The 57,671-nt window shown below is 39.9% G+C and carries 49 protein-coding genes and 1 tRNA gene (2 of these 50 only partly in view); 15 read left to right on the top strand and 35 right to left on the bottom strand.

The features are described from left to right. The 5 genes in view from K8P02_RS08895 to K8P02_RS08875 are tightly spaced (at most 19 nt apart) and all read left to right on the top strand, a layout consistent with a single transcriptional unit that may run on beyond the window. A protein-coding gene (locus K8P02_RS08895) for a condensin complex protein MksE (RefSeq protein WP_005862058.1) crosses the window boundary here: on the top strand, nucleotides 1-317 show its 3' portion. It extends 349 nt beyond the left edge of the window; the window shows 317 of its 666 coding nt (coding positions 350-666); its start codon lies beyond the left edge, outside the window; its stop codon occupies nucleotides 315-317. Beyond that, nucleotides 310-3,606 (top strand): dihydrolipoyllysine-residue succinyltransferase component of 2-oxoglutarate dehydrogenase complex, encoded by a 3,297-nt coding sequence (locus tag K8P02_RS08890; RefSeq protein ID WP_025866445.1) that lies wholly within the window; start codon nucleotides 310-312, stop codon nucleotides 3,604-3,606. Before K8P02_RS08895 ends, K8P02_RS08890 begins: the two co-directional genes overlap by 8 nt. Beyond that, entirely contained in the window at nucleotides 3,603-4,589 is a 987-nt protein-coding gene (locus K8P02_RS08885) for a hypothetical protein (RefSeq protein ID WP_008778330.1), read from the top strand. Before K8P02_RS08890 ends, K8P02_RS08885 begins: the two co-directional genes overlap by 4 nt. A gap of 19 nt (nucleotides 4,590-4,608) precedes the next feature. Next, nucleotides 4,609-6,102 carry an LA2681 family HEPN domain-containing protein gene (locus tag K8P02_RS08880; protein WP_005868436.1) on the top strand — a complete coding sequence of 498 codons (1,494 nt, stop codon included), beginning with the start codon at nucleotides 4,609-4,611 and terminating at the stop codon, nucleotides 6,100-6,102. A gap of 8 nt (nucleotides 6,103-6,110) precedes the next feature. Next, complete coding sequence (locus K8P02_RS08875) at nucleotides 6,111-6,548, top strand: hypothetical protein (RefSeq protein ID WP_223382230.1); 438 nt, start codon at nucleotides 6,111-6,113, stop codon at nucleotides 6,546-6,548. Between the two features lie 185 nt (nucleotides 6,549-6,733). Here K8P02_RS08875 and K8P02_RS08870 read toward each other — a convergent pair whose 3' ends face one another. The 17 genes from K8P02_RS08870 to K8P02_RS08790 form a co-directional block, all read right to left on the bottom strand. Next, nucleotides 6,734-7,669 carry a DUF5712 family protein gene (locus K8P02_RS08870; protein ID WP_005868432.1) on the bottom strand — a complete coding sequence of 312 codons (936 nt, stop codon included), beginning with the start codon at nucleotides 7,667-7,669 and terminating at the stop codon, nucleotides 6,734-6,736. 6 nt (nucleotides 7,670-7,675) lie between these two features. After that, entirely contained in the window at nucleotides 7,676-8,260 is a 585-nt protein-coding gene (locus K8P02_RS08865; protein WP_028728133.1) for a BfmA/BtgA family mobilization protein, read from the bottom strand. A gap of 255 nt (nucleotides 8,261-8,515) precedes the next feature. Next, nucleotides 8,516-8,887, bottom strand: a complete 372-nt coding sequence (locus K8P02_RS08860; RefSeq protein WP_025866444.1) for a helix-turn-helix domain-containing protein — start codon at nucleotides 8,885-8,887, stop codon at nucleotides 8,516-8,518. A 129-nt stretch (nucleotides 8,888-9,016) separates the two neighbouring features. Continuing rightward, complete coding sequence (locus tag K8P02_RS08855; RefSeq protein WP_008778329.1) at nucleotides 9,017-9,400, bottom strand: RteC domain-containing protein; 384 nt, start codon at nucleotides 9,398-9,400, stop codon at nucleotides 9,017-9,019. Then, nucleotides 9,390-9,629, bottom strand: a complete 240-nt coding sequence (locus K8P02_RS08850) for a hypothetical protein (RefSeq protein WP_002560578.1) — start codon at nucleotides 9,627-9,629, stop codon at nucleotides 9,390-9,392. The genes K8P02_RS08855 and K8P02_RS08850 overlap by 11 nt, the downstream gene beginning before the upstream one ends. Nucleotides 9,630-9,747: 118 nt before the next feature. Next, complete coding sequence (locus K8P02_RS08845; protein ID WP_262903110.1) at nucleotides 9,748-11,415, bottom strand: ABC transporter ATP-binding protein; 1,668 nt, start codon at nucleotides 11,413-11,415, stop codon at nucleotides 9,748-9,750. Between the two features lie 136 nt (nucleotides 11,416-11,551). Beyond that, the gene (locus K8P02_RS08840; RefSeq protein ID WP_223382404.1) at nucleotides 11,552-13,114 is read right to left on the bottom strand and encodes an ABC transporter ATP-binding protein; all 1,563 of its coding nucleotides are present in this window, start codon (nucleotides 13,112-13,114) and stop codon (nucleotides 11,552-11,554) included. Between the two features lie 211 nt (nucleotides 13,115-13,325). Further along, nucleotides 13,326-13,889, bottom strand: coding sequence for a methyltransferase family protein (locus K8P02_RS08835; protein ID WP_005868419.1), 564 nt, complete (start codon nucleotides 13,887-13,889; stop codon nucleotides 13,326-13,328). Nucleotides 13,890-14,047: 158 nt separating this feature from the next. Further along, entirely contained in the window at nucleotides 14,048-15,289 is a 1,242-nt protein-coding gene (locus K8P02_RS08830; RefSeq protein ID WP_013611617.1) for a YncE family protein, read from the bottom strand. A gap of 48 nt (nucleotides 15,290-15,337) precedes the next feature. Then, a complete protein-coding gene (locus tag K8P02_RS08825; RefSeq protein WP_005868415.1) occupies nucleotides 15,338-17,677 on the bottom strand; it encodes a TonB-dependent receptor in 2,340 nt (779 codons plus the stop codon). 29 nt (nucleotides 17,678-17,706) lie between these two features. Continuing rightward, nucleotides 17,707-17,982, bottom strand: coding sequence for a hypothetical protein (locus tag K8P02_RS08820; protein ID WP_005868413.1), 276 nt, complete (start codon nucleotides 17,980-17,982; stop codon nucleotides 17,707-17,709). A gap of 48 nt (nucleotides 17,983-18,030) precedes the next feature. Further along, a complete protein-coding gene (locus K8P02_RS08815; RefSeq protein ID WP_005868411.1) occupies nucleotides 18,031-18,270 on the bottom strand; it encodes a DUF1858 domain-containing protein in 240 nt (79 codons plus the stop codon). After that, on the bottom strand, nucleotides 18,267-18,920 hold the full coding sequence (locus K8P02_RS08810; protein WP_005868409.1) for a class I SAM-dependent methyltransferase: 654 nt from the start codon (nucleotides 18,918-18,920) through the stop codon (nucleotides 18,267-18,269). The genes K8P02_RS08815 and K8P02_RS08810 overlap by 4 nt, the downstream gene beginning before the upstream one ends. Nucleotides 18,921-19,110: 190 nt before the next feature. Further along, the gene (gene zupT, locus K8P02_RS08805) at nucleotides 19,111-19,926 is read right to left on the bottom strand and encodes a zinc transporter ZupT (RefSeq protein ID WP_005868405.1); all 816 of its coding nucleotides are present in this window, start codon (nucleotides 19,924-19,926) and stop codon (nucleotides 19,111-19,113) included. Between the two features lie 144 nt (nucleotides 19,927-20,070). Continuing rightward, the gene (locus tag K8P02_RS08800; RefSeq protein ID WP_005868403.1) at nucleotides 20,071-20,274 is read right to left on the bottom strand and encodes a hypothetical protein; all 204 of its coding nucleotides are present in this window, start codon (nucleotides 20,272-20,274) and stop codon (nucleotides 20,071-20,073) included. After that, nucleotides 20,271-20,528 (bottom strand): hypothetical protein, encoded by a 258-nt coding sequence (locus tag K8P02_RS08795; protein ID WP_005868401.1) that lies wholly within the window; start codon nucleotides 20,526-20,528, stop codon nucleotides 20,271-20,273. The genes K8P02_RS08800 and K8P02_RS08795 overlap by 4 nt, the downstream gene beginning before the upstream one ends. Next, entirely contained in the window at nucleotides 20,525-21,151 is a 627-nt protein-coding gene (locus K8P02_RS08790) for a TetR/AcrR family transcriptional regulator (RefSeq protein WP_002560569.1), read from the bottom strand. The genes K8P02_RS08795 and K8P02_RS08790 overlap by 4 nt, the downstream gene beginning before the upstream one ends. Before the next feature lie 577 nt (nucleotides 21,152-21,728). On the opposite strand from K8P02_RS08790, the gene K8P02_RS08785 reads away from it, so the two are divergent. From K8P02_RS08785 to K8P02_RS08775, 3 genes are all read left to right on the top strand, one after another. Next, complete coding sequence (locus tag K8P02_RS08785; RefSeq protein WP_005868400.1) at nucleotides 21,729-22,043, top strand: helix-turn-helix domain-containing protein; 315 nt, start codon at nucleotides 21,729-21,731, stop codon at nucleotides 22,041-22,043. After that, nucleotides 22,030-22,323 carry a DUF3876 domain-containing protein gene (locus K8P02_RS08780; protein WP_005868398.1) on the top strand — a complete coding sequence of 98 codons (294 nt, stop codon included), beginning with the start codon at nucleotides 22,030-22,032 and terminating at the stop codon, nucleotides 22,321-22,323. The genes K8P02_RS08785 and K8P02_RS08780 overlap by 14 nt, the downstream gene beginning before the upstream one ends. Before the next feature lie 80 nt (nucleotides 22,324-22,403). Continuing rightward, entirely contained in the window at nucleotides 22,404-22,697 is a 294-nt protein-coding gene (locus tag K8P02_RS08775) for a helix-turn-helix domain-containing protein (RefSeq protein WP_005868396.1), read from the top strand. A gap of 285 nt (nucleotides 22,698-22,982) precedes the next feature. Here the strand turns inward: K8P02_RS08775 and K8P02_RS08770 are convergent, their stop codons facing one another. Both K8P02_RS08770 and K8P02_RS08765 read right to left on the bottom strand, forming a co-directional pair. After that, a complete protein-coding gene (locus tag K8P02_RS08770; protein WP_005868395.1) occupies nucleotides 22,983-24,203 on the bottom strand; it encodes a site-specific integrase in 1,221 nt (406 codons plus the stop codon). A gap of 242 nt (nucleotides 24,204-24,445) precedes the next feature. Then, nucleotides 24,446-24,518, bottom strand: a tRNA-Lys gene (locus K8P02_RS08765). Between the two features lie 117 nt (nucleotides 24,519-24,635). Between K8P02_RS08765 and ettA the strand changes: the two genes are divergently transcribed. From ettA to K8P02_RS08750, 3 genes are all read left to right on the top strand, one after another. After that, nucleotides 24,636-26,330, top strand: coding sequence for an energy-dependent translational throttle protein EttA (ettA, locus tag K8P02_RS08760; protein WP_025866443.1), 1,695 nt, complete (start codon nucleotides 24,636-24,638; stop codon nucleotides 26,328-26,330). A gap of 218 nt (nucleotides 26,331-26,548) precedes the next feature. Continuing rightward, complete coding sequence (locus K8P02_RS08755; protein ID WP_007485434.1) at nucleotides 26,549-29,137, top strand: TonB-dependent receptor; 2,589 nt, start codon at nucleotides 26,549-26,551, stop codon at nucleotides 29,135-29,137. Between the two features lie 32 nt (nucleotides 29,138-29,169). Continuing rightward, a complete protein-coding gene (locus K8P02_RS08750; RefSeq protein WP_223382228.1) occupies nucleotides 29,170-31,086 on the top strand; it encodes a choice-of-anchor J domain-containing protein in 1,917 nt (638 codons plus the stop codon). A 64-nt stretch (nucleotides 31,087-31,150) separates the two neighbouring features. Here K8P02_RS08750 and K8P02_RS08745 read toward each other — a convergent pair whose 3' ends face one another. The 9 genes from K8P02_RS08745 to K8P02_RS08705 form a co-directional block, all read right to left on the bottom strand. Continuing rightward, nucleotides 31,151-32,224 carry an endonuclease/exonuclease/phosphatase family protein gene (locus tag K8P02_RS08745; RefSeq protein ID WP_025866442.1) on the bottom strand — a complete coding sequence of 358 codons (1,074 nt, stop codon included), beginning with the start codon at nucleotides 32,222-32,224 and terminating at the stop codon, nucleotides 31,151-31,153. Nucleotides 32,225-32,258: 34 nt separating this feature from the next. Then, nucleotides 32,259-34,907: an ATP-binding protein gene (locus K8P02_RS08740; RefSeq protein WP_223382226.1), complete on the bottom strand. Its 2,649-nt coding sequence runs from the start codon at nucleotides 34,905-34,907 to the stop codon at nucleotides 32,259-32,261. Nucleotides 34,908-34,976: 69 nt separating this feature from the next. Next, on the bottom strand, nucleotides 34,977-36,176 hold the full coding sequence (locus K8P02_RS08735; protein ID WP_025866441.1) for a glycosyltransferase family 2 protein: 1,200 nt from the start codon (nucleotides 36,174-36,176) through the stop codon (nucleotides 34,977-34,979). Nucleotides 36,177-36,189: 13 nt separating this feature from the next. Next, a complete protein-coding gene (locus tag K8P02_RS08730) occupies nucleotides 36,190-37,038 on the bottom strand; it encodes a glycosyltransferase family 2 protein (RefSeq protein WP_025866440.1) in 849 nt (282 codons plus the stop codon). Next, on the bottom strand, nucleotides 37,035-38,090 hold the full coding sequence (locus K8P02_RS08725; protein ID WP_052353059.1) for a glycosyltransferase family 2 protein: 1,056 nt from the start codon (nucleotides 38,088-38,090) through the stop codon (nucleotides 37,035-37,037). The genes K8P02_RS08730 and K8P02_RS08725 overlap by 4 nt, the downstream gene beginning before the upstream one ends. Nucleotides 38,091-38,094: 4 nt before the next feature. Beyond that, nucleotides 38,095-39,246 carry a glycosyltransferase family 4 protein gene (locus K8P02_RS08720; RefSeq protein WP_223382224.1) on the bottom strand — a complete coding sequence of 384 codons (1,152 nt, stop codon included), beginning with the start codon at nucleotides 39,244-39,246 and terminating at the stop codon, nucleotides 38,095-38,097. Nucleotides 39,247-39,252: 6 nt separating this feature from the next. Beyond that, entirely contained in the window at nucleotides 39,253-40,389 is a 1,137-nt protein-coding gene (locus K8P02_RS08715) for a glycosyltransferase family 4 protein (RefSeq protein WP_195351149.1), read from the bottom strand. Nucleotides 40,390-40,400: 11 nt separating this feature from the next. After that, nucleotides 40,401-41,879 carry a lipopolysaccharide biosynthesis protein gene (locus tag K8P02_RS08710; RefSeq protein ID WP_195351151.1) on the bottom strand — a complete coding sequence of 493 codons (1,479 nt, stop codon included), beginning with the start codon at nucleotides 41,877-41,879 and terminating at the stop codon, nucleotides 40,401-40,403. A gap of 4 nt (nucleotides 41,880-41,883) precedes the next feature. Then, nucleotides 41,884-42,834 carry a glycosyltransferase family 2 protein gene (locus K8P02_RS08705; RefSeq protein WP_025866438.1) on the bottom strand — a complete coding sequence of 317 codons (951 nt, stop codon included), beginning with the start codon at nucleotides 42,832-42,834 and terminating at the stop codon, nucleotides 41,884-41,886. 951 nt (nucleotides 42,835-43,785) lie between these two features. Between K8P02_RS08705 and K8P02_RS08700 the strand changes: the two genes are divergently transcribed. Next, nucleotides 43,786-45,078, top strand: a complete 1,293-nt coding sequence (locus K8P02_RS08700; RefSeq protein ID WP_025866437.1) for an LruC domain-containing protein — start codon at nucleotides 43,786-43,788, stop codon at nucleotides 45,076-45,078. A gap of 212 nt (nucleotides 45,079-45,290) precedes the next feature. Here K8P02_RS08700 and K8P02_RS08695 read toward each other — a convergent pair whose 3' ends face one another. The 7 genes from K8P02_RS08695 to K8P02_RS08665 all read right to left on the bottom strand — a co-directional run bounded on the left by K8P02_RS08695 (nucleotide 45,291) and on the right by K8P02_RS08665 (nucleotide 54,226). After that, nucleotides 45,291-46,400 (bottom strand): glycosyltransferase family 4 protein, encoded by a 1,110-nt coding sequence (locus tag K8P02_RS08695; protein ID WP_025866436.1) that lies wholly within the window; start codon nucleotides 46,398-46,400, stop codon nucleotides 45,291-45,293. A gap of 17 nt (nucleotides 46,401-46,417) precedes the next feature. Further along, nucleotides 46,418-47,584, bottom strand: coding sequence for a glycosyltransferase (locus K8P02_RS08690; protein ID WP_025866435.1), 1,167 nt, complete (start codon nucleotides 47,582-47,584; stop codon nucleotides 46,418-46,420). Nucleotides 47,585-47,602: 18 nt separating this feature from the next. Continuing rightward, nucleotides 47,603-48,508 carry a glycosyltransferase family 2 protein gene (locus K8P02_RS08685; protein WP_044157808.1) on the bottom strand — a complete coding sequence of 302 codons (906 nt, stop codon included), beginning with the start codon at nucleotides 48,506-48,508 and terminating at the stop codon, nucleotides 47,603-47,605. Further along, entirely contained in the window at nucleotides 48,499-49,863 is a 1,365-nt protein-coding gene (locus tag K8P02_RS08680; protein WP_044157805.1) for an O-antigen ligase family protein, read from the bottom strand. Before K8P02_RS08680 ends, K8P02_RS08685 begins: the two co-directional genes overlap by 10 nt. Continuing rightward, a complete protein-coding gene (locus K8P02_RS08675) occupies nucleotides 49,847-52,087 on the bottom strand; it encodes a GumC family protein (protein ID WP_025866432.1) in 2,241 nt (746 codons plus the stop codon). Before K8P02_RS08675 ends, K8P02_RS08680 begins: the two co-directional genes overlap by 17 nt. An 11-nt stretch (nucleotides 52,088-52,098) precedes the next feature. After that, entirely contained in the window at nucleotides 52,099-52,848 is a 750-nt protein-coding gene (locus K8P02_RS08670) for a TolC family protein (protein WP_025866431.1), read from the bottom strand. 124 nt (nucleotides 52,849-52,972) lie between these two features. Next, nucleotides 52,973-54,226 carry a BamA/TamA family outer membrane protein gene (locus tag K8P02_RS08665; protein WP_122202153.1) on the bottom strand — a complete coding sequence of 418 codons (1,254 nt, stop codon included), beginning with the start codon at nucleotides 54,224-54,226 and terminating at the stop codon, nucleotides 52,973-52,975. Between the two features lie 231 nt (nucleotides 54,227-54,457). Between K8P02_RS08665 and K8P02_RS08660 the strand changes: the two genes are divergently transcribed. From K8P02_RS08660 to K8P02_RS08650, 3 genes are all read left to right on the top strand, one after another. Continuing rightward, nucleotides 54,458-55,861 carry a C1 family peptidase gene (locus K8P02_RS08660; protein ID WP_025866430.1) on the top strand — a complete coding sequence of 468 codons (1,404 nt, stop codon included), beginning with the start codon at nucleotides 54,458-54,460 and terminating at the stop codon, nucleotides 55,859-55,861. Between the two features lie 229 nt (nucleotides 55,862-56,090). Next, entirely contained in the window at nucleotides 56,091-57,440 is a 1,350-nt protein-coding gene (locus K8P02_RS08655; RefSeq protein ID WP_223382222.1) for a Na(+)-translocating NADH-quinone reductase subunit A, read from the top strand. A gap of 52 nt (nucleotides 57,441-57,492) precedes the next feature. Then, nucleotides 57,493-57,671, top strand: the 5' end (the start) of a protein-coding gene (locus tag K8P02_RS08650) for an NADH:ubiquinone reductase (Na(+)-transporting) subunit B (RefSeq protein WP_002560541.1). 1,000 nt of this gene lie beyond the right edge of the window; only the first 179 of its 1,179 coding nucleotides appear in the window; its start codon is at nucleotides 57,493-57,495; the stop codon falls past the right edge of the window.

Below are 57,671 nucleotides of genomic sequence, written 5' to 3'. Positions count from 1 at the left end.
TTCGCATGTATGTTCTTGAACCAAGAGCAGAAAGCCGTATACTAATCCAAGATTTTAAAGTACAAGTATTGTCGGAGTATGAAGAATATAAACCGCACTTATTACGGCTATTTGCAAAATCGGAAGATACAGAAGAAACGGATTATGAGCTAAAATCTATTGAAGATGAGATGGACAAAGCGCTTAAAAAATTCAACGATTTATGTTGGATTATGATAGACAAAAGCACGGAAACTTTTGAAATCATGCCGTCTCTCAATCGTTTACTGAATATGTTTGAAAACTACATCATCAATACACCGATTAGCAATGAGTAATAAAAAATTTCCTCGTATATATAGCCTTTCAACAGTAGGCATTCGTAATCATTATAATTCAGATTATCGTTTTCATCCGTTTCGGACAGATTTTGCAGGTGACAGCGGTGTCGGAAAATCTATTATTGCAGATGTGTTACAACTGATATTAGTCGGAGAAAGGGAATTTAAATCTGCCACAGATTCAAGTTCAGAGCGGGAAGCAAGAAAGTTAATCATTGAACGATATGGATATGTATTTCTAAACATTGCAATAGATACGGACAAATTTATTGTCATCGGGATGTACATATCAACTACTTCCATTGACCCTTTTATTATTCAAGCAAATATAGGATTAGACGTATTTGAGCCTCTTTCTTCACCTCTTATATCAAAAGATTTTATGTTGGGTGACGAGATTATAGATATAACTAATCTTCCTGAAAGGATGAAAGAAAATAAACAGGCTTATGCTGCAAAACTGTCTTTGAATAAATATCATGAATTACTTGAACAAAACAAAATCCTTCCCATTGACCTGAAGACAGAAGGAAACTTAAAGAATTTTGCACAAATCATTCGCGCATTTTCTCGTGGTAAAGGATTTAAAAACAATTCGAAATGGTTGAAAGAGTTTTTCCTTAATGACGATAGGGAAAATATCATCAAAGTTCGTTTTGACGAACAACTTGCAGATATAGCACAAGAATTAAGAGACCACAAAGAAAATAAAGACACATTAGAAAAAGTGCGAATCAAATACGAAAAGTTCAAACGTCTTTTCGATTTAAAACAAGCACGGGATGCAGCACAGGAAGACTATTTGAAAACAAAAACCATATTTCATTATCAAAACAAGAATACGGCAGAAGAAAAATGTATTCAGCTTCAGTATGACATAAAAAGTATCAATCATAAAGTAGCCAATTCCTTTTTGCGTTTATTTTCAGCAGAAGCTGAGGAGCAACGGAAAAACGTAAATCTTTTAGCAGATAAATTATCCATCATTGAAAATGCTCAAGAAAATATAACAGCGTATCTGACTAAAGAGTCCGTTGCATTTCAGAAATACCCCAAACTCGACGAACAGTACATTCAAGTGCAAAAAGTAGAAAAATTACTTGATGCTTATAAAACATGCGAAAAATTACGAGATAGGCACTCAAAACAATTGAGTGAGAAGGCTGAAAAGGAACACTTGAAAAATTTGGGTGATGAATTGATGAAGCAAAAGTTATATGAAGAATGGACAAAATCTCCTTGGGCGAGAGGAGCAGTTGATGGCTCTGCTTTTTACAAGAAGAGAACAGAAGAAATCAACACCGAAATAAAGAGACTTACTACTTTAAAGGACTTTTCAGATGTCACCAATACTAAATCTTTAGCATATTGGACAATACAGAACAAACCATCATTATCACATGAGGAAGAAAGTGTCTTGTTCAACTTAGATATGATACTTATTGAGAAACCTGCAAGTATTGAAAAGAATACACAATATATACCAAATCCGGAAACTTTTTTTGGCAACTTGGAAATCGGGGAAAAAGAAAGCAATCCGAATGGTTTTTGGGTTGATTGGGGCAGCATTAGGAGATTTGTACCTTACATACCCGAACGATTTTTCACAACGAAGAATAGTGACGAAATTACGGGATACTTCAACGAAAAATACAAAGATGCAGCAGAAATCATCAATTCATTAAGAGAAGAGAAAGAAACTATAGAGGCTATGCAAAAAGTGGCGTCTAAACATGGCGAGAATGCAGTTAACGCTTTTGTTCGTAGAGATGAAATATCAGCATATATCATTGATGAAAATTTAGATATTACTGCCACACAATTAGATGAATTGTTGAAAGTCCATTTTAATGGAGAAGACATTAAGCAAACCAAATCGGAACTTGATGCTGCCAAAATCCTGAAAATAAAGGGAGAAACGGAGCAAGAGCAAGTAAAAAAAGATATACAACAAGCCTGCCAAATAGAATTCTCAAAGAATTTCTCTTTTCTTGAAGTTCAAACCGCTATCAGACAACTTCAAGAAAAAGCAAACAGACTGCTTATATATAAACAAAATAGAGCAACTCGATTTCGACAATTATTTTCAACTTATATACAAATCCCTGAGGATTTAGATACGACAAGCATATTAAATCTTCGCTCAGAACTAAATGATAATCTAAAGAAAAAACACAGTTGCAAAGAAGAAATAAAAGTTCTGAAAACTAAGATTCAAGAAGAAGACAGCCTTTATCATCAGGCAAAGTTAGATTATCAAGCACAGTCAGACCAACAGATAAACTTAAAAATTAATATTGTAGCCAAACCCGAAGAAAAAGAACAATTATTCTATTCAGCAAGGAATGCTTATAAGCAAGCATATGATGATATTGTTATCGAGTTTTTAAGCGAAAAAATGTATCAACGATTCATGGGGTCTGAAGATTATTTGGCATTAACAAGGGAAGTTGTTAATGAGATTCCCGCAAAACAATTGACGTCAAATGAGACAGATGCTTTACAGCAAATGTTAGACTTTCTCAAACAGTTAAATGACACACATATCCATATCGGAAATCGGAAACTGAATTTGCTCAAGGAAATTTTTCAGGATGTTAGAGATGCTGTCAGCGATTATGTTGCAAAAATGTATGAGATTGGAGCCTATTTTAAAGGCTCGGATAAAGAAATATCACAAGGATTTAAGTTAAGTCTTACTTGTCCGTTTTCTTTAATTTATCCAATCGATTGGATTGATATGTTTTTGGAAAAGCTTAATGATTCGATAAAACAAGAAAGCATTCATCAAGATTTATTTGCAGCATTAAGAGAAAAAATTGATATTCCTGACATGATGGCTACAGCTTTTGAAAAATGTGGTGGATTCAAGAATGCGAAAATAGAAGACTTATTAAATCCCAAGAACTATTTTGATATAAAATTCGAAATGGAGTCGGATGATGGAGAAAAGAATGTCGGGAGCGCAGGTCAGACCTATGCCGTTACTGCCATGTTATGCGTTGCCCGTCTTTCCTTAGTTGAGAAAAAAGAAAAGGGGAGACAACACAGTGGATTACGTTTTATGCCTATTGACGAGGCTGAAGGAATTGGTAGTAATTTCGATTTACTTGAACGAATTGCCGAAGCCAAAGATTATCAGCTAATATCAATGTCAATCAATCCCCTTGATGATTTCAGGGACGGTGAACAATATTTATACATCCTCAACGGCAGTAAAAAGCGGAAAGAACGAGTGAGTACTTTTGCTATATTTAGTAATGCCGATGAAATTCAGAAGATATGATAAATAAACAATTAACATGGCCTGAGTTTAAAGCGCTGTATCAATTATACCACGAACGCAAAACCAATTTGAAAGTACAGGAACGCCCATACTTCAAATATCTAAAACGAGAAGGGTATATTAAGAAGAAAATCGGTTCAACTAAAACCATAGAGCCATACAGTAAATTCGACGATGAATATGAGCGGGAAAATATAGAAGGTCTATTTCACAAGTATTATTCCTTTCTGTCGGAAAATCAGATTTTGACGCCCCACACTCCATTTTCGGAATTTGAAATCAAGAGCCTAATGAACATCAAGCAATGTGAGAATGTCTTGGTCGATAGTGGGCAAACACTATTATCCGAAATGCGAAGTAAAATAGAGGCAGGAAAAGACGGACGAAAAGGAATTTCAAAATCGTTCTTCAAATCGGCCAAACATATTGAAAAGGGTTCTGCATTGGAAGATGCTGTGTTAAAAATAATAGGGATAGATAAGTTTCCCCAGAACGAAGGTCAGTGGATTTATCGTGTTCCATGCAAAAATCCAACATGTATAATCCTATGTGAAAATCGTTATTTTCTTACCCTTGACATTGCCCCAAAAAGGAATGTTGAATTATGGCACGTTGGCGGCAATAATACCTTGCCGATTGAAAATTTACCGAAAATTGAATATCCGATATATTACCTGTGTGATTGGGACTTGATGGGATTACAAATTTATGAGCGGATTTATCATCGGGTTGAAATGATTAAGGACAAAGCCTCTTCGTTACAACTTCTAAATCCCAACGGTAAACCCGAACGAATCAAAGATACAGAAGATTATCACCGTAGCGAATGGGATAAAACTACAGAATTATCATCATTAACCGCTAACCTATATTCTTCTGAACAACTGGCAATACTACAAAACCTCATAAAAACTGATGAGTGGATTGAGGAAGAAGGGAACGATATAGGTCGAATAATCGACGAGATAGGAAAAGTAAAATAACATAAATCTACAAATAAACATGAATATAACCCCTACTAATATAAATACATATTCGCCTAATGAGATACTAAATAATTTTGCCAATATTTTTGAGAAATCCAGAAGTATAAATGACCTTGTATCTATAAAAAACGGTTTAAATCTATCTGTGGACGTGGATTTGCAGCGTTTCAATGATGAGCAAAAAAGTACATTTCATTATTTTTTGGCAAATGGTTGGAGTTATGTATTACAACTAAAATATCTAAACTCTTACGAAGTTCCCATTAGTTCCAAAGAGTTTGAAAAACAAGTATATCATTTACGTTGTGCTTTGCAACTCATTGGCAAAAGAGAAGATATTAATGTTTGTCAAATCCTAACTAATCTGGGATGTGCTTTTGACCATATCGGGCGTTTCTCAGAAGCGCAGGACTATTTCAATAAAGCACTTTTGATAAATCCCAATTTTGGCATGGCTTTGGGGAATAAGGGTTTTGGATTATACCGATATGCAAGGGAAGTTTTTGACGGGGTACATCAATTTATATTTTTGCAATATGCCCGAAAGCATTTACTGGAAGCATGTGATAAAAAAGATGTTTACGAAGAAGCCCGTTCAGGGTTTAATAGTTTGGCGGAACACATTGCCACAAGGTATCCATTAAAAGACTTGAATGATTTCAAGCAATATGACGATTTCTTTCATGGATTATCAACGGATGAAATTGACTATAGACAGTGGTGCATTGATAATGTATTATTTCTAAATCCACTAAATGATGTTATAGCCCAAAATGTTGTTGCACACGATATTCTGCATACTCCAACAATGGTCTTGAAAAGAGAAGAAAAACCAATATGCCAATCGATGTATAATCAAATGAAGCAGGAATTTGTTTCAGCAAGGTTTCTGTTCTATGAAGGCGTAAATACTGACAAACCTCATTATTCAGACAGAGATGTTGTCCTTTATACTGCTTTTGATTGTCCGGTCTATGCCATTTCCATTGAAAAAATAAAAATATCCTTTCGCGTTTGCTATTCTATTTTTGATAAGATAGCCTATCTTATGAATATATATTTAAACTTGGGAATTGATAAAAATCGAGTTTCTTTTAGAAATATATGGCATAAAAGAGGAAATAGGAATAATCCGATAAATGAGGAAATGTTTACCTCTCAAAATTTGGCTTTGCAGGGCTTATTTTGGTTGAGCAAGGATTTGGACGAAGGAGTAGATTCACCAATAGAACCGGAAGCGAAGGAAATAGCGATAATGAGAAATTTTATGGAGCATAAATCATTTAAAATTGTTGAAGGGAAAAATATTTGTTGGAACGAATCACCGGAAACATATGAAATTGAAAGGCTTGATTTTTATGATAAAGCATTTAAAATTCTGAAACTTACGAGGTCTGCATTAATCTATCTTTCATCTCTTATTTACGAAGAAGAAAGCTCCCGAAAGCCTTTAGAGGGTTTAACCAAAACAATAGATATGCCGATAATAAACGATAATTCTAAGATATAATGAATAATATGGATAATCTTGATGGAGATAAAATAATCGAAGAAGCGGAGAAGTCTTTGGAACGCCTTTCACGTAAAATAGAACAATTGGAATACGATTCCAAAAGATATGTGTTAAAATATTTCGATAGGTTGCATGATAAGTTGTTCATGTTCAATACAATTTTTATTACAGGATATTTTGCTTTATGTCAGATAAATAAAGAATTTAATAGTCTGATATTGTTGTTGCCATTTTGTTCTCTTTCAATGCTGATTTATATTGAGCATTTTATGAAAGAAATCGCTCGCAAGCAGTCATACGGTATGTTTGAAGTAAATTTATCTGAGCATTTAAATAAAGCAGAAAAGAAATATGGTCAGGTCACCATATTGTCGTTACTTATTATAATTGTTTCAGCCATAGAACTGTTGTACACAATATATATTTGCATCTTTAGATTTTAGTATCAAAAATAAACTGTATTAATAAAAGCGGCTATGCCGCCGTTAAACTGGCAAAAGTTATTCTCGGACAATCGGTTATTCTCGCGGGGCTTCCGCCCTCCAAAACGGGCAGGGAAGCCATGAGCGGGAAATAACCGAAGTTGGACGGGAAATAACTTTTGGCACAATATAAATCTAATATTTTATCAGCTTAATCTTGGTCTCCGTTTCTTCTTTTTCTTGGGTTTCAGCGGTTGTTGCTCATCCATTGGATTGACATCCGCAGCCGATGGAAGTATGGAAAATAAAGAAGATAAACCGCTTTCATCTGTTTGCGTATTGGTTGGAATATTTGAAAACGTTTTTACATTTTTATTTATTTGTGTTTTTATATTTTCATCTGTTTGAACATAGACAATTTTTTTCTTTTCACCAGCAAAATCTTGTTCGGGGGCTTTCAGTTCCCGTTCCTGCATCCATAGTTTATCCGTGACAGTGCCGTTCTTCATAGTGTTGCAGTATTCAAAAGTTTCGGGTAGTTGCCGATTATAACCGAATAGATTATCAAAACCTTTCTCCACGTTCTCAAATAAGGCGATACGGTCAAAACCGCCTGTAATAACGCCTTTTTGGGTGTTTCGATGATTGGTAAGCGGGCTTATCTTGACTTTGTTCGATTGGTCTTTACGGCTCACAATCAAATGGCAGTGTATATTCAGACGGTTGTCGGAACAGTTTCGGTCGAAATGGATTTTGCCGTAAAATTTGATGTTTTCGGCTGATAATCCTTTATTGAAATTCTTGGCATATTCGGGAATGAACACTTCGCGGATATACCGCTTCATGGCTTCGGCTTGTTCCTGTTCCGTGCTTCCCATCGCTTGCAGTTCCTTTTCGGACGGGCTGACGTGAACGGCGTAAAACTTGGCATCAGTCTTTAAGAGTTGCCCGATATTCCCGTCAATGTCTTTAATCACATGGGATTTATAGACATTATCATCCGTAAGGTTGAAAAAGCCTTCGGTATAGATTCCCTGCTCCATCCGTTGCAAATCTTCATGCTCGCAATAGTTGGCTAACTGTCGGCTGCTGCCTGCATTGTTATACACTCCGTTGGACGGTGGCGGGAAATCGATGTTCATTGTTTGCTATTCGTTTATCAGGTTCGTTATCTCGGCTTTCAGGCTCTCTTTGCGCTTGCCGTCCATCACTCCGCAAGCTGCCAACTCCGCATAAAGGCTAATCAACTTCAAAAGTTTTGCATTGTCTTTTTTCTGCGTCTCTTTTAACGCGCCGATATGTTTACCCTGACTGTTTATCACGTCGGCATGTTCGCCGAATTTGTCACTGATTCTTTGCAGCACGGCATTGTGTTTCTCTTGGTTCTTCTCCAACTGCGAAAGAACAAGTGTTTCCAATGCTTTCACAATACTATCGAAGCGGACGGCTATCGAATTGGTCGCCCGTATCATCGGGTTAAGTTCCTTTTCCTCGTAGTTACGGATAAAACGTATAATAGCATCCTGCCGTTTGTTGATTTTGGCAAGTTCGGCTTTGACCGATTCGGGGGCATCGGCGGGATTGATATTTGCCTTGTCGATATACCGAAAAGCCAGTTTCACTACTTCCGCCTTTTTCAGCGAATAGTGTTTACATATCTTTTCTACTAAGCCGCCCGTTTCCTTGTCTATGGAAACGGTGGTGAATATGGTTTTCCTGCTGTTATTTTGCATGAGTAATTACAATTTTATAGAAATTCGCTCTATTAATCACCTGATAATAAGCAATAAACTAAAATTGATTATTACAGGTGTCATTACAGCGGTTTCACTTAAACCGCTAAAGCCGAAGGCTTTGCCCCGCAGGGCAAGAAGGAAGAACAGGACTTGTCCAGTTCCCTCTTGCTTCATTTAGCGAAACGAGCCGAGCCACAAGGTGAGGCCGTTTCTGCTAAATGGGGAGCGATAGCTTTTCATCAGGCGGTAATATTACCCACCTTGGTTTGCCTCAGTTTGCTTATCGAGTTGGTTTTCCTTTTTGAACCGTTCGTATGTTTTACAGTCGGCATTTTCTTGAATAAATACCCGAATATCAGCAGCACGATAATAGGTTTTATGACTTATCATAAAGTAAGGAAGTTTGCCACTTGCCCGATAGCGTTGCAGGGTTCGGAAAGATACTTTCAGCAGGAAAGCTAAATCCTGATTATCCAATATCTTGTCGCTAGGATCTAATATCTTGTCGCTAGGATCTAATATCTTGTCGGTATTGATAAGGGATTTTAGGTCTTGTCCGATTTCGGAGAGCTTTTTTGATAGCCGTTCCATCCACTTGTCGAAGTTTTCGTTGTCTATATACATTTTGCTTCATTTTTAAGTTTAACATTATTGGTTTCAATCGATTGATGAAGCAAAGTTCGGCAAATGGATGAAAATAAGTTAGGGGTGTACCACTGGTACACCCCTATAAATAGTTGTTAAATAGTTGATTTATAGATAGCCTTTCTTTTTGCTTTCTTCATTAATGGCTTTACGAAGCGTATCTAAAAATTCGGTTATTTTTGATGGTTTACGACTAACGACACTTTCATGCTTCTTATGCACATCGCCCAATTTAATATTGAAAAGGTATTCAAAGGCTCTTCCGATTTCTGTAAGTGGTGCTTCTGTACCACTGCGCGTTACCACTCTTTTAGATAGGAACAATCCACTAACTATCTCCATAATCTCAATAAGATAGGTTTCGTCTGTAAGGTAGAGCGGCGAGAGTGGAAGTTTATTCTTCCGGTTTTGGAATTGAACCGGATATTTAATTTGCATATTGAGTATGCGGATTTCCGTATTTACAAGTCCTATCGCTTCATCAATAAGCAATGACAAGGCGTTTTTCCCCCTGCTCAAATTGTACTCGATACGACTTGAGCCTGTTTAGTCCAAAAGAGAAGTAACGTAATAATACAGCGTAGTCCTGTTCCTTTATAGCAATACTTACTAAGTGATTGGCAAGTTCTTGCAATGCGGCCGTAAAATCATTTACGGCAAACTCTTTCTGTGAGTGTTCCGATAATAGTCGGAAAAATCTCAAATCTGATAAGTCTTTCATAATTAATACATTTACATATTGATAAATTGCGTTGCTTTGCTGAGGATTGCGTTGATACAATTCTCCCGTAGCCAGCGGTTTGAATGAGTTTTTTCATACCGGTTATATTTTGTTGTATTTATAATTTACGGTTATTTTTTCCACCAATCGTCCACCTCTTTGCTCGGTTGTAGGTTTCCCACATACGAGCGTATTCTCCTTTAAGAGCAAGTAGCTGCTCATGTGTTCCCTGCTCGGCTATCACACCCTTATCTACATACAGAATTCGGTCGGCATTGGTGATTGTAGACAATCGGTGAGCGATGACCAATACCGTCTTTCCTTTGATGAGATGAGAGAATGCTGCCAGAATCTTACCTTCGTTTTCGGGGTCGGCAAAGGCGGTGGCTTCGTCCAGCAAGATAATAGGGGAGTCTTTTAATATGGCGCGAGCCAAGGCTATGCGTTGTGCTTCACCACCAGAGAGGTAGATGCCTCCTTCGCCTACCAATGTCTGATAACCATTGGGCAAGGATTCTATAAACTCATGGCATTGAGCGGCACAGGCAGCCCGTGCCACTTCCTCAAAGGTTGCAGTCTTGTTACCCATACGGATATTCTCCTCGATGGTATCGAAGAAGAGCATATTATCCTGAAAGACAAAAGCGACGTTGTCCATCAACACCGAAGTGGGAATCTCTTTGACTGGCACTCCTCCTATTAAGATTTCTCCGCTTTGAACGTCCCAAAAGCGGGCGGCAAGCATAGCAACGGTACTTTTACCGGCTCCCGAAGGACCGACTAATGCAGTTATCGTACCGGGATGGGAGATGAAAGATATCGCTTTGAGTATCGGCGTGGTGTCGTAGGCAAAAGAGACGTTGCGAAATTCCACTGAAGCGTCTTTGGGGTGTCGGGGAATGTCAGGCTCTTCGATTTCGTCCATATAGAGAATGTCATCAATCTTCTGTACACCCATGTTGTTCTGATTCAGAAAGCTGCCTATCCACAAGAGTTTAAGCACGGGAAAGAAAACAGCCACGCCGAAAAACAGGAACATGAGTAGCACCGGCACGAAAGTGGCATACGAGGCACTCCCCACAAACAGCCACACTGCCACGGGAATGATGAAGAGCAGTGCCGAAGAGAGTATGGTAAGGAAACCTACATATGTGGGTTGGTATTGTACGTTTACCTCGTTGGCAAATTTGCGGTACTCCTTGATGTCGTCATTGAGTTTGCGATAGGCATTAGTCGATTCGGTGAAGGTCTTCACCACCTGAATACCGCGAATATATTCCACAATACTAGCATTCATTCTGCCTAAGGTCTCCACATACCGTTTGGAAACCTCCCGGATTTTTTTGCCGGTGTACATTCTTCCCATCACATAGAATGCCATCGCCAGCACAGCCAATACTACGATAGCCAACCGCCAGTCTACGGCAAACATATAGCTGACGAGAATCAGCGGAAAAAGTAGGGCAGTTACGATGTCAGGGATATGGTGGGCAATAAACAGTTCGATGCGCTCCACGTCGTCGCTCATTATTTTCTTCAGTTCTCCCGAAGCCCGGCGGGAAAAGAACCCCAAGGGCAAACGAACCATTTTTTGTACTAGCTGCATTCGTATTTCATACAGAATGTTGAAAGCGGCAATGTGCGAGAGCATGAGGGAAGCAAACGTGAGCACTCCGAAAGCGAAGAAAGCTCCCAAGGCGATATAGCTCCACAGCCAGATGTATGCCTTGTCAATTAATGAGGGATCAAGCGCATGCTCTGCCAACTCGATGAGAATATTGTACACCGCTATGATCGGCACAAACTGCACGATGGCGGTGATAACTGCCAACAACATCGCCCCGATGAGCAGCCGACGTTTAGTGCCGGCTATTTCTATCAACCGTGCCAGCCCGGTCTTGCGTTTATTTGTATCCATAGCCTTACTGTTTATTCGATTGTTTGAACTTCCATCCTTTTACCCGTTGTTGTTCCTCCCAAAGATTGCGATACAGTCCTTCCTCTGCCAAAAGAGCTTGATGCTTGCCTTGCTGCACCACCCGTCCTTGGTCTATCACTACAATATTATTGGCACCTATCACCGTGCCCAAGCGATGAGCGATGATGACTACAGTCTTTTCTTTCACCAAGTCGTTGATAGCATCTTGGATGTGAACCTCGTTTTCGGGATCGAGCGAAGCGGTTGCCTCGTCAAGCAACACGATGGGCGCATCTTTCAAAATGGCACGGGCAATAGAGATACGCTGTTTCTCTCCACCGGATAGTGTGCTACCTCCTTCACCCACCATCGTTTCGTAGCCATCAGGCATAGCGGTGATGAAGTTGTGGCATTGCGCCTTGCGTGCGGCAACTTCTATCTCTTCGCGGGTAGCTGTCTCACGTCCCACGCGGATGTTGTTATAAATGGTATCGTTGAAGAGATACACATCCTGAAAGACGATGGAAACTTGTTGCATCAGTGTATGCACGGTGTAGTCTTTGATGTTTCGTCCGCCAAATAGGATTTCCCCCTCGCTTACATCCCAGAAACGGGCAATGAGTCGTGTCAATGTCGTTTTGCCCGAACCCGATGGTCCCACAAAAGCGGTCAGTTCCTTTTCGGGAATGGTAAGCGATACATCCCGAAGTACGGGAATATCGGCATTATAGCTGAAGCTGACGTGACGGAACTCTATCTCTGAGTTGACAACATCTTCTATTATACCCTCCGGAAGTACGGGCGTTTTGCAAAGAGCATCAATGCGTTCGGCTCCCAGCTTCATGTAGTTGATGAGGGCGATAAAGGTCAAGGCGTTGATGAGTGGGGCATAGATAGCCGATCCTGCCAGCAGGAACATGATGTAAACGGGCATGGAGACTTTGGCATTTAACAACATCGAGAAGCCAAGTAGCATAATAAGAACCAGGCCGCCATTGAGCAGAGTGGAAGCCAGCGTGATGCTGGGTGCGGGAGCCGCTTCCAAACGGATGCTCTCCCGCTTTAGATCACGGAAAGCTCGTTCCAAGCGTTCAAACTTATTGCCGCTCAGGTTGAAAGCCTTAATCAGGCGGATACCTTGTATATACTCGATCATGCGCGAAGCGGCATTGGTCTTTATTTTTTGATGCCTCTTGCCCAAGGTTGCCACAAAGTGATTGGTGAGCCACATCATGGGGTATGCCAATGGAATGACAGCTGCTGCCGCCAAAGCTAATTGCCAGTTGAAGAATGAGAGCGAAACCAAAGCGACGATGGGCATCGCCAGCCCGCCAAAGAACTGACCGATAAGGTGAGTAGTGAGCATCTCCACGTTGTTATAGTCGCTGACAATGTATGCCCCGATGTCGCCGGGATCACGACTATTGAAGAAACTCATCGGCAGTTGGCGCAGGTGATTGACCACTTCCAAACGACCATCGCAACAAATGTCGTAGCCGTCTTTATAGGCTACAAGGTATGCCTTTTTGCTAATGAGCCAAAGGCAAACGAGAGAAATTAGGAGCATTAGGCACGCCCAACCTATGTTCACGAGGTTGAGCGGTGTGCCGGGATTTTGCAGAGGTTTGAATACCTCCCACACCACGAGCAGCATTGCCCCATACGGTGCGCCACGAAAAAAGTACTCCGCAACCGTCCAGCCTATCAGCGGACGCAAGCGACGGGGCTGCCCCATCGTGGCGGAATTGAGTATTTGAGAGAGATTGTTCATAAGGTTGCTATTTGAGTAAGAAGTATCTGGGAGTTCTCGCTTTGTACCGCGCATAGTCTTCCCCATAAGTGGTCATGCAGTATCGCTCTTCACCCAAGATAACGCCATGCGTGACGAGGATCAAAGGAATTGTGGCAGGCAGCAACCACAACGATGCCGAGGCAATGCAAACCGCCAATGCTCCCACTTCATAGAAGAAGTACATCGGATTGCGCGACAGGCGGTAAACGCCTCGTACGACAGTTTCTCCTTTAGGCGTAGAGGCATAAGCATGAAAGGCTGCCATAAATCCGACAAGTGCAAAGGCAAACAAGACGCACCCCACCGTGAATAGCGGTGTACCTATGCGGAGAGGGACAAAGAGCGACACCAAAAGCAATGTTCCCTGAAACACAAAGCTTAAAGTGGCGTACCGCTTGTCCTTAGAGGTATACCAAGATGTATCTACGGCACGTTTGCCACCTTCTCGGTAAAGAATCATATACAAAAGTTGTATCAGCACCAATGCAAACGAAGGTATCCATGCATTGAGCCAACCGAAGTGAAATTGAATGAAATCGTTTATTGGCATACGAAATTTTATTTATTGTGTGTGATATTGAAACCCTTGAATAGCCATTTCTGAATGGAGAAACAAGATTAATAAATGTTTGGGCTAAAAAATGAGAGCAAAGGAAAGGCCGATAATTCAACTCTCACCTTTGCCTCTTCTGAGTGATTGATTATTACTTAGTTTTCAAACCAATGGAAATATGCAGGAGCTCCATCTACCTTTACTACGGCATCCGAGCTTGTTTCGCCGGTTGCAGGATTATGCGTATAAAAGCCCACATCATTTCTGCCATTAATAGCAAACACGATAAGATTCTTGTATTTCTCCACTGCTCCTCCAAAGCTTGACGTCATCGGTATCGGAAGTTTTTTTACCGTTTTATTGTAAATATCCATCTCTACACTGATGAGCGATTTATCCGTGAACCAGTTGGGAGATGTTGGGTTTGCCCAATAAGAAGGAATATCCATCGTGGCATACATTTTTCCGTTGCCGGCGTATTGTGATTGAAGCAGCCAAACGGTTTTGCCCGATTCGCCTTCGATTGTTTGATCGTTCAACACCCAATTATAGGTAGGGTCAAATTCGGTTTCGCCTTTCTTGATGCGCAAGATACCGGTCTTGTACTTAGGATTCATGCCGTATGCGCCCGTGCACATCAGATACATATCGCCTTTTTCATCGATAAAGGTTTGTTGCCCATAGGTATAAGCCCCGATACCGATACCACTCGCCTTTTCATAGATGACACGCTCCACCTTGTCCGTTTGAGTGTTGATTACCGCGAGTTCTATCTGAGGTTCGGTAGCCGGTTGGAATGTCATGTCTGTCTGATTCAGTGTTACATACAAACGTCCATTATGCACAAACGGAGATCCAAACATCGGTACGGCCAATCCCGGTGCAGCGTAAGAGGACAGATCAATCTCACCAGTTAGTTCCATCGTTTGAGGGTTGAATATAAATAACTTGCCGATAAGTGATATCAGATAGGCTTTTGTTGCATTAACAAAAGAGATGTGTCTTGGAACAGAATTAAGGGGAATAGGCATGGTTGCCGTTTTGGTGAGTTTAGTTCCCGAACGCCCCCATTTTGTTACTACATTTTCATCACCTTGTGCTCCGAACGCAGGAAAAGTGTACACATCATTACCGTTGCACACTGGCATCATTCCGTAACCGACTTGCACGGCATTTTTGTTTGTCAGTTTCTTGGGAGACACTCCATCTGCTAACTGCATCCAACCTGACCCGGTCTGTCCACCGGGATTCATAAGCATGGTGTAAACAAGTATATCGCCAACTTTTACTTCCGGATCGGTCGTGATTGGTTTCGTTTCCGGGTCTTTGCTACAAGCTGAAAACAGCATAGTGATACTCATTAGGAGGAGTAATACTCCGTTGATTCTCTTTTTCATTTTACTTTTTATTTTATTGTTGAATAATATATTGAATTGTGATTAGCTTTATTTCAGCACGTACCTGATACGTGCGGTAAAGGCTCTGCCGGGAAGCGGGTAATTAAACTCGCTGAACAGGCGGGCATTCGTAAGGTTGGATGCTTTTGCCGAGAAGGTAAGCCCACCGTTCATGATGGAGTATTCTAATCCCAAGTCGAGCTTGAAAGAGCGCGGAATGCGTTTCTCTTGATATTGACTTACTTCGAAATCGAAGAAATACTCTTCTACGAATGAAGCATCGGTAAATAGTCTTACATTCTGACCTTTCCCTCCGAAGAGATTCTCTTTGTGAAACTCTACCCCCGCATTTGCTAAGAAATAGGGAATATTAGGCATACGCAATCCCTTCGACGGATTGAGAACGTTACTCGTTGGTTCGTACTTACGTGTATCGCGAAGGTCTTGAAACGTGGCATTTACATATCCGTAAAGCCAGCGTGTAACATCTGCTTTGACTTCTGCCTCTACACCGAAGGTACGCATCTCACCGAAATTAGTGTATCTGCCCTGCACGAAGTTGCGCGTATAGCGTATCATATCTTGCAGGTAAGAGAAGAATCCGTTTACCTCCACCTGCAACAATCCGGAACCAATCTTTTTATCGTACATCAATCCGATGTTAGCGTTAGTTCCTCTTTCGGGTTTCAAGTCGCCCGAAGGAGCAATAAGGAAGCCGTCGCCAATGAGTTCGGCATCTGTCGGTAGTCGTACATCATAGCTTACGGAGGCTTTCCCCAACAACTCTTTGGTGAAGCGGTAGCGCAAGGCTTCACTTACACCCCAATCGTGCTGCTGCATATCCACTTCTTTGGGTACGGAATTCCAAACATCTCCTATTTTCGTATTCATGGAATAGTAATAATACTTACCCGTCAGCGAGTTGAGGAATTTGTCATTGGGGGATTTATAGTCGTAACCCAAGCCTAATACCCAGCTCGTCATGTGTGAGTCGAAGTTTATCTGTCGCCCCACCGCTTTATCCAACAACGGATCGGAGGGCTTCCCCAATGCCCATTTGAATAATGAGTTGAGGTTGATGGAGTGCCGGTCATTGATGATGTAATTGAGATTGGTCTTATTTCCCACGGTATGCTTACGCATTTTCATGTCAGAGGGTAAAACTCCTATTTCTCCTCCGTAAGCCGAAACAGGCGGATAAGGATTCATATCCCAGTCGTAGCGAAGCCTAGCTGTATCCACAAAGTTGTATTGAGAATAGGCATAGCCCGTGCCGCTACTGAAGTCAAGTCCATTGAGTAGGAAATTGTCTTTCTGTAAATCAATGGCGAAGTTGTAAGCTCCGGCACTACTTTCGGCAGAGCGTATGTTCTCTACCACGCCTTGTATCTGCTTGCTGTTTCGGATAAATTCAAGTTCAAACTCCATCTGATCGAACCACCATTTACGGGCTTTCATCGATATCCCTCCCCCCGATTGGTTGAATTTGTCATGGTCGCGTTTTATGAACTTACCTTTGTTCTGAGGCAATTCCATACGATAGTCATTATCAGAATGGGTGTATAACAACGCTGCCCCCAACTCTATTCCTTGTTTGACCAGATTCCGCTTGAAGACGCTACTTGCTTTATGTGTATTGAAGCTACCGAACGAATACGAAGCATCCAAGTAACGAGGTGGATACTCTTTAATCACGATATTTACAGCACCCCCCACGGCAGATCCACCGAACTTGGCTGGAACCACACCTTTATATATTTCAATGCGGTCAATCATGTCGATGGGTATATCGTTGATGTCGATGAAATCGGAATTATCGTTCATCGGTACTTCGTCTATAAAGAATCCAATACGCTTGCCTTCCAAGCCGCGAACAGAGATACGCGAGGCACTGCCTACTGCTCCCTGCGAACGAATGGTTACGCCTACGGTCTTAGTCAGAATATCTTCTACGCTATTTACTGTACCTTGTAACTGGCTCATACTGTAAACCGTTACCGGCATGGCTTGCTCCCGAATCTTGCGGGCTTCACTTTTGCCCATCACCACCACTTCGTCCAGCGATTTGACTTCGGCTTTCAGGCGGATAATAGTTTTCTTTACATTCTCTTTACTTACGGTTACTTTTTGGACTGCTGTTTGATAGCCCATAAACTTCACGGTGAATGTATAAGTACCGAAAGGAATGTCTGAAAAAGAGAACTCGCCATATTTGTTGGTTACATCGCCCTTTTTCAGTTCCTCAATAAAGAGGGTTGCTCCGGGCAGTGGATCTTCGTCAGTGTTGTCGATGACCACGCCCGCAATCCGCCCCCCACCTGTTTGGGCGGATACACTGATGCTCATGAGCATCAGTATCAATAGAGAAAATAGTACTTTCTGTTTCATTGTTTATTTATATGATTGTTGGTTTCTCCTTAAATGCTGGGATCGGGAGCTTCCGGCGTGGAAACGACTATAGGAGTTGTACCTGAAGAGTTTCCTTCGGTTACTTTTTGTGTAAGTACCTCAACATCCTTAAACTCTATTCTGGCGATCGCCTCTTTGGGGTTGAGTGTCGTTTTGTCAGCAATGAGTTTGGGCACTTCACGTTCTTTCAACATACCCGTAGAACGTAGCACGGGATACCATTTGGCAGCTTCCTTCGGCTTGGAAAGATTTTTGCGGGCTGCTTTGTTATAAAGTATAAGCATAAATCGATATTGTTTTGTGCCCTTTCGGGCAGTTATTAGTAGTAATTTTCAATATTTGAACTGTATATCTTCTCGTTCCATTTCTCCTTTGAGGTATGTGAGAAGAGTCTCCATATCGTCTCCTACTGTAAAGGCAATGCTCTCAATAGTAGTGCAATGCCCCAACGTACAAGTTGATACAGGATTGATTAAAGAAACATAACGACTGTCTCGTTTCACCAGTCGATGAATCAACTGCGGATAGGTAGTCAGAACCCGATGTATCGGGGTATATTTATTGATGCTCATCTGTCTATTGGTTTCATCATCGGTTGTTTTGTCGCTTGCACGCATATTCGTTGCGATTGGCTCTCCGGCGAGATGTCGTAGGTCACATTTATAAATCCCGCTTGTTCCAGCATTCTTTGTATTTCTATGGGTGAGTAAATGCGCAGGTCGATATTCCTCACCCACTTTTCATTGCCTTCCTCGCTGCATGCCTCGTTGCAGATGTAGAACCTTCCTTCGGGTTTCAATACACGCAATACTTCCTTGAAGTTTTCCACTATATCATTCCAAAAGTAGATAGTTTCGAAAGCGGTTACAATATCGAAGCGGTTATCGTCAAAAGGAATGTTTGAAACATTCGCCTCTACTATAGATGCTCGTCCCTGACTGATAGCCGCCTTGTTCTTGCGACTCGCAATGTCCACGCACGTGGGTGAATAATCCATGCCGCAAACTAATCCATGAGTTCGTTTGATGAAATTAGCTACGTTTTGCCCACCGCCACAACCGATATCGAGCACCGTTTCGCCACCGGAAAGTTTTACGAAGTTGTCAATGCACCAAAGAGAAATCCGGTTATGCCCTTGGTTCATCATTTTCACAATGCACCTGCCCATAAAGCTATTCTTGGGTTTGCGGAAGTTTTGAAAGATGTTTTTTATTATGCTCATAATTATTCTTTGTTTTTAAGTCTTTTCTTACTAATATGATATGTCTATTATTTGCTGTGCGCGATACCTAAAAAATATACGCCCGTGAGTATGCTCTTTGTGAGCATCGTGCTCATGACAGTGGTAAGTGTGAGATGTATGCATATCTTTTTCTGTTTTTTATTTATTGTTTCTATATTACTTCTTCTTGCTAACCCAGCATCAGCAGGCTTAGTGCCATGACCGCCATGCCTACCACCAAACCGTAGATGGCATGGTGGTGCTTACCGTATTCTTCAGCTGCGGGTAACAGCTCATCGAGCGAGATAAATACCATGATGCCAGCAATCATGCCGAAGATGATGCCGAACACATTGTCGTCGAGGAACGGAGCCAGCACGAGATAGCCTATGACGGCTCCCACCGGCTCTGCCAATCCAGACAAAAACGAGAACCAAAAGGCTTTCTTGCGGTTGCCTGTAGCGTAAAAAACAGGAACGGATACCGAAATACCCTCCGGTATGTTGTGTATGGCAATGGCGATGGCAATGGGTATGGCAATGTTCACATCCTTTAGGGCAGCAAGAAACGTAACCATACCCTCCGGGAAATTGTGGATAGCCAGCACCAAGGCTGTTACCATGCCAACACGTAGCAATTTGGGCTTCACGTCTAATTGTATTTTCGCTTTTTCACTCATTTCTTCCACCCGGTGCATTTCATGCGGATTCTCGTAGCGAGGAATTAGCTTGTCGATGAGCAATATCAACACGATACCCCCGAAGAAAGAGAGCGTGGCATAAAACGTTCCTTCTGATTTGCCGTGCATCTCCACAAGTGTTTGCACAGAAGAGGTAAACAGTTCGACAAACGATACATAAATCATGACTCCCGCCGAAAAGCCCAGCGATAGAGAAAGAAACGACGTGTTGGTGCGTTTGGCGAAAAAAGCAATGGCACTGCCTATGCCGGTGGATATACCGGCAAACAGTGTCAGAAGAAATGGAACAAATACTTGTTGTGACATGGCTATGACAGATTGGGAGTTAGTACTTCAAAAGAGAACGAAAATCTATTTTGTTCAAAAACAAAGCGAGTCGCTCTTTGCAGGCGACTCGCTTGATACGATGAATTATTATTATTAAAAATGGGATGTTTCATACATCTGTTACTAAGTTAAGTCTGGAAAATCAGTCTCTGGACGTTCAATATCGATGCATTCTTTTTTAATTCTAATAGTCTCTTTGTTCAAAGCCTCTCTGGGCAGAGCGGATTTTCTGCTTTGTGTTACCCACGATTCCTCGCAGAGGAAAAGTCCGTTTACTCCTTGCACAAGCGTTATTTCGCCGTTACAGATGATGTTGGTGATACTCATATATTGATTGTTTTTAGTTGTTCTACCGAAGTGGTGCGGTATTTAGCCTCCTGCACCAAGCGAAATCCTGCTTGACAAGACCTGCCGCATCTGCCCATGCAAGCAACGGGTGTCGGGTCGAACAGAAGATGGCTAAAGTGCTTCTTTTCCGAATCGAATACGAAAGAAATCCGATTGTCCACAATTGTACAACCGCTTCCACAAGGGTTGCATTGTAGGCAGGAGGATGTGTGGATGTTTCTATTTGTTTTCATCTTTCTATTTTTACATTCATGAGCCTTTTCCAGCCTCCTGTGCTAAAGCGGATATACTCACCAATAAAACATTCAATTTCTTCACTGGAAAGCTCTTCATGTTGCACCACCTCTTTCATCATATTAACCCACCATGAGCAGGTGAAGTGCATAAAGAATAGAGAAATATCGGTATGCAGATCAGGGTAGAGCTTTTTCATACCTTCCATATATTCTATACCCATTACTGTACTTCTTTTAATCCATTGTTCCCAATAATCATTGAAACGAGAGTCTTGGATAGATGAAAAAAGTAACTTAAATTCTTCACGATACCGTCTTACGATGTTCATTACCTCCTTCATGGATGAGCGATGATATTCTTCGGAGGTAAAGACATCCAAAGAAAAGGCCTCCGGGCGATTATGATCTTCCAGCATACTGTTCATCGCCTCCAAAAGCGGATGCAACACGTCAGCCAACAAATCGTCCTTACAAGGATAATAATTGTAGATGTTGCTCAGACCGATACCCGACAATTTGGATATTTCACGCATAGACACAGCCTTAAAGCCCTTCTTGAAAAAGGCTCTCCTTGCTGTTTCCAACAATAATTTATGTGTATATTCTTTTGTTGTTTGCATAGGTCAGAACGTAGTTCCTGTTATTAGAATACAAAGTACGTTGTATTTCAAAAATAAAACAATCCATACAAATGGGTATTTTCTATAAAACAATCCCTATTTGTAGGGATACAAAAAAGGGTATGTAACTATCAGCAGAGCCACTTCACGCCAAACCATAGTCATAAGTACGTGTATTGCCTCTACTGTATCCTCTTGTTATTCTTATTCTGACCTCTTTCCATGGCTATTGTTAATACGCAGGTTATAAATCATGTGTAAAAACTACTTTAATCTTTTCATGATTCCCATTTTAGTAATGATTAATCGAATATGCTAAAAATGTATCATATAAAACTTCTCTTTTCTGTCATTCTACCTTTTATCTATTTAGCTTGTCGCCATTAATTAACTCGGATTCATTTTGATAGTTGTGCCGCAAGAGTATTATGACTAATAAATTATTCATGTGTCATTTTGCCATAAACAGTCTTTTTATACCACTCTCGGACAGTTTAGAAAACGGCTCTTGATTCTTCTTTCATTTGCCGATGAAAATAGAATCAACACGTTTTATTAACCATTAAAAATTAAATGTATGGAAGTAGTAACCATCGAAAAAAGAACATTTTCGTATGTCTGCGAGAGCTTCACGGAGTTTGCCAAACGGATAGAGAGTTTGTGCAGCAGTCATACTCAAAAAGTAGAAAACTGGCTGGATAGTCAGGAAGTGTGCCTGTTGTTAGGCTTGAGCAAGCGAACGCTGCAATATTACCGAAGTAGTGGGCGACTGGCTTATTCTCAAATAGGGAGCAAGATTTATTATAAGTCTTCCGATATTGAAAGAATTATTGCGGACAGTGAAACACAAAATCAGTCACCCAAACAAATCAAGCCTTATGAAAAGAACTAAAGAATATTATCCGTCCTTCAACTTGTTTTCCATTGTCGGCACATGGGAAAGTGTTAATCTGAATCCTACGGTTATCATCTATCGGAACGACAAAGAGTATCTTCTTTCTATTATATATGTATCGGAAACCACCAAACAGGCTTCACCCTCTACTTATGAAATACAGAAAGACGGTAGCCAGTATTTTATTGCTCCTGCTCCTAAACGGATTTACATAGATTATGATCCAGCGAAAGATGTGCTAAACCTTTCGTCATTGGGTGACTATCTGCGTAACTAATCAATCGACCAGTTAATCTCTAACTGATTCGCTATCTAGCCATCTTAAAATCAATATTTCAATAAAACAATCTTTCAATCATGGAATTAATAAATAAAGATACACCACAAGTCAAAGAATTTATTTCTTCGCTCGACTCAATGCTAAGCGGTATTGAATCAATTGTCAAGCACTATAAGCCCCACCTGAACGGAGAACGTTTTCTTTCCAATCATGAGGTTTCTAAAAAACTGAATGTCAGCCTGCGAACCCTGCAAGAATGGCGAGATACAGGCTTAATCCCCTTTATCCAGATAAAAGGTAAAATCATCTATCGGCAAAGTGATATTGATAAACTGCTCCAAAAGCATTATTTTGAAAGTTGGAAAGAATAATCTGCCACTCACAAAAACATTGTTTTTCGGAATTTAATTTGAATCATTGACTTTTCCAGTGAAGTATTTAGTCTGTGCAAGTCTTTAGATAAAAATACGCTCGAAATGCAATGAGAGGAAGATTTTTATCTAAACCGAAGGCTTGGACTTGAACAGGCTAAATACGGAAATTACCTTTGTCAATGCTTCATATTGGGTTCTGGAAAACTTACTTTAAAAGAAAAGGGTTGAGAAAATGAAGTTCATTATTCCCAATCCTTTTTTCTATATTGGCTACTGCCTTATTTATATAGCCAATTCCGACAAGCAGCTATTCACTTTCTGCATATCCTTTAGAATATTCTGATCCAATACCCGTGCGTAGTGTTTCGTCACGCTGGTATCTGCATGACCTAACATCTTGGCTACATTTTCCATACTTACGCCATTTGCAAGGCACACGGAAGTGGCATAGCTATGTCTGGCCGTATGAGTGCTAAGATTTTTATGAATTCCGCACACATCGGCAATTTCTTTCAAATAACTGTTCATGCGTTGATTACACAATACAGGTAAAAGTTTTCCGGTACACTCTGCCACATCCTTATATTTATCAAGTATAGAAGCTGCTACAGGCAGCACAGGAATGTTGCACATGATTTTTGTCTTTTGGCGGTTCTTTCTTATCCAAAGCTCCCCTTTGTTGTCTTTTACCAAGTGTTCGGGTGATAAATCTTTCACATCGCTGAACGCCAATCCAGTAAAAATGCAAAAGATAAAAACGTCACGTACCTGTTCTACTCGCTTAATCGTGAATTCTTTTGCAAGAATAATTTTAATCTCGTCCATCGTCAGGAACTCAGGATCGGTTTCTTCCAGTTTGAAGCGATAGTAAGCAAACGGATCTTTCTTTATCCAGTCGTTTTCCAAAGCAATACGGATAATCTTCTTCAAGTTCTTCAATCGGGTGATAGCTGAATTCTGCGCACAACCTTTTTCAATTTTCAAAAAAGCATCGAACTTAGAAATAAAGTTGGCTTCCAAGTTGTTTAGGGCAATATCAGATAATTGATATTCTTTCTTTATGAATTCCTCTAAATATCGGGTAGTGGTTTCATACCGTTGAACGGTCTTACTAACGAAGTCCTTACCGATTAGCTTACGGCTTTGTTCGTTATGCTCTCTGAATACTTGCAATAGCGTTTTACTATCTTCATCCACCCCATAATATAGCTTTCTCATAAGATCGACTGTAATAGTCTTACCTGTGGATTCCAGTTCTCTATAAATTTGGTGTATGCGAGAGCGTGTGATTTCCAAGTAGTGGTTCAGTTCCACCGACATACGATCTTTTCCTTTGGAGTTTTCTTTTGCCTGATTCCATAGATTTACAGGACAGCTTCTTTTTACTAAAACATCTACCATACAGCCGTTTACAGTAATTCTCATGCACACGGGTGCTTCTCCATTCTTTAATAATCTGGCTTTCTTGATAAAGAATAGCACATTGAAGGTTTTTCTAGCCATTTTTACATCGTTTTTAGAGTTACAAAACTATGTATTCTCTTCCAAAGTACGACCATGCAAAATGCTATGAATCAGTGAGAAAGAAGCTAAATCGTGGGACTTTTTTCAGCCTGATTTATGTACCACGATTTGCACACCAACAATATGCTTGAAACGGCTATTTTCTGCTATCTGCCAGAAAAAAGAAATCCCTGATAATGTCTGATTATCAGGGATTTGCTTGATTTTTCTTTTGTTTTCAGTGATCCGCCTGGGGCTCGAACCCAGGACCCCAACATTAAAAGTGTTGTGCTCTACCTGCTGAGCTAGCGAATCAATCCTTATTGCTGTTAAGCGGGTGCAAAGATAGAGGGATTTTTTTAACTGCCAAAGGAAATCTAATATTTTTTCTTATCTTTGTACCAAATTACATTTTACACATTATTATATAATATGGCAACAGTAGACGATAAAAAGATTATTTTCTCAATGGTGGGAGTGAGTAAATCCTTCCAGAATAATAAACAGGTATTAAAAAATATTTACCTATCCTTTTTCTATGGAGCAAAGATTGGTATCATTGGTCTCAATGGATCGGGTAAATCGACTTTGCTGAAGATTATTGCCGGACTGGAAAAATCCTATCAAGGTGAAGTAGTCTTTTCACCGGGGTATTCGGTTGGTTATCTGGCTCAGGAACCTTATCTGGATAATACGAAAACGGTGAAAGAAATCGTAATGGAAGGGGTACAACCCATTGTTGATGCGCTGAACGAATATGAAGAGATCAACCAGAAGTTTGGTTTGCCTGAGTATTATGAAGACCAGGATAAAATGGATCTGCTCTTTGCCCGTCAGGGAGAATTACAGGATATTATTGATGCTACTGATGCCTGGAATCTGGATAGTAAGTTGGAACGTGCTATGGATGCTCTTCGTTGTCCCCCAGAAGATCAATTAGTGGAAAATCTGTCAGGTGGTGAACGCCGTCGTGTAGCACTTTGTCGTCTGTTGCTACAGAAGCCAGATATCCTTCTCCTTGATGAGCCTACCAACCACCTTGATGCTGAGTCTATCGATTGGCTTGAACAGCACTTGCAACAATATGAGGGTACGGTAATTGCCGTAACGCATGACCGTTACTTCCTTGATCATGTAGCCGGATGGATTCTTGAATTGGACCGTGGTGAAGGTATTCCTTGGAAAGGTAACTACTCTAGCTGGCTTGAACAGAAGACCAAACGTATGGAGATGGAAGAGAAGACTGCAAGCAAACGTCGTAAAACACTTGAGCGTGAGCTGGATTGGGTACGTATGGCTCCTAAAGCCCGTCAGGCTAAAGGTAAAGCTCGTCTGAATTCTTATGATAAGCTGCTGAATGAGGATGTAAAAGAGAAAGAAGAGAAACTTGAGATATTTATTCCCAATGGTCCTCGTTTGGGAAATAAGGTGATCGAAGCCAAACATGTGGCTAAGGCTTATGGTGATAAGTTACTCTTTGATGATCTTAATTTCATGCTTCCTCCTAATGGTATTGTAGGTATTATCGGTCCTAATGGTGCAGGTAAGACCACCCTTTTCCGTCTGATAATGGGGCTTGATGCCGTGGATAAAGGTGAGTTTGAAGTAGGAGAGACTGTAAAGGTAGCCTATGTAGATCAGCAACATAAAGATATTGATCCTAATAAGACCGTTTACCAGGTTATTTCCGGTGGTACGGAATTGATTCGTATGGGTGGGCGTGATATCAATGCACGTGCTTATCTTTCACGTTTTAATTTCTCCGGTGCCGATCAGGAAAAACTTTGTGGAATGCTTTCAGGTGGTGAGCGTAATCGTTTGCACCTTGCTATTGCATTGAAAGAAGAGGGTAATGTACTTCTTCTTGATGAACCTACCAATGATATTGATGTGAATACGCTTCGTGCACTTGAAGAAGGCCTTGAAGACTTTGCAGGATGTGCCGTTGTTATTTCGCATGACCGTTGGTTCCTCGACCGTATCTGTACTCACATTCTTGCTTTTGAAGGAGATTCAAATGTGTTCTATTTTGAAGGCTCATATTCGGAGTATGAAGAGAATAAACAGAAGCGATTAGGTAATGAAGAACCCAAACGTGTTCGTTATAGAAAGCTCGTTAATGACTGATATTTATGATATTCTGAAAGCTTTCTAAAGCTTTCAGTTTCAAATGGGAAGCTCCGTAGTTTTACTGCGGAGCTTCTCGTGTTTTATAATGCAATAAAATGTTTGTTACTCTTAAAAATCGACATGAAAATGTAATGTGATTTTAAATCTTATTAATTATATTTGCACTTCAAAACATTTATTAATTAACAAATTCTATTAACTAACAAACAGAATTTATGAGAAGACATCTAATTCATTTCCTGCTGGTTGCAATACTGACAGTTTGCTCTGCTGCTACTGCCTTTGCACAGACTACAGTGAAAGGTCAAGTTGTTGATGCTGAAACCGGTGACCCATTGATTGGGGCAGCCGTAACAGTTGTTGGTACTACACAAGGTAGTGTGACTGACGTTAACGGTAATTTTACAATAGAGTTGAAAACTCTAAAAGCCGTTTTGCTATTTAAGTATATCGGTTATTTGGATGTAGAAAAGAAAATTAATCACTCCGGAGTTGTCAATTTAGGAGTTGTAAAAATGGAAACCGATGCAGTTGGACTTGACGAGGTTAGTGTTATTGCTTCCATTATTCGTTCAGATAGACAGACTCCAGTACCTATCTCTAATATTAAGTTAGGAACTATTGAAGAGATGTTGAGTAATCAGGAATTTCCGGAATTGTTGAAATCTACTCCCTCCGTATATGTAACCAGAGATAGTGGTGGATATGGAGACTCTCGTATTAATGTGCGTGGGTTTGATTCATCTAACCTTGGCGTTTTGATAAATGGAGTACCTATTAACGGTATGGAAAATGGAAAAGTATATTGGTCTAATTGGTCAGGTTTGTCAGATGTTACTCAGTTTATCCAGGTACAACGTGGATTAGGTGCTTCAAAGTTAGGTATATCTTCAGTGGGAGGTACTATGAATATGGTAACTAAAAGTACTGAGAGTAAAAAGGGAGGTTCGGCATATGTAGGTGTTGGCAATGATGGATATCGTAAATATGCGGTAACACTGTCTACAGGAATGCTTGACAATGGTTGGGCATTTACCTTCTCTGGGGCTTTAAATACAGGTGATGGTTATATTAGAGGGACAAATTATGAAGGCTGGACCTACTTTGGAAATATTTCAAAGAAAATAAATGATAGCCATAAACTTTCTTTAACTGCTTTTGGTGCTCCTCAATGGCACAATCAACGTGCAACGAAGCACTATATTGAAGATTATAAAAATAGTCCGGATGGTGGACGTTATAGTAATGGTTATGGCTATCTGAATGGAGCGTTAACTGGCGCTGGATACGGATATAATTACTACCACAAACCACAAGTTTCATTGAATCATTATTGGACTATTAATGCTAATTCTTCGTTGACTACTTCCGCTTATGCTTCTTTAGCACGTGGGGGCGGGCGCAGAGTAGCTGGGAATAAGACTAATTGGCTGACTATCGACTATAATACAGGACGTCCGCAGGCAGGTGCTATGCTGACTCCGGATGGATTATTTGATTATGATGCTGTATTGAAAGCTAATGCAGAGTCTGAACATGGTTCTCAGGTGGCTTTTACTAATGTTGTAAATTCTCATGACTGGTATGGTTTGCTTTCTTCATATAGAAATGATTTGACTGAAAAAATTACTTTAACTGCAGGTTTTGATGGACGTTATTATAAAGGATACCACACAGAAATAATTGATAATCTTTTGGGAGGAGATTATTTTTTGGAAAATCAATCAGCAAGTAAGAAACTGTATTATCGTCCTGCAAATGCTGTATTGAAAGTTGGCGATAAGATTAATTATGATAATATAGGTGAAATATTTTGGGCTGGAGTTTTTGCACAAGGTGAATATAATACTGAAAAATGGTCTGCTTTTTTGTCAGCTTCCTTAACGGGAGAGGTTTATAAATATCATAATCCGGGAGGAGCTCCTATTGATGGTAAAACAGTATCTGAAGCTAAAACTTTCCTTCCGTGGAGCACAAAAGCTGGTTTTAACTACAAATTTAATGAAAACCATAATGTTTTTGTAAATGGAGGTTATTTTACTCGTGCACCATTTATGAATGCTGTTTTTGCCAATTATAATATTTTACCTGTAAAAGGTGTTTCATATGAAAAGATTGGTACATTTGAATTAGGATATGGGTTTAATAATGAATATTTCAATGTAACACTGAATGGATATTATACAAAGTGGATGGACAAATCAATGTCAAGAACCATTAATAATGAGAAAATCAATATAACTGGTGTTGATGCTATTCATGCAGGTATTGAATTGGAAGCTACTTATAAGCCTTGTTCTAGTCTTGATATAAGAGGTATGTTCTCATGGGGGGATTGGACTTGGGCAGATGATGTGCATTTTCAGTTATATGATGAAGCACAGAATCCTATTGGAAAGGAGGAAAGTGCATATATAAAAAATGTACATGTTGGTAATTCTGCTCAGATGACAGCTTCTTTAGGGGCTACTTGGGAGATGGTAAAAGGGTTGAAATTGAATGCTGTTTATAACTTTGCAGGTAAGAATTTTGCAGATTTTGATCCTCAAAATCGGACAAATCCTAAAGATACTGGAGTTGACTCATGGAAACTTCCTAATTATTACACCATTGATCTTGGACTGAGTTATCGTTTTGAGATAGTAAAAGGTGTTTCTGCCACTATGTATGCGAACGTAAATAATCTGACTGACGTTGAATATATTGCTGATGCAAAAGATGGTGATAAGCATGATATGAAGACTGCATTGGTATTCTATGGCTTTGGAAGAACATGGTCTACTGGTTTTAGAGTAAACTTTTAAGATTTTAAATATTAATAGTTATAAAGATGATTATGAATAAAAAACATACAATCTTGGGTGCCTTTCTTTTGTTGGGATTGGTAGCCTGTGATCCGATGAATGACATCTATAATGAAATTGATGAAAGTCAAGGTCCTGTAGTCAAGTCTGGAGAATATACATTGGTTGCAGCCGATTATACAAGTATAAGTAAACTTGTGCTTGCTGAAGAAAATATTACGGCAGAAAAGAAAGCTGCTGCAAATGCAGTTAAATCTACTAATACATTGAATGAATTAGTAAAAGCAGAGGATTATATTCCAGCGCTTCTTGCCAAATCATATGCTGATTGGGGTAAGAAATCAACTGTAAAAGTTACATATGCCTATCAGGATGCATTGCCTGAAACGGTTCTTGAGATGTCTAAAACAGAAACTTATGAACTGAAAGATGATGCTTATGCTTTTGTATGGGGTGATGAAACTGTAGTGAACTTTCTGACTCCAAAAAAATCTCCTGTTGAGTATCTTCCTAAAGTATTGACTAATGTTAAAACAAATGCAAAGAAGGGAGACTTAGTATTGGTTGATTATAAATACGATACCGAAGAACCTACAATTGAAGTTGGAGATGATCTGTATCAACAAGAATTTGAATCATTGGATGTTCACGATAGTAAAGCTACGGGTACAATCAACGGTAATGTAGAAGGTTGGCAGGTAATAAATGCATCTGGTACTAAAAATTGGGTTGGTAAGTTTTACAATGATAATCGTTACGTACAATGTTCTGCTTTTGGTGCTACCGGAGATAATGTATCTTGGTTAGTTGGTCCTAAAACAAACATCGTTGATGGTGCATCTTTGACTTTCGATGCAAAGATTGGCTACCATGTAGGCGACGCTTTACATGTGATGGTTTCTACTACTTATGACGGAACTGCCAATTTAAAAGATGAGGACTGGGAAGATATTACCTCTGCTTTCAAATTTCAGAATGCAGGTAACAACTACACTGAATGGTATTCACCTGGGATGGCTGATCTGAGTAAATATGCAGGCAAAGGATTATATATTGCATTTAAGTATGTAGGCTCTGCTACGATTACTTCCACTTATCAGCTTGATAATGTTTCTATCTCCACTACTCGTATGGCCCCTACGCATGAAAAGCCATTTAATGCTATGTATCAGTTTGATGGTGTAGATTGGAAACCGTTTAACAAAAAGGATGTACTTATATTGACACCAGAAGATTATGCTGCTATGGGGATAACAGATTTTGGGTCTTCTAAGTTACCAGAGAATTATCTACCAGCATATTTGGCTAAAATGTTACCTTATGCACAGATAGGTGACGTAAAGACCCTTGTTTATAAAAATTACGATAGTGGAAGTAAAACTGTTGTAGCTGAAGCTGCTGAATATAAGCTGGGTAGTGATAAAGTATGGGCCAAAAATACAGCAGTGGTTGATATTACTTCGCAATTTGTGAATGTTGGTAATGGAAAATGGATCTACGATCCTTCTATCTATTATGTGATATCTAAAGGTGATGGTAATTTGCAACGTATTGTTGACTATGTGAAAGAAACCAATTCTACTTATGTAGATAGTTATGGTACAGCTGAATACTATTATGGTGCAAGCGAATATCAAGGTAATTTTAACTTTAAAGTTTCTGACCGTGTGGATAGATATGGTAAAGATCCTGAATTAGCAAAAATTACAGATGTCGAAGAACAAGCTGCCTTTATGTTTAAACGTGCTGCCGAAGGTTTATGTATTATGCTTAAGGGGATGTATCCCGATGCAAAGAGTGATATAGATGGTATTACATTGGATTATTATGTAACATTCTCAGTGTATCTTAATCCTGCAGAATCTGGTACAAGAAATAACTATACTATGCAGTTTAATTATGATGGTTCAAACTTTATACATGTAGGTGATGTTGTAAAGGTTGAATAAAATCGATTAGCCTTCTAAAAAAAAGTACAGGGTTGTTATCGGAAACGGACAACTCTGTACTTTTTTATATCTTCATTCTCATCAACACTGGTTTATGATCGCTATAATCCACTTCCGGAGAGAAATAATCCAACCCTTCAAAGTCTTTTGTGTGTAGGATATAGTCAATCCTCAACAGTTTCTTGAAATAGCGGAAAGTGTACATATATCCATGTCCACAGGTTTGAAAGCCATCTTTTAGTTTATCGCCTTTCATGGTGCGATATGTATAGGATGAAGGCAGTGAGTTGAAGTCACCGCATACCAGTGTAGGGTAGGGGGAAGCGGTTATCATCCTATGCAGTTTTGCTGCTTGAGCAGCACGTTTCACAAAATTCTCTTCCAGTCCTGCTGCCAGTTTATGAATTGCATTTTCAGTACCAGTGGTATTCTCTGTAGCGAGTTCTTTTTCTAAAATACGTTTGTTACTGCTCACCTCTGTTGTCTGGAGATGGTTATTGAAGATACGGATTGTTTTTCCATTCACATTGATATCGCATTGCATACTACAATTTCTGCTGTCCGGATGCGTGATAAGTACAGTATTTTGGATGGGATACTTGCTGAACAGAGCTACTTGCAAAATGGACGTTCCGTCTGTTGGTTTGGGTATAGAATAGTAGGGCCATGCAGAAAGGACCTGCTTTACACTATCCTCATTGAACTCACGGTTACTGCCAAATTCCTGCATACACAGGATATCTGCACCTTGTTCCTCCATGAAGCGGGCTATCTCTTTACAGGAATATCCGGTCTGATCTCCATTAAAAGCATCTACGTTGTAGGTAGCGAGAGTTAGTGATGCTTTAGCTGTATTCGGAGAAGAGAACTGAATAATCCGGTTCAGGTATGCCCAGTTGCCAAGGATGGCGATAAGGGGGATAAGTAACCATATACGGAGCCGTGTGGTCCAATAGATAAGTAAGATAAGATTTATCAGCAATAATACCGGCAATGCAAGGCCTATAAAGGCAAAGCCAATGTATTTGTCCGGAGATGCGTAACCGGAGAAAGCTCCTGCCAGAGTTATACCTGCCAGTATAAAGGTTATTACAATTGATATGCAATAAAATAGTTTGAATACAGCTCTTTTTCCCATAATTGTTTAATTGACAATTGTCAACTGTCAATTGTCAGCTCTTTAAGTATTTCTTTATAATTGTTTTTAATTTCTCTTGTGCTATCGGCTTTGGGATAAACTCTGTACATCCTGCATCCGCAGCGGCATTCCTGTCATATTCATAAGCAAATGCACTTTGCATGATGATAGGTACATCCGGAGATAGTTCACGAATGATCTTGGTAGCCTCCAATCCATTCAGGTTGGGCATTTTGATATCCATTAATATTAGATCCGGTTTTACTTCTTCAAACATCATTACTACTTCCATACCATCTCGTGCACGTGTCAGATTATAATTCTTTTTCAGTATTGCATTCAGCAGATCATAGTTACTGTCCGTATCTTCAGCAATGAGAATGGTTGGCATGTCTGTTCCTTTATCTACATTGCCGGGTTGTAATTCTACGGTAGCTGTGTTATTTTCCGTATTTGTAGGTAAAGACTCTTTTGCCAGTGTAGATGGTTCTGTTTCCACATTGAATTTTGCAGGTAGCCAAAAAGTGAATGTTGTTCCTTTTCCTATTTCTGAGGTTACGGAGATCTCTCCGCCCAGCCGTTCAATGATTGTCTTGCAGATAGAAAGGCCGAGTCCCGTTCCTTGTGCCGTATTATTCAGTTTCATAAAGCGTTCAAACACTTTGTTCACTTTATCTGCTGCGATGCCTGTTCCTGTATCCGTCACATGGAAGATCACCTTTTCTCCTTCTTGTCGGTATCCGTAACTGATACTCCCTTCTGTTGTAAACTTTAAGGCATTTCCTATCAGATTGGACAATACCTGGAAGATACGATTCTTGTCAGAGTCAATAATAGTTGTTTCATTTGAAGGTTCATACAGTAGTTGTACACCTTGCGGAGTACGAAACACATGTGCATCATGAATCTCCTTACATAATCCATTTAGCCTTACAGGAGCATAAGTAAATTCTACAATACCCGATTCTATTTTTGATAAGTCCAATATCTCATTGATCAGTTGAAGTAACCGTTCATTGTTGGCATCTACAATGGTATAGTACTCTTGTCTTTCGTCAGCATTCTCACTTTCTGCTATGAGGCGTGAGAATCCTACGATGGCATTTAGTGGGGTACGTATTTCGTGACTCATGTTTGCCAGAAAAGCCGACTTCATATTATCCGATGTTTCTGCTTTTTCTTTAGAAATCATCAACTCCCGCTTCATCAGTTCCAACTGTGTGATGTCCCATTCAATACTGATGACAACCGGTGAAAAGTCTTTCCCTTCTACCTTTATCTTCTGTTTATCCAGGATAATCAGATTTCCATTCTTATCTTTTTCTTCCGTCACCCAGTGTTTGCATTTTCCGGTGGTAGCAACCTCCATATCTTCTTTTCGCTTCTGCTCGGCCACCTCCTGCGGATAGTAGTCAAAATCAGTCATACCTGTGGTTTCGTTCTCAAAACTCATATCCCGGTTATATGACTCCCGGTTACGGTATATATAGCAGAAATCGCTATTTACATCTTTGACCACAATGCCTGCCGGCAGATTTTCCATCGTGGTATCCATGATACTGTTCAGGCGTTTTATCTGCGATTCGTAATGCAGGCGTTCTGTGATATCATGTGTGAATGACCAGTAGCTACTTTCCCCTTCGTCACTTGTTACGTGATACATTGTTCCCTCAAAGGCTAATATCTTCTTGTTACCGGGTATCGGCTGATACGCGATGAAGTTACAGTAACCTCCTTCATTTATTTGCTTATACCTCTGTTGCCAGTCTTCGGCTGTGTTTATATCACCGGCCAGTTCATAGATCTTATACAGGTTTAATTTATCTTCTTCCGATATTCCGTGATTCTCTTTGAATAATCTGTTGGCGAATATCAGTGTGCCATCTTTCCGGGCAGCAAAAATACTTTCTTTGGCATTGTTGATAGCATGTGTAAGCGTATTTATATCATTCCGATGGCGTTGTATATCCGTCACATTTTGTACATATCCTTCCATGTAAAATGTCCCATCGGACAGTTCTTCCCGGGTGTACGTTTGTATTCTCAGATAATATACTTCGCCATCATAGTTAATGCGGTAGCTTGTGCTATTTTCATTCATTTCTTTCTCATTATTCTCCAGCCACTTAGCAAAAAGACTTTTGTCTTCCTCTACTATCATCTCATAGTAACGTTCGATTGGAATAGAGCGTTGTGCTTCTCCACAGAGGATACCTGTGTATCCCCAGTAATAGAACATCCGTTCTTTACTGACGTATTTCCATTGTCCGATCTGGGCAGCCTTTTGAATCTCTCTTAATTCATGATTGGTGCGTTCCAGCTGTAGTTTCACATTGCTTCGAGCCGTGATATCCCGATATTGGCAAAGTACTTTATCCTCATAAGGATACATGATACATTTGAAGTAATACGTTCCCTCTGCCAATTCTAATTTATAGTTTTTGCTAACACTTTTTTGTTTGTCTATAACCTGCCGGAAAATCGGGACCAGCTTCTGACGGGTATACAGAGGCAATAAATCAAATATGTTTTTTCCCAATAGTTTCTCTTCCTGCAGAAACCAAAGATTACTGTGTGTATCAATGTCTACGCAAGTCCCATCCTGATCTACCAGTATCATTGTATCAGCTGTGATTTGCAGTATTTTTTTGGCGTTCTGCGCGTCATGTAATGTTCTGTCCATATGGTATTATGATTTATGGTTTATGATTCATGAATTATGAGAGGATGTTGAATTATGATTTATGAGGATTTATTTCCCTCTTTTAGCCTTTTCCCACGCACCGGTTCCACGTTTTTTCCTCAGATATCCTATTCCCTTCAGTACATTGACGTTCATAAAAAGAAAATAATAAGGAATAAACAGCAGTTTGTTTTTTATCTGTCGTGTTGACAGGTAATACCCCCCAAGTCCCAGAATGTAGAACAATATCTGAAGTATCAGAATCGTTCCGTAGATCTCACACGAAGCTCCCATACACAGTAATAGCGTATTGAATGGCAATAACAGAAACAACAGTATGGGAGTGAGCGACCATCGTAGTACCCGGTGCGATACATATTGGAAACTCAGTATCCCATAGCGGAACGGATTCAGCAACGGGCGCAGTCTCCAGATAGATTGCAGACCTCCGGCAGCGATGCGTACTTTTCGTTTTTCTTCTTCGTGCATATCTGCCGATCCGCTTTCGATAGCGTATGCTTCTGTACAATAAGCGATTGTATGTCCTTGCATGGCAATACGCAGTGAGAGGATGAAGTCGTCCAGTAATGTATCCTGCTCCATCTCTTCAAACAATTCCCGGCGTACGGCAAACAGTTCTCCAGCCGCTCCTACGGCCGAGTACAGTCGTGCATCCAAGGCTTTCAGGGTTGATTCATATTTCCAGTAGATACCTTCTCCTCCGGCAGCTGCACCATCCCGTGTTTGTACGGCAATTCGTTTCTCTCCGGCCACACAGCCTACGCGTGTATCCTCAAACGCCAATACGATTTCGCGGATAGCCTCCTGGTTTACCATCGTATTGGCATCAGTAAACACTACAATAGGCGTGTTTATCAACTTCATACCCCGGTTCATCGCAGCAGTTTTTCCTTGTCGTTCGGGTTGGAAGAGTACGGTGGCTTTTCCTTCCCAACGAGTGCGTAGCTGTTCGTTTGTTCCGTCATTACTACCATCTGTCACCCATACGATGTGTAGTTTATCCTCTGGATAGTCCAGTTCGAGAGAATTTTTCATCTTTTCGTCCACCACCTCTTCTTCGTTGAAAGCAGTGATAAAGAGCGTTACTTCGGGCAGTGTACTGTCTTCGGGCAGTTTTCGCTTTATTGGTTTTATCAAAAGCTCTTTCAGCTTTACGAGCAGGTAGAGAACGATACCATAGCCCAGATACGTGTAGAACACGATGAAGAGGGCTATCCAAAAGATGATTTCAATCCAAAGAGTATTCATATAGTAAGTATCTTTATTTTATCAAATTAGAATCTTCATCTTTGTATACCTCTTTTTTAGAGAAAATTCCACCGATTCCTTTCAGTGCATATAGGACGCGTACCTTAAAACTATTCAGTAATGAACCATCGGCACTGATGGTACCATATCCTGTCACGGCACGTGCTTTACGTTTACGTACAAATACTATTTTTCCATATTTTTTTAATCCCAACGCCAGAGAGCCGTCTTCACCACGTCGTATATCTGTGCGTATACCTACCTGGCGGGCATAATCTGTGCGGTATGCAAAAACCAGTCCCCGAACACTTAATTCCGGACGTTTGAAAGATTGCAAATACAAATGTACATCTCTTGCAAACTCATAGAATTTAAGGCCTATCCAAGAATGATTTTTATCAGGGATATAGCTCCATAATGAGCTTACTGCCACTACTCCTGGTTTCTCCAGTACCTTTATCATCGTTTCTACATAATGAGGTGGGTATAAAGTATCAGAGTCTATGTTAATATGATATTTTCCTTTGGCATTATTTAGCCCGCAGAGTCTGGCAAAGCCACAACTATGCTGGTTTTCTGTATAATAAGGTATCCCTGTAGCCTGATATATTTCTGCTGTACGGTCTGTAGATTCATTGTCTACTCCAATGATTTCTACCGGATATTTACATATCATCTCGCTCAGAGACCAGAGGCATGCCAACAGGCGTTTCTCCTCGTTGTAGCCGATCAAAGAGACTGTAACTACTGGTTGGTTACTTTGCAGTTTTGCCAACTTGTTGCGTACTTCGTCAATAACAGATTGTGGCGCATCTACAAATGGTTTTTCATAAACCTGCAAGTACTTGGTATACCATTTCATCTCATTCTATGTTTTAATTTTCTATACCATTTTATTCCATATTGGAAACATATCAAACATGGCTTTTGTATGCTATAGGGCAGTTTGCCTAACAACATCCAGACAATGTTTATTTTTTTGTATTTTTTAAAGTATCTTATTTTATTAAGATTTAATGGATGATCTAATAGTTGTTTTGCAGTTGAGTCAGCTACTTCCCGAGGAACAATTAACTTTTTCTTATTTAATATTATACATGCGGCTTCAAAACTGCTCATCATAGCGTGTGTCATGAAATGTTCTCCATAAGTATTATCAATATATTGGGTTGCAATATTTTTTATTCGTATTCTGACATACGTTTGTAATTCTATTTCCTCTGCCGGTATTGTTGTTCTTGGATTATATTGACACAATGATCCTTCCCGTTTATTATACATATATGTGATGTCAGAAATAGTTGTATAGGACTCGACCTCAGGGGCCATTTGGGCAATGAAAAGTGTATCTTCACATTTTCTTATGTTGTCAAATTTCAGTCTCTTCTCAGTTAAGAATGACAGTTTAAACAGAGTGTTCCATATTGTTTTGTAGGGTGGATAATAGGGATAACTATATAAAAAGGATATAAATTTATCTTTCCCCTTCATGTTTTGATATGAAAAACGGAACACTTTCTCTTTGAAATCTTTATAATGTGTTTCTTTGTACGATCCAATGGTTACATCACTTCCGTTTGTTTGAGCTGTTTCATACAATAATGATATACAGTCGGGAGTTATTAAATCATCACTATCCAGAAAAAAGAAATATTCTCCCATAGCGTTTGCAATAGCTGTATTTCGTGCCATTGCTACTCCTTGATTGGTTTTATGGGAGCAAATTCGTATATTCTTTCCATGAGGATGTGTTTGCTGAAAATTCTTAACGATAGAAATACTACCGTCTGTGCTTTTGTCATCGATGATAAGAATCTCAATACTTTCAAACGTCTGCTCTAAAGCCGAAAGTAAAGTCTCCTGTATGTATCTCTCGGCATTATACAGAGGGATAGCGATTGTTACTTTATACATTATCTTATCTTATAATTTTTTCAAATAATGACTTCCATTGACTGGCAATGTTCTCTATCTTAAAGCGTTCTATATCAGCACGTGCATGATATCCCATTTTTTTTCTAATGTCATCCTGTTCTATCAAGTACATTATCTTTTCGGCCATTTGTGTAATGTTTCCGTTTTTGATCAGAAAACCATCTTTTCCTTCATGGATGATATCGCGCGGCCCACATGGGCAGGCAAAAGAGACCACAGGGAGACCGCAAGCCATTGCTTCGGCAATCACCATACCAAATCCTTCAAAGCGTGAGGATAGTACAAAGATAGAACTTTCACAATACTTGTTTACAATCTCTTGTGTCTGTCTTTCTATGTAAAGGGAGGTTAGTCTGTATCGTTCTTTCAACTGGAGATACTCGTCCTGCTCTCCGCCTCCATAGATTCGCAGGTTCCATTCTGGATATTTTTCGGCCACAATTCGCCATGCCTCTATCAGAAGGTCAAATCCTTTTTGATAACAATATCTACCCACAGCAATGACCTCTTTTTTTGAGCAGTCCGATGTCTGGTCCGGATAGAAAGGGAGTGGATTATGGATGACAGCTGTATTATTCAGGCCACTCCATTTGACACGGTCTTCTTCTGTCAGCACGACGAAACGGGATAATTTTTTTAGCTTTTGTTTAAGTTGCCACATCCATATTTTGGCCAATCCTTTTTTGATAAAACCACTCATACCTTCTTCTGCAAAGTCGCGGAAATTATCCTTATTAACGTGTATCTCGCCTATCTTTATACTCCCGTCGTGTATGGAAGTGATAAAGTTGATTTCTCTTCGTAGCATAGAGATTGTGATATCCGGCTGGATTTCTGTCAGGCATCGGGTCAATCGTTTCTTGTAAAGTCTTTGTTTTTTCAGATAGATCCAGAGCTTTTTGTAAAAAGGCTGATCCCACATCTGATTGAAGTTCAGATTCAGATGGATAATATGGATTTTAGGGGAGAGTTCATAAAACGTTTTTTGGCCTTCGCCATCAGTAAGAATGATAGATATGTCATATCCGTACACTTCTGCAAAATAGTTGGCTTTAATGGTCAACACCCGTTCCATACCACCCGGAATATGTAAAGAGGGGATACAATAAACTAATTTAAGGGGAGTGTTCGTCATATCTGTTTAAGCATTATGAGTAGTCATTAGTGAAATCTGGTTTATCACTTCCTGCATCTGATGTTTCCATGATAGGTTAGCTATAGAATTCCGTATTTCTATTGGTTGGAGATGGATGCTCTGATGAAACTCTATTAACTTTTGTATATCCATAGAAGTCTCATTTGCAGGCACTTTCCATACGTATGGCATATTGTCAAAGTCTTCATCCGTTTCCGAATATGTGAAAGCTAATCCGCGGGCAGCGTATTCCCTGTTTTTTAATACTTTTATTTTGTCAATCCCGCTTCGATGGCGTCCTAAGCTTCCGATCCCTAGATCAGCCTGCTCGAAAAGTTCGTCCAGTTCTTTACCATAGCGTGCACCATGAAGTATCACGTAAGGTGTTAGTCCGTTGTTGTAGATAGCTGGTATTATCTCTTGTCGTTCGCGTTCACCACTTAATTGACCTACAATGTGAAAAAATACCTTGTAGGATTGCTCTTGAAGATAATACTCCGCTAATCCTTGTATCAGACGGTCAAAACCATGCCAGTAATGTACTTCGGCCACTCCGATCAGATGTAGTTCGTGGGAGGTATCGTTTATGTGTTGTTTCAAAGGTATAGCATCAAAATCAATACCATTGGATATACGAATGGTAGGAACTCCGAATATTTTTTCTTTATCAGAAAATGTAATAATTGCATCCAGTTCTCTGGCTAATTTATGTCGGAAATGTCGGTCTATGGTAAGGTAAACTTTCATACCGGGAGTGACATATTCCTGGTCATAAGGATAAGTCGGGATTTCCATTATGACACGCGCTCCCATAGTCTTCAACTGCTTTATCAGATGAATAGTAAACGGATTGGCGTTGTGGAATGAGCGAATATAAACTAAATCGATACTTTCATTTTGTGCATATTCATAGATCGGTTTAAAGTACACACGTTTCTTTATTTTAGCTATTTCACCTTTTCCCAGATCTGCAATAACTTCTTCATTTACTAACCATTGACGATGTCCGTTAGGAGCAATGTCATAGTAGCACACACGTACATCGGCCCCACACTCACGCAATGCCTTCACCTGATAACGAATTTTCTTGCTGATGCCATTGGCTTCATCAAATCCGTGAAAGATAAGAAACAATATTTTCATTGTTTGCTTTGTTACTTGTTTGTATCGTTTATTTTTTTTCTTAGTTTTCCGACCAGCCCGCGTGCTTTTCTTATCAGATCATATTCGTGTGTGGTCTGTATGTACAGCCCAAAGATAAGGAAACTTATAATACTTTTCAATAGTAACGTGAAAAAAATGTTGTTCCCCTCTGTAAGATAGTGTAGCGGTAGCAGCGTGGCAGCAATAAGCATACTCACAATAATAGGTGACACGAATTGTCGCAACAGTGTCCACATGCTTCGTTTGAGTGTGATGCGGTACATCTGCCAATAGCATTGGATGAAGTTGATACAAAATGTAATGACAATGCACCATGCCACTGCTTCGAGTGTGCCAAACCAAAAAATGCCCAGCAACATACCACTTACGTTGAGCAGGGACGAGAATAATCCACAGATAAACAGGCTACGCGTATCTCCCGCTGCTTGAAAGATACTTCCGGACGAGGAGAGGATAATCTGTACTCCCACCGAGAGGGTGAGAATACGGAATACAGGTACAGAGGGTAACCACTGATCTCCGAAGATGATAAGGGTAACTTCTTTGGCTGTGAAAAATAACAATACGCTGAGTGGTATCCCGATAAAAGCAAGCAAGCGCATAATACGTTCGTAGGCAGAGCCGAGGCGTTGCAGGTCATTCTGATAATCACTGAAAATGGGATGCATTACCGGTGTAATTACTTGCGTGATATTCTGAAGCGGAAGCATCATCAATCTGTAGGATTTTTCATAATAGCCCAGCTGAGACATACCCATGTACTTGCCAATTAATAGCTTGTCCAGGTTTCTGCTGAAGTAGTTGATGACATTGAACAGGAATTGATAGGCAGAGTAGGAAAATATTTTGCGAATGGCTTTCAATCCCAACGTTAGCGAGGCATGCTGAGGATAACGTTTAATTGATATACCGAATATCAGTATACTGGAAAGAATTGGACTGATTATTAATGCATACAGTCCGGCACCACTCAGAGCAGCGGTGACTGCAGCTGCGCCACTCGCCATTTGTATACCGAAGCTACGCAGGGCGATGAACTTAAACTCTTTATTTTTATAAAACAGTGCATTGGGCACTATGTTGGCAGAGGCAAAAAAGAGGTTGACACAGAGCAATTGGCATAAGATGCGCAAGATTGGGCTGTCATAATAGGCAGCAATGGGCCACGAGGCGGCAAAGAAGAGTACTGATAGCCCTATTCCCATCCAGAGGGTGAATGAAAAGATGTCAGACAGTTCATGTTCGGTCAGTGTTTTATCTTGTATAATGGCAGGGGAGATGCCCATATCAGTAAAGATACTGAAGAAGGCGATGATGACTGTAGCGATGGCAACTATACCAAAATCGTCTGGTGAGAGGAGCCGTGCCAGCACTCCGGCCACCACAAGGGAAATGATAATACCGCTGTATTTGGCAAGGGCGGTATAGAATACACCGGAGAAAAGCTGTTGTTTGAGGTTACTTGTCATAGAGCTATTTCTTTCTTTTTATCATTAGTACTGCCAGTGTGCGTGGTGTGACATATTTTCTGTATTTCGTCAGGCAGAGGATGAGGAGTTTGATTCGTTGTTGTAGTGGCAGTGCATGTGCCTGCCATACAGCGGCATCGAGCATCTGAGAAAGAAAAAGATGGATTGTTTTCTGAATTTCATGGCTTTGTTTTTGACCGAAATAGTTCAACTCATATACTACAGTTAAGTAACTTGACATGTTTTTCCAAGCGAAACGGCTGGTCATAATAGAGCTCGGACGTAGTCTGCGATGAAAGAGATTTCGTTTAATAAATCCTACATTTTGAGCCTGTAAATAGAGTAATGAAGTGAATAGTTGGTCTTCATGCAGAATATGTGGATAGAATTTTAATGCATGTTTCTGCAAAAATGAGCGACGGATAAAATTGAGACACGGAGAAGGGGTAAACTGATGTTTTTTCACCTGAATGCTTAGCATTTCACATCCTCCATAAGTTTTGTCTTCCAATTCTTTTGTGTGCGAATAGGTTAAAGCTGGCAGATTTTCAGTTATTTCCTCACTAAAATTCTCAGCGTCAAAAAAAACAAAATCCAAATATTCTGTTTCACATTTTTGATAACAAAGCTCAAGCGCATTGGTTTCGAGTCGGTCATCACTATCCATAAAATAGATATACTGTCCTTTAGCATATTCCATTCCTGTATTCCGGGTTACAGATGGCCCTTGATTCTTTTGTTTGTATACTTGTATCCGATGATCTTGTTCAGCTAACTGGTGCAATATGTCGGGGCTTCTGTCTGTTGAACCATCATCCACAATGATTATCTCCAGTTCATATAGTGTTTGCTGACAAATACTTTCTATTGCTAATTGTAAATATTTTTCTGTATTATATACGGGAATGATTACACTAACTTTCGGAGTATCTTTTTCTGTATTTGTTTGCTTCATTTTAAGTATATATAATAAGTAAGCAAATGTAGATAGAAATCTTTTCATAGCCAAATTCCTATTCATAATTTTCCGGTTATGCTAATGCCCGTGTGTATTAGTTGGATATATTTCTTTAATAGTCTTTTCATCCGTGTATTCGGATTTTTTTATGTTCAATAAAGGAGTTTGAATAACATCGTCAAATGTATGGATATCGCCTGTGCGTGACAAACAATTGAAAATATTGCTTTTTTCATGTGTGTACGTCTAGCCAAGAATCATAACAAAGAAATAAAATTGTATTTTCTGAAAAAATATGAAGTTGAGAGGAAGCACTTTTTCATAGTGATTAATATATTACTAATAAGTTATTGCGTCTGAATTACAGCCTGATTCACAAAACAACAGCTTTATGCCCGGGATTATATACAAAAGATCCGAAACATGTTGTGATTTTGGATACATATAAATGCTAAATAAATAGATAAAAAGATTGTTTAGATATTGAAAATATATAACATTTTAATACTCTGTCAAAATGCTGTAAATCAATATGTTATCTATCTTTATTTTTCCTCTACGAGAATCGCCTTGTTTCTCTACGGAGATCGGGTCGAAACTCTACGAGAAACAGGTCGTTTCTCACCGAGGAACAAACTGAATATTCATAAGATACAACAATTTGCATAAACATGAAAACGGAAATAATTATCAATTGTTATGAAAACAGAAAATGGAGTAAAGAGGATGAGAGTTCTACTCATTAACTTTTATTAAAAATATATTCTCTATAAATAGTTGGTTTTAATAGAGTGTACGAAAATGGTTTCGGCCCCAGTAGCGGAAAATCCGAGTGAGTGGACGAACTCGTGTTTCTATTTTGAATAAAATAATCAACTTTTATAAATAGAATATACAACAAAATACCTATCTTTGTGTCCTAAAACAAAACAACTTTATAATTAAGTAATGATGAAAGTAAATTATTGGGTATTGTATTCCTTGTTTGGAATAGCTTTCACGTTTACCGCTTGTGTAAATGATGGTAAAGACTTATCCCTGCCTACCGATCTGGAGGAGAAGACTGCAGAATTAAATATTCCTGCTGATTTTGGTTGGATTGTAACGCGTGGTGTGACCCTTGAAGTAAATGCTCCCGAAGAGTCTGTACTTTGGGTCTATGCTGATGCCGACTGTTCGGAATCCTCTTTGAAAGCTAAACTCTCTGTATTTCCAGAACAGGTAACGCGAGTAACAGTAGATATTCCTACTGCCAACAATGTACTCTATTTGGAGTATCCCATTAGTGCAACCGAAACCAAAGTTGTAAAAGTAGACTTGGCAGAAGTCATACCGTCAAGTCGTGCCGCTAAAGAAGAAACAATTCTGCCTGTTGGAGAAAATATGCTGTACGGAATGTATCATTTTGAAGTAGGAAAGGATGAAAAAGGATTAGCCGTTATTATTAATTCCGGAACATTGGTATTTGAAGATAGCTGGCCAGATTTAGGCGATTATGACTTTAATGACCTGGTAGCCGATTACTCCATTGCAACTCATGTTTCTACCGGAAATGAAGCGCAATATCAGAATGAACGTATAGATGTATCAGTAACAATTCGTGCTATCGGAGGTAATCTCCCATCTAAACTCGGATTAACTTTTACGGGTAATATTTACGGGCAACTACTTCAACGCCACATCGCTGACTTTGAAGATGTAACACAAAACGGGCTCACTGTGAAACTTGCCGATAATGATCAGGGCGATGTTGCTCCTGTCTTCCTGATAGAAGGACTGAAAGAGTTGAAAAATGGAAAAGACTTTTATAATACAGAAGAGCATAATGTTCAGAAGGCAGCTACTGTGAATTTCTCCATTTATACAAAGAAGGGTGGAAGTGCCGAAGCAAGTACCGGTTTTGCTCAGGCATCCAGTGTTATAAATCAGGATCTTTTTCTTGTTACTACGAGAAATCGTGAAATACACTTGCGTGGCTATCAGCCTACATCCCTTTACACTGCTTATACAACTGATGCAGCTACCAGCAAAGATATTGTGATGAATCCGGATATGGCATATTCAACAGATAAGAATTTGGTATGGGGAATGAAAGTAATAAAAGATTTTCAGTTTCCTCTTGAAAAGGTAGATATAAACAAAGCATACAAGGGTTTTAAGGCTTGGGTTGAGTCTAGTGGAGATGACTTTTATGCAAATTGGTACAAGAATCCTGTAACTGGACAAGTAGCAACTTGGTAAATGAATTATGAATTATGATTTATGCCATGTGGTATATAGCGCTAATAAATCATAATTCATATAACTCTCTCATGGCTTTCCTATGCTTCTGTAATTATTCCGCACCTGCGTCGGTGTATATTGCTTTGACCGATATTTCAATTCTGTTCCGTACAACTTTTCTATCAATCAGGAGAAGTACTGTGCAGAGTGATCGAACAACTCTCCATCCTTTAAAGTAGGTATATTTTCTGCAATGCTTCCGCACTTTTTCTCCAGGAAAACTGTTTAACGCGTTCTAAACCATAGTTTACTTGTTGATAATAGAAATTCTCATCTTCTTCGAGCAATAATAGCTTTTGAGTGATATCATTCTCATCCAGTGGATTGGCAAGTAATGCTCCTTCGCCGGCAATTTCGGGCATGGCCGAAGTGTTTCCTGCAATAATGGGTGTACCACATGCCATAGATTCGAGCATAGGAATACCGAAGCTCTCACGTAATGAAGGATATAAAAAAGCGAAAGCGCCATTGTATAAGGCTGGTAAATCGGTATTCGGTATATAGCCTGGGAAACTAAGGTATGGTTTTATTTCAGCAATTCCTTCGGTCGAAAGAATTTTATCTATAGCATCTTCTTTTAAGTCGGCTATTAGCAGAGAGCGTTTGCATTTTGATTTTTGCAGATACCGACTATACGCTCTAAGTACACGCGGAGTATTCTTTTTGGGATCTGTATTTCCAAGAAAGAAAAGGTAATTATCTGCCGGAATATATTTATGTGTAATTTCTGGTGCTGGTGAAAGTGGGCGGAAGTGGGGGCTATATCCATTATAAACTGCTTTCAAAAGATTTTGGGGAAGTTCTAATGCTTCGCGGATACGATTACATTCAAAATTGGATACAGTAATTATTTTTTTGCATCTCTGTAGAATGCGTGGTACCACAAGACGACGGTAATGCCATCCCATTTCCTGATACAGGGAACGACTGGATGATTGTCGCTTTTCCAGAAATATAATGTCATGTAGTGTCAGAATAAGTGGTACAGGACACCAGACGGGAGCTGTATTACTGGTACAGTGTAGAAGATCTGGGCGGATACGTGCTACAGCACGTGGCAGTGCTATCTGTTCCCATAGAGGATAAGAAAGACAATGGAGTTCAATGATGTGAACATTGTCCGATTCATCCAGACAACGGTCTGGTCCTGGACTGACGAGAATAAAATATTCGTTATCGTGATCTATCTTCTGTAACTCCCTGATTGTTTCCAGAGCTACAAAATCCATTCCGTGCTTGTTAGGTCGGAATATCCGTTGGGCTTCAATAGCGATTTTCATGATTTATGTATTATGATTTATGATTTCTTTGCCTCTTCTCCATGTTCCGTATGGATGAATTGTCGGTTTGCACCTTTTAGCTTCAATAGATTTCCTGTCATTATGAACACCAGTTGGGGAATTTTGAAAATAGCCTTTAATAATTGTTTATTATACAATCTTTTGGGAATGGGCAACAGCATAGCTGCTATCTGGGCAAGAGTAAGGATCCCCCATTTGATACCTGCTTCTGTAGGATTAATGATAAGTGCTACTAGCGTAAAGCCAAAAACAGCTGCTATTTGTAACAACCGTGGGGGAAGTATCCACTGAAAAATTTTATCACAATAGTCCAGATTGCCCTGTAATAATGCTTTGGGTAAGTCGGGCAATACAGTAATCAGTGCACCAAATTGAGCTGCGATCCAACGTTTGCGTTGTTTCTTAATGGTAGCCGCTTGCTGGGTTTTTTCATCATAAACAGGTAGCTGTTGTAAATATCCGGTATAAATACGTTGTTTCAAGAGCAATGTTTCCAGTTCTTTATCTTCACCTGCTGTTTGTAATGATTTTACGTTTTTTCGAAACCATTCTGCATCGAATGCCATACCAGAACCTGAGAGACTGGCTGAAAGTCCGACAGCATTGTGCCCTTTACGGAAAATACCATTATTAATTTCTTCACTCACAGAATCAAGAATGGCGATATCTGTATTCAGATTCTTACCGGTACGGCGTGCTTGTACTGCATGTAGACCCGTATCGAAAGCACGGTTTATCTGAGACAGAAAATCTGAAGTGGTTATATTGTCTGCGTCCAATATAGCTACAATGTCATAGGCTTCATCGGCAACAGTATTCATTGCCAGTATGAGAGCTTTGGCTTTGGAACTCTCTGCATAATCGGCTTTTAACAAGCAAATAGGTAACTGGCTTAGTGTCTCGTTTGTTTGGGGTTGCATCTGATCAGAGATAACAATGACGTCATACAACTCTTTCGGATAATCTTGTCCGAGAAAATTTTGTATAGCATTTACAATCACACGATCTTCCTTATATGCAGGGAAGAGTACAACAAAACGCCTCTGCTTGTGTGGAAGAAGATAGTGTGGTGAACGATAAAAGCACGAGGCTATAGCGTAGAATAATAAATAACCTACGCAAAATGCCAATGGAATGAACAATATCCAGTCAATAATAGTCATGAATGTATTCATAGGCTTTTAGTTTGTTTTATTGGGTAAAACGATGAATGCAAAAACTCCTTTCCATACGGCTCCGGCCAGTTTTCCACGACGTTGTAAGAGGAATTGTAGGCTGTTTTTGGTGGCAGCAAGTGTCATTTGGTAAATCAGTGATAACAGACGGACAGGGCCTTGCAGGTTACGCCAGGCATAGAGAAGACGATTGCGGGTCAGGTAGTAAGTTCGTAACGTACTAAACTGTCCGGTACTCTGACTCTCTTTATGAAATACAGTGCAACGCGGTTCATACCATAGTGTATATCCACCACGGGTCATGGCTGTGCACCAGTCCAATTCTTCGTAATAGAGGAAGTAGATTTCAGGCATCGGTCCGATACGCTCTATTACTTCACGCTTGATAAGCATAGCAGCTCCATGCAGATAAGGGCTGGGATGGGCTATATCGAACTCTCCATTATCCGTACAACCACAGCCGATTCCTTCATTTCGCAATGTGATGGTGCTTAATGCTGTGAAACCGGCAAACTGAATGTGTTGTGGAGTAAAAGCAAAACGTATTTTGGGAGATACGGCACCAATTTCAGGTTGGCTTTCGATACGTGCGATAAGAGTCGGTAGCCCATCCTCCATGAGGTAAGTGTCATTGTTTATCAGGAAGATATACTGGCCTGTAGCAGCTTTTATACCAAGATTATTGCCACCAGAAAAACCTGAGTTCTGCTGGCTGCGGATAGTCGTAACCCAGGGATAGCGGGATTTAATAACGGCCGCTTCGTCCTGACTGGATGCATTATCGACAACAATGATTTCATAACTTACTGAATGGATCACATTATAAAGTGATTCGATCAATGCACATGTATCTGCCAACCCGTTATAGCAGATGGTGATAAAGGATATTACTGGTGTGTCTTTTATATCCATATATTGACTTTATCTTTCTTTTTTTTCTCTTTATCTTCTTTCTCCTTTTTCTCTTCTTGCTGCATTACTTTGTCTATGTATGGACCCGCAAAACAAAGGGCAAATCCGGTATATACAATGATGGAGTTGGGATATTGCATTATATCATTAGCATATGCTGCGACGAAGAAGCCAGCATTCATACAAAGCCAGGCAGCCAAGAGCCCGCGTAGACGTTTATTCATTATTCTGAATAATAATATCCAGGAACACCAAGCAAAAAGTACACCATGTATGACAAGATAGAGTACTAAACCAACGATACCCGTTTCTATCCATACGCTAACCAGCCAGGAATCAGGAGGATAAGGCATTAATTCTTTGGGAGCAAAACGTTCACCTTTTGAAAGACTGATACCGTAACCAAAAGGGCGTTCTGCCATAAGTTCTTTCATTTTTTTTCTATTTTCTACGCGTACCAGATAAGAAGCATCTTGAGTAGGACGGAAAGCTGTTCGCATTTTACGAATATATTGATTGCTATCTCCAATATTTGTAAAATAGAAAAAAGAGAAAACTCCAATGACTGTAATAAGGCTGATACTGATATTTTTCCAGTTTTTAGAAACAAGTGCATAGGTGATGATACCAGCCAAAGGTACAGCTACGGCTGCACGTGTTCCCGATATTCCAATACCATAAATAGCTCCTAACGTAATTATTATGTAGTAAATCTTCATCCAGAAGCGGCGGACGAAAAAAGCAGAAATAGCAAAAGTAGTAGCAGCCATAGCTGAATGAACCCCATAATTGGCTGCATCAGAAAAAAGGGAAAAATAGCGAATGCCGGACCATATGATATGTGTACGGAATCCTCCTAAAACATAGAGAAAATAACGCTCGCGTTCATTGAATCCATGACTTTTCTGCCAATATCCTTTGAAAGCAGCGAGCAGTACAAATAGAGACCAAATGAATAATATCCATTCGATACCTTTACGGTCACGAATGGCAACAGGGACTACCAAGGCAAGAGCAAAAGGGTATACCCAATAATGTGTAATACCGATATTCCATGCTTCTTGTACATTATTGGGATTACCTATCTCGAGTAGGTAAAACACACCTGACAGGGAAAAGAGAAGTACCATCCCGTTTCGGGCACGAGATAGATCATAGCCTTGTGTACTACAACGTATCAGGATGAATGGAGTCATGACAAGTACCAACAATAATGTACAAACACCTGTTTTGACATTCATGAACATGCTGGCAACTAATATCAGGAATTGAAGAGAGAACAACACATAGAAACTGGAGGCTGAATGGTTGTCTCTTGAGTTATATTTTATTTCATCTTCATTCATCATCGTCATCGTTGTCTGTGCTGGCAATGACAGGACGTGTTTTTTGCTTTTTCTTCAAGTAACTTCTCCAGTGAATGAAACTTTCGGTTAGAGCCAACTGTGACAACCGATAAAGCAATTTTCTCAGTGGAGTATAAGGTGGGAGCATACCTGTGAAATTTTCCATATCATACCTTGGAGCACGATTCAGACAGATGTATGGTTTATCGCCAATTTGTGATTCAAGTTTGTGTAACAGTATTCTGTCAGTAGATTTCCAACCATAATCAGCCGAAACAATCATAAGGTTCAATTGAGCATTACGGAGCAATGGAGTAGGTATGTTGTATTGACTCAATTCCGGATATTCTACTATGAGAATGTCTTCGTTATCAGGAGTATATAATTCGCTCACATTACTTGCAAGCATATAACGTGAGGAGTTTGGTACATAGTCTACCTCTGGTGAGAGACGACGTACCTTTAATCCGATACTAATCCAATATTCTTCAAGATGCTCACCGATATATGATTTACCGTCTTTTTCGCGTACGCTGAGCAGGTTGAGTATATAAGGTTTACCATCTTCTTTTTGGGTAAAGAAGCGAAAGACTCCATTACTCAAATTACGGGTTGAAATATTTTCGTATGTTTTACTATAAGGAGTAAGACGTGTATTGTTTGGGAAATCACTTAGTACCGGACAACCTGTTAATTTACGGGTACGTACTGAATCACGTAGGGTACGATCTATAAATTCAATCAGCAGAAAGAATCCTGTTAAGAATAAGAAACTACCTAAAAAAGCCATGTAGATAATTTTCCTACGGTTTGTAGATTCTGTAGATATAGGATAAGCTGGTGGATTAAGCACTTTTAGGGCAGCTGATGTCATTTCAAGGTTCTTTTTACGCATCAGAGCATCATTATAACTTTTTAGGTTGGTCAAATAGCTTTGTTCAGAGAAGTTGATTACACGTTCTTTACGTTTCAGAGTAGTACCTACAGGAGCAAAGAATTGATATTTGTCATTAAGATCAATACGGCTCTTTTGTGCTATTTCAAGTTCTGCTTTAGCTTTTTCATACAGAAGAGTTTGGTCAAGCCATTGCTCAACAATATTATTCCGGGCAAGTCCGCTTTTAGAATATTTATCACCTATATATTGATTAGAAATATTAGATAACTCTTTTCTGGTTTCTGTTAATTTATTTTTGTATTCTGTTAATTGCTCATCAGAAGTAGCCTCTTTCTTAGAAATTGTTTCCATTTCTGTAATTTTCCCGGTCAGATCAGAGGCCAGTTTAAGCTTATCTACCAAATTCAAATTTGTGATAGCTTGGCGGGTATTATTGTCCATTTGTTTCTCGAGTTCTTCAAGCATAGCTTTAGAACTATTATAGCTAAATCTTATATCTTGTTCTCTAAGCTCAAACTCTTTGTTGATGGCGGCAATCTCTTTCGTTTCATCATAATAGTTTATAATGCGGTTATCTACATTATATTTAGTAAGGTCATCCTCATGATTTGTAAGTTCATTTCCAATACGATTTAACTCAGACCTGAAATATTCAATAACCTTATCTGTTTCTCCATAGCGTAAGATACGATATTCATTAACAAACTCTTTCATTAGAATTTCAATTGTGTTATAGGTAATACCAGGATCTCCTGAAGAGTAGTTGATTTTCAATAAATCACTATTACCTAAACGTCCGACTTGAATTCTTTTTAATGCACCATAGCTGTAGTATGGATGTTGGTAATAGAAAAGGCCATATATATAGTTATTCTTATCCGGTTTCTCATATTTGAGGAAGTTCTCCATGGTTTTATCCTCGCTGTTTTTGTCTATAAGCGCTATTAATTCTTTACCATGAGGACTATTCTTCATGTGATTATAGGTATAATTATAACTGGCAGATGTTATTTCATTTTGATCCTTATTAGGGTCTCCTTTTACTAATATACGTGCGAAAAGTCGCATAGATACACGCTTGAGAGTACTTTCCGACTGGATAATATTAATAAGGTTATCAATCGCATTTTGGGCGATGGCCCAGTTGACACCGGCATTGTTTTCTTCAATACCATATCCCGATACTACACCAGTGTAGAGAGTAGCTTCTACATTATAACTACCCCGCATACCTTTGGTTTTATAAATAACAATAGTAGTAAAAAGAGCTGTTCCCAGGATTATCCACCAGCGTTTACGGTATAGAGCACGAAATATATAAAGTATATAGTCCATAAAATGTTTTTTTATTTTCGTAAAATAGGGGTGCGAGTAATAACTTCAAGAATCATTAGACTTTTGGTAAGTTCAAATTTGCTCTTTTCATAAGCTTCCATTGCAGTGGATTGGCGCTGTTTCTCTATAGATAGCTGTCCGGAGTCAATGGCTCCGTTAGTAAAATCTTTTTCTGCTATTTCATATTGTAAAGTAGCAAGTTCTAAAGCTTCGGCTCGTAGTTTTAAGACACTTAGTTGTGAGTTTGCAGTAGCATACAGATCGATTATCTCTCGTTTCATTTCCTCATACTTCACTTCTTTTTCCAACATGGCGCCTTTTACTGCAAGTTTCTGTCGGTTAACACGAGCTTTCAAATCGAAAAGACCGTCTAGGGGAATGTTAACTCCTGCACCAACAGTATAACCTCTTTGTGCCTGAGTTGTATAAGTAAGATAAGGAGCAATGGCAACATCCGTATATGTGCCTTCATTACCAAACATACCGTATTGATAACTACCTCGTAGACTGAAGAAGTTAAGAATAGCTCGTTTCTCTTTCGTTAATAACTTACGCTCTATTTCTTCCTTTACTTGAGCGAGTTCATAAGTAGGAGCACCTTTTGCATTCTCAAATAGTAAATCAAGCGAGGGTAGGGTTATTTGGATGTAATCTGTTAACTCCGTTTTGGAATAATCATTCATCTCTTGTGCCTTCACTAACGAAGGCACTGTACAAAGAAGAAGTATAGAAAAAGAATATAGACAGCAAAAATGCTTCATAATTATCCTAAATTGCTTGTATTTAATTGTGTAATCTACCGCAAATATAGATAATTATTTTATTCTGTGCTCTTTATGCTTCTTCTATTTTCTTTTTTTAATTAAAAACGGAGATAGCCTTCGTTTAGAAGGCTTCTGTCATATTGAAGTAGAACAGATTTTGTTTATTCACCATATTACGGCCGATGTCGAGGCGGACGTTCATACGGGGCTGCACTTCGATACGTAATCCGACTCCGGCATTGGGCAATACACCTTCGATTTTAGTAGGATTAGGACCCATGAAACCGCATCCGCCCCAAGCTACAAAGCCGATATGGCTGACCATCTTCTTTATCCATGTACTCTTGTCTGTGTTAAACATCTGGCGATACTCACCCATAATGACGTGAGAAGATTTATCCCGATACTGTCCCATGTAATAACCGCGAAGGTCAAATGGGGTTCCACTGAGGGCATACTTATTCAGAGGTACATCTCCAAATACATTTTTGGTTTGTGCAGTCCAGGCGATCACCTTACGGCGGCCTACTGTTTTGTATTGGCGATAGTCTATTTCAAGACGATAGAATTCGTTGTCACTACCGAAAAACTTTTGATACATGACACCGCGGAAATCAAGGTAAATACCCCGGTATGCATTAGCTGGAATATCACGTGTATCATACGTCAGCAGGAAACCAAGACCGGAACTCAGGTTACTGTAACCATGAGCTGTTCCGCCGGCTTCAATATAAGAAGGCTGGTCTACAAGGTATTTTGCAGGTTTGCTCATTTTATCGTAATTGATATCTATCTGCGGACCTGCAAAGAAATTACTTTCGCCCAGACGGAAAAGGAACCAGGGGTTGATCTGCATACCACTGTAACGATACTGACTGGTGGTGTCACTACGTACATAATCTTTATTGGTGGTGTAGCCTATGCCATAGAAATTCTCCTGTGTATTTTTATAGCTGAACTGTCCGAAGATACGAAAACGGTCACCTTTGAAAAATAACTGAGGTTTGGAGAAGAGATTTAGCCCGCCATTGAACATAAAGGCAATAGCCATAGGTACAACAGAGCGCTGCTGTGTGGTATCACTGGGATTTATACGGAAAGTCATGAGAGCACTACCGCCAATCAGAAAACCAAAATCCGGAGTGTAACTCGGACCACCCAGAATGTTATAGTGGAGATTTCGTTTCGCCACATGCAATCGGCGTAATTCACGTTTGGAAAGTTTAGGAAGGGTATCCTGTTTCAGACTGTCGGGATTAAATACTGTATTAACTTCCAGTTTGCCGTCTTTTAAAAATGTGATGCCCTCTTCTTGTGCCAGAAGAGTAATGGCGGGAATGAACGCCAGGCATATACCTATTATATATCTTTTCATATTCTCGTTATGAATGAGGGTGCAAAGAAAACTGTTTTATTCGGAATAGTTTCCAGTCGAATAGGTAATAAATCTAAAGGAATGGATAAAAATTCCAAAAAAGGATACTAATTTTGCAAAAGGATAATGTGTTAATGTGCCAATCTGCCAATTACCGTGCGGCATCATAGCGCAGCCAATTGGCATATTGGCACATTACACATTGGCATATTATTTAATACATTAATATATATGAATAAACGAATTTTGTCATTATTTGTTCTGAGTGCTGCCCTTTTTTCTGTGCAGGCACAGCAGGACAAGGGTGGAATCAGCAGTGAGATGCTGAATCAGATTAAACAGAGTTACCAGGGAACAAGTGCAGATAAGGCATTGCGCAATGCTATTGGTAGTAATGATATCCGCAAACTGGCTTTGAATCAGGATAATATGACGGGGCTGGATACTTACTTCTCTATCAAAGTAGATTCCAAAGGGATTACCGATCAGAAGTCATCGGGGCGTTGCTGGCTTTTCACCGGACTGAACGTAATGCGTGCCAAAACGATTGCAAAGTATGGGTTGACTTCGTTTGAATTCTCACAGACCTATCCATTTTTTTATGATCAGTTGGAGAAGGCTAATCTTTTCTTGCAAGGAGTGATTGATACGCGTGAAAAACCGATGGATGATAAGATGGTGGAATGGTTGTTCCGCAATCCTTTGAGTGACGGTGGGACATTTACCGGAGTTGCAGATATTGTGGGGAAATATGGATTGGTCCCCAAGGGAGTGATGCCTGAAACAAATAGCAGTGAGAATACGGCACGAATGGCAAATCTGATATCACTTAAACTGCGTGAATTTGGTTTACAATTGCGTGAACAGGCTTCGAAAGGGGCGAAAACTGCTGCTCTTGCGAAGAGTAAAACAGAGATGCTGGGTACTGTTTATCGCATGTTGATATTAAATTTGGGTGTCCCTCCTACAGAATTTACATGGACTCGTTACGATGCCAAAGGGAATCCGGTGGAGACAGAACGGTACACTCCAATGTCTTTCTTGAAGAAATACGGAGATGAGAATCTTATCAATAATTATGTGATGTTGATGAACGATCCGAGTCGTGAGTATTACAAATGCTATGAAATAGATTTTGATCGACATCGTTATGACGGACATAACTGGACATACGTCAATTTGCCGATAGAGGAGATTAAAGAGATGGCTATTGCTTCATTGAAGGACAGCACAATGATGTATTTCTCTTGTGATGTGGGTAAGTTCCTGAACTCAGATCGTGGACTTCTTGATGTTAATAACTATGACTATGACTCTTTAATGGGTACTACGTTTGGTATGGATAAAAAACAGCGTATTCAGACTTTTGCCAGTGGCTCAAGTCATGCAATGACATTAATGGCTGTTGATATCAACAAAGACGGAAAGCCTGTGAAATGGATGGTTGAGAATAGTTGGGGCGCAAGTTCCGGCTATCAGGGACATCTCATTATGACGGATGAGTGGTTTAATGAATATATGTTTCGTCTGGTAGTGGAAAAGAAATTTGCCACGCCAAAAGTCATGGAAATTCTAAAACAGAAGCCTGTTCGTCTGCCGGCATGGGACCCGATGTTTGCACCGGAAGAGGAGTGAGTAGCGATTAGTGAGTAGTGATAAGCGATTGGTGCCATGCGGCGTAATAGCGCAGCTACTAATCACTTATCACTACTCACTAATCGCTACTCACTATTCCCTTTCTCGTGTACGTTAACGAAAGGAATTACGGAAAAATCTCCGTAATTCCTTTCTTTTTTCCTCTTATTTCACATTATTATTTATTACTTTTGCGGGCAAATTATGAAACCATTATTTTATATAACACATGGCAAATGTAATAAAGTTACGTAAAGGCCTTGACATCAACCTGAAAGGCAAAGCTGCTGAAGAGATAGCTGCAGTGAAGGAGCCGGGATTTTACGGACTCGTACCCGACGACTTTCCTGGAGTGACCCCTAAAGTGGTAGTCAAAGAGCAGGAATATGTGATGGCTGGAGGACCCTTGTTTATTGACAAGAATCATCCTGAAGTGAAATTTGTTTCACCCGTTAGCGGCGTGGTAACAAGCGTGGAACGCGGTGATCGCCGTAAGGTGATGAGTATCGTTGTGGAAGCCGCTGCAGAGCAGGACTACGAAGAGTTCGGAAAGCAGAATGTTGCCCAGCTGAATGCTGACCAGGTGAAAGAATTGTTGCTGCAGGCAGGTATGTTCGCTTTCATCAAGCAACGTCCTTACGATGTGATTGCTGATCCGACCATTGCTCCCAAAGCAATTTTCGTTTCTGCATTCGACAGTAATCCATTGGCTCCTGAGTTTGAATTCGCACTCAAAGGAGAAGAAGCTAATTTCCAGACGGGTCTCGACGCATTGGCTAAGATGGCTAAAACTTATCTCGGCATCAGTCTAAAGCAAAAATCAGCAGCCTTGACACAGGCAAAGAATGTCACTATCACCGCTTTCGACGGACCAAATCCCGCCGGAAATGTAGGTGTGCAGATCAACCATGTTGCTCCTATAGTAAAAGGTGAAACAGTATGGACTATTGACCCGCAAGCCGTGATCTTCATTGGACGACTGATGAATACAGGGCGCGTAGATATGACTCGTACGGTTGCCATAACGGGTTCTGAAGTACTGAAACCTGCTTATTGTAAGTTGCGGGTGGGTGCATTGCTGACCAATGTCTTTGCCGGAAACGTAACAAAAGATAAAGAATTACGCTATATCAGTGGCAATGTGCTGACTGGTAAGCTGGTATCTCCGAATGGCTTTCTTGGCGCTTTCCATAGCCAGGTAACAGTTATCCCCGAAGGGAATGATATCCACGAAATGTTAGGATGGATCATGCCGCGTTTCAATCACTTCAGTGTACACCGTTCTTACTTCAGCTGGTTGATGGCTAAGAAAGAATACACAATGGATGCACGTATCAAAGGAGGGGAACGTCATATGATCATGTCCGGCGAATACGATAAAGTATTTCCAATGGACATTCTGCCCGAGTTCCTTATCAAGGCAATCATTGCCCAGGATATCGACCGTATGGAAGCACTTGGTATCTACGAAGTAGCTCCGGAGGACTTTGCCCTGTGTGAGTTTGTAGATTCATCCAAACTGGAGCTGCAACACATTGTCCGCCTCGGACTGGATATGCTCCGTGCCGAAATGATGTAAGCATTGAGGTATCAGATAGTAATTAGTAAATAGATAAATAGTAAATATATTAATGAAAGCGTTAAGAAATTATCTCGACAAGATAAAGCCGAACTTTGAAGAGGGCGGCAAATTCCACGCGTTTCGTTCGGTGTTTGATGGTTTCGAAACATTCTTGTTCGTACCCAGCACCACTTCGAAAACGGGAACGCATATTCACGATGCGATTGACAGTAAGCGTATAATGTCGAT

The organism is Bacteroides nordii, assembly GCF_019930665.1.
Classification (GTDB): domain Bacteria; phylum Bacteroidota; class Bacteroidia; order Bacteroidales; family Bacteroidaceae; genus Bacteroides; species Bacteroides nordii.
This window is presented reverse-complemented; position numbering and strand designations above follow the sequence as displayed.

Coding starts and splice junctions, on each gene's coding strand:
- K8P02_RS08820 (WP_005868413.1), bottom strand. CDS start 17,982: ATGCTTATACTTTATAACAAAGCAGCCCGCAAAAATCTTTCCAAGCCG.
- K8P02_RS08655 (WP_223382222.1), top strand. CDS start 56,091: ATGGCAAATGTAATAAAGTTACGTAAAGGCCTTGACATCAACCTGAAA.
- K8P02_RS08750 (WP_223382228.1), top strand. CDS start 29,170: ATGAATAAAAAACATACAATCTTGGGTGCCTTTCTTTTGTTGGGATTG.
- K8P02_RS08695 (WP_025866436.1), bottom strand. CDS start 46,400: ATGAAAATCGCTATTGAAGCCCAACGGATATTCCGACCTAACAAGCAC.
- K8P02_RS08815 (WP_005868411.1), bottom strand. CDS start 18,270: ATGAGCATCAATAAATATACCCCGATACATCGGGTTCTGACTACCTAT.
- K8P02_RS08870 (WP_005868432.1), bottom strand. CDS start 7,669: ATGAACATCGATTTCCCGCCACCGTCCAACGGAGTGTATAACAATGCA.
- K8P02_RS08775 (WP_005868396.1), top strand. CDS start 22,404: ATGGAATTAATAAATAAAGATACACCACAAGTCAAAGAATTTATTTCT.
- K8P02_RS08890 (WP_025866445.1), top strand. CDS start 310: ATGAGTAATAAAAAATTTCCTCGTATATATAGCCTTTCAACAGTAGGC.
- K8P02_RS08725 (WP_052353059.1), bottom strand. CDS start 38,090: ATGTATAAAGTAACAATCGCTATCCCTCTGTATAATGCCGAGAGATAC.
- K8P02_RS08770 (WP_005868395.1), bottom strand. CDS start 24,203: ATGGCTAGAAAAACCTTCAATGTGCTATTCTTTATCAAGAAAGCCAGA.
- K8P02_RS08705 (WP_025866438.1), bottom strand. CDS start 42,834: ATGAAGCAAACAAATACAGAAAAAGATACTCCGAAAGTTAGTGTAATC.
- K8P02_RS08680 (WP_044157805.1), bottom strand. CDS start 49,863: ATGACGATGATGAATGAAGATGAAATAAAATATAACTCAAGAGACAAC.
- K8P02_RS08800 (WP_005868403.1), bottom strand. CDS start 20,274: ATGAGTATCACCAACATCATCTGTAACGGCGAAATAACGCTTGTGCAA.
- K8P02_RS08865 (WP_028728133.1), bottom strand. CDS start 8,260: ATGCAAAATAACAGCAGGAAAACCATATTCACCACCGTTTCCATAGAC.
- K8P02_RS08730 (WP_025866440.1), bottom strand. CDS start 37,038: ATGAAATGGTATACCAAGTACTTGCAGGTTTATGAAAAACCATTTGTA.
- K8P02_RS08850 (WP_002560578.1), bottom strand. CDS start 9,629: ATGAAAGACTTATCAGATTTGAGATTTTTCCGACTATTATCGGAACAC.
- K8P02_RS08715 (WP_195351149.1), bottom strand. CDS start 40,389: ATGAAAATATTGTTTCTTATCTTTCACGGATTTGATGAAGCCAATGGC.
- K8P02_RS08790 (WP_002560569.1), bottom strand. CDS start 21,151: ATGCAAACAACAAAAGAATATACACATAAATTATTGTTGGAAACAGCA.
- K8P02_RS08675 (WP_025866432.1), bottom strand. CDS start 52,087: ATGGACTATATACTTTATATATTTCGTGCTCTATACCGTAAACGCTGG.
- K8P02_RS08835 (WP_005868419.1), bottom strand. CDS start 13,889: ATGCCAATAAACGATTTCATTCAATTTCACTTCGGTTGGCTCAATGCA.
- K8P02_RS08830 (WP_013611617.1), bottom strand. CDS start 15,289: ATGAAAAAGAGAATCAACGGAGTATTACTCCTCCTAATGAGTATCACT.
- K8P02_RS08710 (WP_195351151.1), bottom strand. CDS start 41,879: ATGACAAGTAACCTCAAACAACAGCTTTTCTCCGGTGTATTCTATACC.
- K8P02_RS08685 (WP_044157808.1), bottom strand. CDS start 48,508: ATGGATATAAAAGACACACCAGTAATATCCTTTATCACCATCTGCTAT.
- K8P02_RS08810 (WP_005868409.1), bottom strand. CDS start 18,920: ATGAGCATAATAAAAAACATCTTTCAAAACTTCCGCAAACCCAAGAAT.
- K8P02_RS08670 (WP_025866431.1), bottom strand. CDS start 52,848: ATGAAGCATTTTTGCTGTCTATATTCTTTTTCTATACTTCTTCTTTGT.
- K8P02_RS08660 (WP_025866430.1), top strand. CDS start 54,458: ATGAATAAACGAATTTTGTCATTATTTGTTCTGAGTGCTGCCCTTTTT.
- K8P02_RS08755 (WP_007485434.1), top strand. CDS start 26,549: ATGAGAAGACATCTAATTCATTTCCTGCTGGTTGCAATACTGACAGTT.
- K8P02_RS08860 (WP_025866444.1), bottom strand. CDS start 8,887: ATGTATATAGACAACGAAAACTTCGACAAGTGGATGGAACGGCTATCA.
- K8P02_RS08745 (WP_025866442.1), bottom strand. CDS start 32,224: ATGGGAAAAAGAGCTGTATTCAAACTATTTTATTGCATATCAATTGTA.
- K8P02_RS08720 (WP_223382224.1), bottom strand. CDS start 39,246: ATGACGAACACTCCCCTTAAATTAGTTTATTGTATCCCCTCTTTACAT.
- K8P02_RS08875 (WP_223382230.1), top strand. CDS start 6,111: ATGGATAATCTTGATGGAGATAAAATAATCGAAGAAGCGGAGAAGTCT.
- K8P02_RS08665 (WP_122202153.1), bottom strand. CDS start 54,226: ATGAAAAGATATATAATAGGTATATGCCTGGCGTTCATTCCCGCCATT.
- K8P02_RS08785 (WP_005868400.1), top strand. CDS start 21,729: ATGGAAGTAGTAACCATCGAAAAAAGAACATTTTCGTATGTCTGCGAG.
- ettA (WP_025866443.1), top strand. CDS start 24,636: ATGGCAACAGTAGACGATAAAAAGATTATTTTCTCAATGGTGGGAGTG.
- K8P02_RS08880 (WP_005868436.1), top strand. CDS start 4,609: ATGAATATAACCCCTACTAATATAAATACATATTCGCCTAATGAGATA.
- K8P02_RS08735 (WP_025866441.1), bottom strand. CDS start 36,176: ATGAATACTCTTTGGATTGAAATCATCTTTTGGATAGCCCTCTTCATC.
- K8P02_RS08825 (WP_005868415.1), bottom strand. CDS start 17,677: ATGAAACAGAAAGTACTATTTTCTCTATTGATACTGATGCTCATGAGC.
- zupT (WP_005868405.1), bottom strand. CDS start 19,926: ATGTCACAACAAGTATTTGTTCCATTTCTTCTGACACTGTTTGCCGGT.
- K8P02_RS08885 (WP_008778330.1), top strand. CDS start 3,603: ATGATAAATAAACAATTAACATGGCCTGAGTTTAAAGCGCTGTATCAA.
- K8P02_RS08690 (WP_025866435.1), bottom strand. CDS start 47,584: ATGACTATTATTGACTGGATATTGTTCATTCCATTGGCATTTTGCGTA.
- K8P02_RS08700 (WP_025866437.1), top strand. CDS start 43,786: ATGATGAAAGTAAATTATTGGGTATTGTATTCCTTGTTTGGAATAGCT.
- K8P02_RS08780 (WP_005868398.1), top strand. CDS start 22,030: ATGAAAAGAACTAAAGAATATTATCCGTCCTTCAACTTGTTTTCCATT.
- K8P02_RS08740 (WP_223382226.1), bottom strand. CDS start 34,907: ATGGACAGAACATTACATGACGCGCAGAACGCCAAAAAAATACTGCAA.
- K8P02_RS08795 (WP_005868401.1), bottom strand. CDS start 20,528: ATGAAAACAAATAGAAACATCCACACATCCTCCTGCCTACAATGCAAC.
- K8P02_RS08840 (WP_223382404.1), bottom strand. CDS start 13,114: ATGCTCCTAATTTCTCTCGTTTGCCTTTGGCTCATTAGCAAAAAGGCA.